A 57,671-nucleotide genomic window follows, 5' to 3' on the forward strand; every position below is an offset into this window, starting at 1 on the left:
CATCAATCTTTCTGGAGAAAGTTACAGGTTACGGAACCGAAAAACTTTTTTAGGTTCTTGAAAAAAGAATGCTACTTTTACCCCTAGAGTTCTGCATCATTGTTGCCATTTTCTCTGCACTATTGTTGCCAAATACTCTGCATTCCTAATTGCCAAAAATCCTGCATTATAAGTTACCGACTACACCTTTGCGGCTCATATCCAACTCTAATTCTTTTGCAGCTTCTGAAACTGATTCTTTCAAATAAGATAACTCTACTGCCATTTTCTTAAATGACTCATCAAATGTTCTTGCCATGCCTTAACAAATTTAATTCTATTTTCTTTAAACCTGTCTCTACCCAAAGGTACCAACTCCAGGCCTGCATTCCCTATGGGACCTAGAGAATTATGAGGAAAATGAAACCTCGAGAATCAGCGGGAGTTTCTACTTTTAAAGTCTCTGAAGTGGAAAAATACGCACTAAGGTTGGGCATTTCACATGGGGTGTTTATCTACCTTGATTATTTTCCGCAAAAGTTATTCGGTTTTTTTCAGGATCAAATATTGTAATGGTTTTGGCGATCTCTCCTTTTGATATTTCTTCACGTGAGAGGTTTTTTTCGTCAAGTGTTTTCTTTATTTTTTCTATATCTGCCACCAACAAGGTTATTGAAGATTTTCCTGCTCTTTCCTTATCTTCCACCAACTGTAAGACTCCACCATCTGAAAAGTCCCATTCGTGGAGAATGTTCATTGGATTATAGTCCGATTTTCTATCGAACAGGTTTGTGTACCATTTTGTAGAAGTTTTAATGTCTGCCGTCATTATTCCTGCGAAAGCATTTTTAAAGTTCATACTTTGTTCATTTGAATTCAGCATTTTTTTTTGGTTTATAACTAATATATATACGCTATTTTAAAACATATATTTTGCACTTAATTTAACCAGAATTTAACATTAAATGTTAATTAGAACTTTTATGTATGCTTTTAATCAAACTTGTTTTTCTGTAACTATTTGAAAACAAACTTGTATTTAAAGGCCACATTGTTTCAAAAACTAAACCTTTATATATGATGGCACATTATCATTATTGGTTAAAATAATGATAATACAAGCTTGTAAGTATCAAATATTCAGGGAATTTTGATAAAACAAATGTCACTTAGTAGAGGTGCCGAAAGGTCTTTGCAATTATTTCCATAATTTCAATTGTAGGCGGTATCCATTCATAGGCTCTCCACTTTGAATTGTCTTTCTGCTGTTCCGCTAGCAAAATTTTAAGATTAAGATTTGCCAAGAAATACTTAAAAATTTCACCTTTCATTTATACCACTTCAATATTTGCATCGCTAATACATGGTATTTTCTTTGAATAATACCTACCGTTAAGTTTCCAGTATATTTTCCTCCTTATAAACCCCTTATAAACTCCTCGTAAACCCGAGGAATACCCACCTCTCGTGAGCCATCTTTAATAAAAGATATTGTTTCACAGCCTACACAGTACTGTTCATAAATTATAATAGTATCGGAGCCTAGATTTCTAATTTTCTTATGTTCTTTTCTTATGAAAGGATTTAAGTCTTTGGTAAATCTAACTTGCACAGATGTTTTCAACATCAAAGGAGTCAGCAGGAAAAACAGAAATAATTTCATGAAGAATATTTAGAATTTATCCATATGATGCAATACTACCATGATTTGCAAAAGCAAAACGGCTATATTTAAATTAATATTAAAATATCTTGTTATGTAATCAGTGTTTGATCTGATATACCATAAGCCCTTGAATAGATCAGAAAAGATCATATCTAAAGAAAAAAGTTTTGTGATGACCCAACATTATCATTAAAAGATGGTTTTTATAAAAACTAATCAAAAGAAATAGATAAATAACAAATGAACTCTTTGATTTTATGTACAATATAGCGTACGTTTGATTGTACATATACTTTTATTATGAAAGCAGTGACCATTTCCGCCTTACGGACAAATATGAAAGCATACTTTGATGAGGTAAGTGAGACTGAAGATATTCTGATTGTTCCACGGAACAACAATGAGGATGATGCCGTTGTGGTGATTTCTATTAAGGAGTATAATGCCCTTACAGAAACTTCCCACCTGATGTCAACAAAAGAAAATCGGAAACGATTAGAACATTCTATTGAAAATCTTAAAAAAGGTAACACTAAGTTGTGCTCTCTTAATGAGGGTAATAAGGTGAAAGCATGAATATAGTATTTACACCTGAGGCCTGGGAGGATTTTGAGTATTGGATGGATAACGATGAAGATTCAGAAAAGAAAATTAGAGACTTACTTAAAGAAATAAAAAGGACACCATTTCATGGTTTAGGAAAGCTTGAGGCCTTGAAGCATAATTTGAAAGGCTTTTGGTCCAGACGTATAATAGGTGAACACCGCCTAGTTTATCAAGTATCGGGAACTAAGGGCAAAGACCAACAATGCGCAATTATTCAATGCCGGTTCCACTACGATGATAAATAATTAGCAAGCCATGAAATTTAGGGGGTAAATGTTCTGTAAATTGAACATTTATGAATAGCAATTATCATTAAACCAAGTAATTGGTGGAATATTCTATATCGAAACGTCTTATCCACATAGGATTAAATAACTAGTTAATAATTGAAAAAATAGGGGTTGAACCGAAAGGAAATGACTTCTAGCTTGTTGAATAACAATTACCAAAAAACGGTCATTTGTTGAAATGATTGTAGACATAAAGTTCGTTTGACCAAATTTTCGAATTGAATAATCCAGCATGCAATAAACATTCTATAAGTAATTATAAATCAAGGATGCAAAACAAAACACCTGAAAAAATTAATTTACAGGTGTTTAATAATTACTTAAAGTTGTGATAAACCCTTCTACTCCTTATTCAATGCCAATAACGCTCTTGGAGCAGAATACCCATAACGAATAGGATATTTAATAATCTGCTTCATAGAAATCAACTTATAAACATAACCTGCAGTTTCCCGGTTAAGCTTCATTTTAAAATAATTGGCCTGATTTTGACGGTTAATTTGTTTTTTCATGTGGCCATCACCAACATTATAAGCCGCTGCAACCAAAGCCCAATCGCCAAAAATGCCATACAGTTCTTTAATATATTTACTGGCAGCGATGGTAGATTTGCGCAAATTATTGCGCTCATCAACACTAGAATTAACTTTTAATCCATAACTACGTGCAGTGCCGGGCATAAACTGCCAGTAACCAGCTGCGCCTTTTGGGGAAACCCCGCTTTGCAGACCAGATTCAACAAGAGGCATGTATTTAAAATCTTCGGGAATGCCATGAGCTTTCAGGATGGGCTCAATAACAGGAAACCATTCTGCAGCTTTTCGATGCAAACGATTGGTTTGAAGATGTGCATAGGAGAAAGTTTTCAGGACCTTCTTCAATTTAGCCTCTGCCCTTTTATCGCCTTTGGGCAGGGTTCGCTTTGCAAAATTCATTGGCACCTTAATACGCTTAGGTGCTTCTTTTTTAAGCACCGGAATTGGTGCAGGTATATCCTCTTTAACAGAGGCTATTAAGGGTGCTCTTTGATCAACTTTTACTACACTTTTTTCTGCTTGGGGCAGGTGGTAAGTAAACACAGTTGCCATCATCAATAAAATTAAAATTACTGAATAGGTTACTACGTGTTTCTTTATCATTTTCCTCCTTTTTTTGGTTAATAATATAAAACGCCTGCAAAGATACGATATATTTATCTAATTATCAAGCTATTACAAAACATGACCCCAAAATCAGGGTTTAAACCTACCTGAGCAGCGATTTTAAATTAATCTAAACCAATGAATTTATCGATTTAAGAATCCATGAATTTTTCCTAAATTTGCTGCCCGCATATTGATGTGGTTAACAGTGTATCATGATTAAAAATAACAACAGGAACAGTCGGGATGACAAGTCCAAACCGGGCAACAGAAGCACAACTGGCAGAAGCCGTAGCGCTGAGGATAGTACTTATAAGGGAAAGAGCAAGTTTGGAGAGAGAGATGATAAAGAAGCACCCAAAGGCTATGCAAGCAGAAATTCTGGCCCAAGAGACTTCAAACCCAGAGAAGGAAAAGATGGAGACTCTAAAGGTTATCAAGGTAAAAGTACGGGTTCCAGAGACTATAAACCAAGAGAAAGCAGAGACGGAGACTCAAGAGGTTATCAAGGTAAAAGTACAGGCCCAAGAGACTTTAAACCAAGAGAAAGCAGAGATGGAGATTCAAGAGGTTACCAGGGCAAAAGTTCTGCACCAAGAGATTTCAAACCCAGAGCTGCAGGTGATGCTAAAGATTTCAGACCTAGAACTCCTAGAGATGGCGATAGCGCAGCCCCAAAAACAAGAGGATATATAAAGAAAGATAACTTCGATGCAGGTGCTGAAAGGCCTTTCAGAAAGTTTGATGATAAAAAAAGTTCTAGCTCCAGAAGTACAGACAGCAGACCTTTTAGAAAAAGAGAAGATGAAGGCGAAAGACCGACTTTTAAGCCACGTGGCGATAAACCCGGAGTTCTACGTAGCAGAAAACCTGCCGAGCCTAAAGAAGATGATGGCCTGATTCGTTTAAACCGTTACATTGCCAATTCAGGAATTTGCTCCCGCCGTAAAGCGGATGAGTTAATTGCAGCTGGCGTAGTGAGCGTAAACAACCTTGTTGTTTCTGAACTTGGTCATAAAGTTGACCCCGCAAAAGACAGTATCCGTTATAATGGCGAATTGTTGAAACGCGAAAAAAGAGTATACGTGCTCTTAAACAAACCTAAAGATTACATCACCACAACTGATGATCCTCAGGAAAGACGCACAGTAATGCAATTGGTAGAAAAAGCAAGCAGAGAACGCATTTATCCTGTTGGCCGTTTAGATAGAAATACGACAGGTTTATTGCTAATGACTAACGATGGCGATCTTGCTGATAAACTTTCGCACCCGAAAAATGGTATTACCAAAATTTATCAGGTTGAATTAAACAATAGCTTAAGTCAGGGTGATTTAAATAAAATTCAATTCGGTTTAGAATTAGAAGATGGTTTAATTAAGCCAGACAGTATTTCTTATGTTGCCGGTGGCAGCAAGAAAGAAATTGGTATCCAGATACACAGTGGAAAAAACAGAATTGTACGCAGGATTTTTGAACACCTGGGTTATGAGGTTGTTAAACTTGATCGTGTAGTTTATGGTAATTTAACAAAAAAAGATCTTCCCCGTGGCAGATGGCGCTACCTTGAAGAGCATGAATTGATTCAAATCAAACACCTCATCAGATAATTTAAATTTATTGTATGAAGAAGTTCTTCTCCATGATACCCGTTTTGCTATGCTGCTTCAATGTTCAGGCGCAAAATACTAATTTAAACCTGCTCATTGGTACCTATACCAATTCGGGTAAGAGCGAGGGAATTTACACCTACAATTTCAACGTCATAAACGGAGAAACCGAACTTAAAAGTGTCACTAAAAATGTGGATAACCCCAGTTTCCTGGCTTTATCTCCAGACCTTAAATCGGTGTATAGCGTTAACGAATCTGGAAGCAAAAGTACTGTAAGTGCTTTTGCTTTTAATGCCAACGAGGGTTCGTTGCAATTGCTGAATAAACAAAACAGCCAGGGTGCCGATCCTTGTTATATTACAGCCGATAACAAGAATGTTATTGTAGCCAACTATTCTGGGGGCAGCATTGCTGTTTATGGCAGAAATGAAAATGGCTCGCTTACCGAAGCTAAACAAGTGATTCAGCATGCAGGTAAAAGCATTGATCCTAATAAAAGACAGGAAAGTGCGCATGTACACATGGTACAGTTTACGCCAGACAAGAAATACCTTATTTGTAACGACCTAGGCGAAGATTTGGTTTACATTTACAATTATAACCCTTTAGCCAAAACAGCCGTTCTTACCCTTAAAACCGTTTATAAAACACATGCAGGTACCGGACCAAGGCACTTAGCTTTCAGTCCTAATGGTAAATTCGCCTACCTCACGCATGAGTTTAACGGCAGCATAACCGCTTTCATTTATACTAAAGGTAATTTAAACCGTATTCAGGAAATTGGAACTACGGCTAAAGAGTTTAAAGGAAAGATTGATGCCGCAGACATTCACGTATCGCCTGATGGCAAGTTTTTGTACCAAAGCAACCGCGGTGATGCCAATACCATTTCCGTGTTTTCTATTTTCCCTACAGGCAAACTTGCATTCGTATCGAGGGTGAGTACATTGGGTAAAGGTCCGCGGAATTTTGCCATAGACCCTAGCGGCAAGTTTTTACTGGTTGGCAATCAATACAGCGATGAGGTTGTCATATTTGAAAGAAATAAATTTACAGGTGCATTAACCGATTCAGGAAAAAGAATTTCTGTTGGCGCACCTGTTTCACTTATCTTTGCTAAAGCAAACTAAAACATAGTTTAAGTAATGCTAAAAAGCGGCTATCATTTGCATGATAGCCGCTTTTTATTTGAGCCGTATTTAAGGCGGACCTCATTAGCACCTCATACGCACCTCGTTCGCAATGTCCGCAACGAGGTCCGAATGAGGTCCCTACCATGTCGGTATCAGCTCCGGGCTATCTATCAGTCAATACTTTCTGTTTCTCAATGATGCTAATATAGTAATCCACATAAATAGGCAGTATTTTCTTAAGGTCAAAGTCTTGTGCTCTTTTGAAAGCATTTTCTTTAAACTGCTGCAGCACCTCATCATCTTCAAGTATGGATATCGCCTTTAAAGCCATGTCCTCAACATCACCTACATCACTCATGTAGCCACAAAAGCCATCAATGTTGAGCTCTGGCAAACCTCCGGCATTAGATGTAATAGCGGGAACTTTACAAGCCATAGCTTCCAATGCTGCCAATCCAAAACTTTCAGATTCTGAAGGCATTAAAAACAAGTCAGAAACGGAAAGAATTTCTTCTACCGCTTCCTGTTTTCCTAAAAACCTTACATGGTCGGAAATACCGAGTTCTCTGCACATTTTTTCGTTTGAGGAACGCTCCGGTCCATCGCCTACCATCAACAACTTAGAGGGTACTTTTTTCAATATCTTTTGGAACATCAAAATCACATCCGGGGTTCTTTTTACTGGCCTAAAATTGGACGTATGAATCAGGATGCGCTCATTATTGGGTGCTATGGCCTTTTTGAAGTGATCTTTAGGCTTTAAACTGAACCTTTCAAAGTCTATAAAATTGGGTATGACTGTAATTTCTCCGGTAATGTCAAAATGGTTGAGGGTATCATCTTTTAAACTTTGGGACACTGTGGTAATACCATCAGATTTGTTGATAGAAAAAGTAACCACAGGCTTATAAGTAGGATCTTTACCTACCAACGTAATATCAGTACCGTGCAATGTGGTTACAAATGGAATTTGAATTCCATAAGTGGCCAGAATCTGTTTGGCCATAAAAGCTGCCGAAGCATGGGGTATAGCATAATGTACATGCAGGATGTCCAATTTCTCAAACCTCACTACATCAACCAGTTTGCTCGCTAAAGCAGATTCATAGGGGGCATAATCAAATAATGGGTAATCCCTTACGGAAACTTCGTGATAGAATAAGTTTGCCGAAAAGAAGTCTAGCCGTGCCGGTTGACTGTAAGTAATGAAGTGTACCTGGTGGCCTTCATCTGCCAGAGCTTTGCCTAGTTCGGTAGCTACCACGCCACTACCTCCAAAAGTTGGGTAACAAACTATACCTATTTTCATTTGGTTATTTTATAGTAATTTATTGTTGAAGAAGCGATCATAAGAATATTGATTGTTGTTTTAAGCGATAAGCTTATAACAACAAAGTACAACACTTAAATTGAGCTTTGTGTTAAACAATTGCAATTATTTAGTACAAACTATTTTTGCTTCATTTCTTCTTGTATCACCAGATACATCTCGTTAGGTCTTTGTGTGCCAATAAAATACTCCAGACCATCACGGTCGGTCAGCACAACGGCATCTTTACCAGAAGAATAAAAACGGATACTACCCTTTCTGTGAAGGTTATAAACCGGGTTATTGAGCATAAAATTACTGTACTTGTCTTTGCGTACTTTAACTATACTGTTCAAATCTATTTTCACTTTCTTGGCTGTCCATAGCCCATCAATGGTAATACTTTTATTATAAATACAAGTTTTATACTGAATCATAAACATCAGGATGATGGAAATCCCGATCACACCAAAACCAACAATCAGGTAAAGATCCTGAGTATTGTCGCGGTCGCGCTCGTAAACATAAGCCGCAAAGCAAAAAGCAGCAATAACCATCCGGAAAACTATTCTGATGTAATCCCTGCCGATGTATTGTTTTTCCAGAAAAGCATAATTGTGTACCATTTATCTATTTTGCTATTGTTGCAGATTTTAGTTCGAATATAGTTACTTTTTTGGTAGCAGAACTCACTTTATATCTATTGTCGGCCCGCATACCTACAATCCAAACCATTTCACCATTTCCATTCACCAGAATTGGAATTTGATCTTTTAGCGGAAGCGGCACTTTTTCGTCAATATAAAAGTCGCTCAACTTCTTAAAAACCGACATGCCCAAGGGCATAAAACGATCTCCCTCCTGCCAGGTCCTTAAAATTAAAGGATAAATCAATTTCCCCGAATCAATGAATGCCTTATGCGCCACTTTTTCGAAACCAAGGTTTGTTGTATGACTAATAGTAAGTTGCTGCTGGCCAAAATCTTTAAACAAATCCTGGGGATGAATAGTTTCATTGGCCATAGTATCTTTTGCTGTGATAGGAGAAACCAGCAATTGATTGCGATCTATAGTGGCCCGGTGTGTGCTGCTGTAAAAAGAAATACCACTTTGTTTTTGAAGCGATGCTAGAATATCCCTGATCACCGGATATTGGAATTGATAAGGCTTCAACAATTCATACAACAATAACTGTGCAGGTACAAGGGCTTTAATTTCCGCTAAGGAAAACTGCGTTAAATTTCCAAATGTTTTACAAATCTGCAAACGCAATTGACTCACTACCTGATCCAGTACGATTTCTGTCTCGCTAAACCTTTGAATATTTTGTTCAAATGTACGCTCTAAATTGGGGTTTATGGCTTTAAGTTGGGGAATAACTTGCAAACGGATCTTATTCCGCGCATATTTATCTGCCAAATTCGAGCTGTCTTCAACAAAATCAAGTTGCTCACTCTCCACCGCTTCGTCAATTTCACTACGTGTTAAACTCAGCAATGGCCTGATTAGAAAATTAACTTTTGGCCTGATGCCATGCAAACCCGCAATTCCAGTACCGCGGGTTAAGTTGAGCAAAACAGTTTCTATGGCATCACTTTGGTGATGGGCTACGGCAATAAAATCATAATGTTCCTGCTGGCTTACCTCCTCAAACCAGTCGTAACGCAAAGTTCTGGCTGCCATTTGTGTGGAAACTTTTTGAGCAGCTGCATAGCTTTTTGTGTCGAAATGTTTGACATAAAATGGCATATTCATAGTTGCCGCCAGCATTTTTACAAACATTTCGTCCCTATGGGATTCCTCGCCCCGTAAGTTAAAATTGCAATGTGCAATGCCACAGCTGTAACCAGCAAGCTTAAATAAATGTACCAAAAGTACAGAATCCCGGCCCCCACTTACAGTCAACAAGACCCTGTTATCAGCATTCAGAAGGGTATTTTCAGCAATATAATCCTGAAATTTTTTTAAAGGAAACATCTTTCAAAAATATTTAATTTAAAATGGTATCCAAAGAACTAACTTTGCAATGTGCAAAAATTACACCTTTTATTTTTATTAATCTTGCTTTCCTCTGCTTCCTTGCTTGCCCAAGAAAGAACAAAAATTTATGTTGACCGCTTTGAAAGGGGAACAGTAGAGAATAAAACCAAGATTTCTTATTTGAGGAAACCTGTATTCAGACAAGATAACGCTATCCTTACTTGTGATAGTGCTGTATTTTATGAAGCAAGGAATGTATTTGAAGCTTATAACAATGTGCATATCAACCAGGCTGACACCCTTAATATATATTCGGATCGCTTAACGTATGATGGAAATACAAAAACGGCACACCTAACCAGCAATGTTAGGATGGTGGACCGCGAATCTGTCTTAACCACCAATGTTTTGGATTATCAAATGACACCCAAAATTGGCACTTACGTAAATGGCGGTAAAATTGTAAATAAAGATGTTACCCTAACCAGTAAAAATGGCTATTATTTTGCAAGTACCCGCGATGCTTATTTCAGGTATAATGTAGTGGTAGTTACGCCTCAAACAACGATAAAATCTGATACGCTGCGTTATAATACACTCACTAACTGGACTTATTTTTATGGCCCTACTAATATTAAAGGTAAAGAAGATAATCTTTATACTGAAAACGGTGCTTATAATACTAAAACTGAATATGCTTATTTTGGAAAGAAAAATCTCTATACTTCTGGCAGTAAAAGTTTAAGGGGCGATAGCTTGTATTATGACGGTATTGCTGGTTATGGCAAGGCGGTACGTAACATTGTTTTTCTGGACACTATTGATAAAACATCCATGTATGGGCAGTTAGGCTATTATTATAAGGCCGACCAGCGTACCGTAGTAACCAAAAATGCTTATGTTGGCCTGGGCACCAATGATTCTTTAATGGTCAAAAACGTTAAACAACCTGACAGTTTATGGTTGGGTGCTGATACGCTGGAAACACAAATGGTGCTCCGTCAAACGTTAAAACTGTTGCCTTTGCCAGTGATCAAGAAAGACAATGAACTTGGTGAAGAAGAACCTGAAGAAGGTGCTGCTCCTGGAAACACTGCCGATACTGCCCCAAAAACAGAAAAGGTTAGTCCGAAACAGGCTGTATTCAAAAATAAGGAAGTGCCTAAGAATGATAAAAAAAAGTCCGTTCCTGTTAGTCCGCCATTAAAAAAAGCTGCAGATACTGTCCTTAAAAATACGATTGCTAAAGACAGCATTGTGGTGAAGCGTGACAGCATACCCCTTAAGCCGCTAGTGCTAAAAACAGATAGCAGCAAAAAAGCTATTGCAGTTAAAGATACTGCTACGCTTAAAAAAACAACGTTAAAGAAACCTTTAGCTAAAGACACTTTAAAGATTAACCCATTAGATACTGTTAAAGCAAGGACCATCAAGGCTTATCATAATGTGAAAGTCTTTAAATCAAATTTACAGGCTAAAGCGGATTCCTTGTTTTATAGCAGTGCTGACTCTACCCTGCGCTGGTACAACAATCCTATTTTATGGGCAGATAATTCTCAACAAACTGGTGACACCATTTATTTGCAATTAAGGAATAAAAAACTGAATTCTGTACAAGTCATACAGAATGCCTTTACGGTAAATGTGTATAAGGATTCTACAAAGTTCAACCAAATTAAAGGAAAGCTTATGACAGGCTTTTTTCAAGATGGCAAGCTAAGCAGGATGTTTGTTGATGGAAACGCTGAAAGTGTTTATTTCAGTAAAACGGATAAGGGCGACTATAATAAGATGAACAGGACAATCAGTAGCAGGATAAAAATCCTTTTTAAGGATAGCGAAATCAATGAAATTGTGCCAATAAGGGATGTGGAAGGCACTGCAACTCCGGCTAGTGAAGTGAAAGAAGAAGTTTTGCTGACGGGCTTTATCTGGAAACCAGAAAACAGGCCCACTTCGAAAGCAGACATCACCAATCAAAAAAAACAGACAAAAACAAAAGCTAAAGCCAAGCCGAAAACAACACCAGCTCCGAAAAAGGTTGCTAACCAGGGTGCCATTGTTCCATTGAAAGCCGACGGAACAAAAATAATCAATACCGCATTAAAAATTCAGGATAGCACCAAAAAATTACTAGACACCGTAATGAAAACGATTAAACCTGTAGAGACTTTAAAAAAGCAATAAGCTTATTCATGGCCTGTGCCCGGTGACTGATTTCATTTTTCTCTTGCATGCTCATTTCTGCAAAGGTAATGGCATACCCGTCAGGTTGAAAAATGGGGTCGTAACCAAATCCTTTTACGCCAGCACTTTCTTCTCGCAAGGTTCCATTAATAACGCCTTCAAATAAATAATTCTCGTTGTTTTGCACCAAAGAAACAACTGTTCTGAAACAAGCTTTTCTATTGGCTTGCCCTTCCATATTCTTTAAAACCAGTTGTAGATTTGCCATATCACCACCTGTACCTGCATACCTGGCAGAGTAAATACCAGGCTGATTGTTGAGAGCTTCCACTTCCAGTCCACTGTCATCAGCAAAGCAATCCATTTGGTAATTAAGGTGCACATAACTGGTTTTCAGTGCTGCATTTTCTGCAAAAGTATGTCCGGTTTCCGGGATGTCTGTGATACAACCAATGTCTCCCAGGTTCAATATTTTATATTGTCCCTCTAAAAGCTGTCTAACTTCGACTGTTTTATGCTGGTTATTTGTTGCGAAAACAAGTTCTCTCATGATAGGGTTAATTGTTGCAGGCTTTTCCACAACGCTTTTTTTATGTTGATGTCTAATTCCAAAGCATCCAATGTTGCCGAAAATATGGCCTTTACTCCATTTTGTTGCCCTAACACCTCTGTTTGCTGTGCTGGCAGGCCTAGGGTTTCTGGTGGCACACCAAAAGAAAGCAACAGTTGAGGCTTAAAAAAAGCAGCCAAATCAGCAAAGCTTTGATCAGGGTAATTGGCGTAATTGAGCACCGCACATTCTTTATTTGTTAATTTTATGGCTGCAACAATTTTCCACAGCAGTGCAGTGCCAGGCACTGTACTCAAAGTGAAGTTTACATCGCTTACCAGGATCAAAACATTTCTTGAGTTCTCCCCTTCAAAATTAAAGCTTACTGGCAAGACCTCAACTATTGGGGCTAGAGGTGCCGCTACCTGATTAGGAATCAGGTAAATATCTTCCGTGAAGAATAGCCTTAAGGCTTCAGTATTGCTGGTAAGTTGTTCTGCCATTAAAATCAGTTTATTGGGGCATCATTTTTCTGTTAAAATTAGTTAAATATCTTATTAAAGCGCCTTTATTTGTTACTTTTATAGCTTAAAAATACGACAGCAGAATGGGTGTCTACTTAAAGCCACTGCGTTAAACTTTTATTCAAGGCTCTATTTACCTGTGTATAAAGACGTATTGTTAATATATGATTAGATTTGCAAGATTAAAAAATTGAACAAAATACAATGAAGAAAATTTTATGGATGGCAGGCGGATTACTCTGTTTGTTTTTGAATGTACAGGCACAGAAAAAAAACATAGATAAAGTTGTAGCTGTATTGGGCAACAATGTTATCCTGTTATCTGAACTAAACCAGCAGTACGCTCAATATTTGAATTCAGGAAACACGAACAACGAAAGTGTAAAATGCTATATTTTACAACAAATCCTGGTTCAGAAACTCTTGAAGCAACAGGCAGAAATTGACTCCGTTATGGTGGATGAACCACAGGTAGATGATGAGGTGGATAGGAGAATGCGTTCCAGCATACAGCGTGCTGGTGGTCAGGATCGGTTGGAGCAGTTTCTAAACAAATCGGTTCTGCAATACAAAGACGAAATAAGACCAGACATAAAAGATGCCTTAATTGCAAATAAAATGCAAGGTAAAATAACTGAAAACGTGAGTGTTACCCCGCTTGAAGTTAAAAAATATTTTAATAGTTACAAAAAAGACAGTCTGCCAGATATTACCACAGAATTTGAAATAGGTGAAATTGTTTTGCACCCTGAATTAACGAAAGCAGAGAAACAGAAATATTTTGATAAGCTTGATGCAATTCGGTTAAGGGTTAAAAGTGGTGAAGACTTCGGGTTTTTAGCCAAAACCTATTCTGAAGATCCGGGTTCTTCGCCAGATGGCGGTGATTTAGGTTTCTTCGACCGTACCATGATGGCGAAAGAATTTACAGCCTGGGCTTTTAAATTGAAAGCAGGCGAGATTTCGCCAGTTTTTGAAACTGATTTCGGTTATCACGTTTTACAAGTAATTGAACGCCGTGGAGAACAGGTGCATGCCAGACATATTTTGGTGCGTCCGGTTACTACGCCACAGAGTTTATCGCGCGTTAAACTTCATGCTGATAGTATTTCCAAAAATATTCTGGACAAAAAAATTCCCTTCTCTGCTGCTGCATCGAAATATTCAGATAATAAAGAAACGAAATACAATGGTGGAATGATGTTATATGCTGATAACGTAACAGCAAGAACAACATTTATACCTGCAGATAAAGTTGACCCTAAAATATTTTTAGTGTTAGACACCATGAAAGTGGGTGACGTTTCTAAACCTGTATTTATAACTGAGGCAGATGGTAAAGAGGTTTACAAAATTCTGTTATTGAAATCAAAGATACCACCTCATAAAGGTAACCTTGATCAGGATTATGCTAAGTTTAAAGAAAAGGCCCAGGAGCAAAAAATGGATAGCGTACTAAGCGAGTGGTTTCAAAAACGCAGAGAAAGTACCTATATCAAAATTGATCCTGAATATGTTACTTGCAGTGAACTGAAAATCTGGCTGAAGCCTGAAGCAAAATAAGTTTCGAAAAAAAAACAACAAGAACAGCTTGCCCCGGCAGGCTGTTCTTGTTTAAAAATTAATCTAATTGTTGCATGATGTTAGGGAAATCGGTAACCACACCATCAACACCTAAATTAAGCAAGTATTTTAAGTCTTTTACAGAATTAATTGTCCATGGGATTATTTTTACACCAGCTTCATGACAGCGGTCTACCAGGCCTTTTCCTACCAGCACATAATAAGGACTGTAATAGGTAGGTTTAAAACCCAGCTGCGCTATGCTTTCTTCAAAATCCTGCTTCTCATCTACCACCAGTGAAGTTTTAATGGAAGGATAGGCTTTATGAAGGTATTGTAAGGTGCGCACATCTAACGATTGGATGATAACCCTTTTAGTCAGTTTTTTCTCCTTGATGATCTCCATCATCAATTCAATGATTACAGCAGCTTCCGGTTGAAATTCCACATCACCTTTACGGATGAAAGCGGTTTCAATATTATATGTGGGCTTACGCATTTTGTTACGTTTCACATAAGCTTCCACAGCGTCGATTGTCTCACTCAACAATGGCTTATAAGCTTTCATTTTCATTTGTCCGGGAAAACGACCATGAATTTTAGTGCCTACATCAAACTTTTTGATTTCCGCATAGTCCATTTTAAAGAGGTTATATTTTTTCTGATCTTTAAAAGTAATGGCTTTTCCATTGGGCTGTATACTGATTTCGTGGTTAAAATAGGGCTCATGAGAAAGCACCACTTGTTGATCTTTAGAAACAACAACATCCATATCGAGGACATTAACCCCTAGGTCTAATGCTTTTAATAGACCTGGAATAGTATTTTCGGGCATGATGCCCCGTGCACCCTGGTGACCAAGCAGCATGAAATTTTTCTGTGCCTGCATTTGCAGCGACAAGAATAATAATGTAAAGAGTAGAATATGCTTCATTGGATTGATTTTTTAAAACTAACGCTATTAAAGGAACTAACTTATGCAAAAGGCTTCTTAATTTGAGTTAAGAAGCCTTTTGTGTGTTTAAACGGAAATATTCCGGTAGTATTAACTTAAAGTTTTCTAACGATCTGCTGGAGTGAATACCTGCATGGCAATATTCCAGCTATAATCTGCCTGGCGTTCATAGATAAATACATAATTAAAACTTTCGCGCAATTCTGCTTTATAATCTATCGTTGCAACACCATAGGTATAGGCTAAATCACCCCCTAAAGCTTTCTCCACATTAGTTGTTTTTATGTTCATTTTACTCACCATGCTATTGTAAAAGGCAAGTATATTATCTTTCCCAATGATGGGCTCGCGACCAGGAAAAATTAAATAGGCATCTGCATTAACAAATCCAGAAAAAGCTGCAGCACCATAAGATTTTATAGTAGCATTTAATGTCTTTTCTGTCGTAAGGATGATGTCTTTACCAGCGGCAATTTGCTTTTCAGTATTGAATTTTGGCTTATAAAAGCTGGTTGGCTCCTTAAAATTTGTGCTCACCGTATTCAAAGGCTTGTTATGTGTGGCACCAATATCTAAGGTTAATACCCATTTTCCATTAACCATTTTCCATATAGACAGGTATTGCCCGTATTCTTTTTCGGAGCCATTCAATACAAATGGACCTGTGGTAAAGCCCCAGTCGCCGCTTCTGGAAACCTTTGCATAAACCGGTGTCCAGCTGAGGTTTTTATGGTCTTCCTGACTGGCATAATAACTCTTAACATTTACTGGATTTGGCCTGAATACTATTGCATCAGGAGCGGCATGAGCCAGAAATGCTGATTTTTCACTACTTTTTGCGGCACTTGCCGCAAATTCTTTCTCTGCACTCACCAATGATTTAGTGGTTCCTTCTGGCTTTTGCGCATAGGCACCAAAAGTAAGTGATGCCACAAATAAAGTGTAAATAAACTTGTTAATCTTCATGATAAATATAGTGTTTTGCTAAGTTAAGGTTTATATTTTACTCCAGTTAGTACCTTCTTTACTATCTTTAAGCTTTATTCCCATTTGTTGCAGCCCTACCCTAATCCGGTCTGATGTTGCATAGTCTTTGTTTTCTTTTGCCAACATACGGATATCGATCACCATATCTAATACAGCATTCAATTCCTCATTGCTGCTGTCTTCATCCATTAATCCGAAAACATCAAATACAAAGTCCTGCATTAATTGCTTTAGCTTAACTAATTCAGATAAAGAAATTTTCGCTTTTCCATCATAAACGCTATTAATGACGCGGGCGGCTTCAAAAAGTTCAGCGATAACCACCGGACTATTGAAATCGTCGTTCATGGCCTTTACACAATTTAACCTGATCGTTTCTATATCAAAATCGCTTTCCACTGCGGGCACCAGCTTTTCCAATAAAGCTATAGCATTCATTAAACGTTTAAAGCCTTTATCTGAAGCATCAAGCGCTTCGTTAGAGAAATCCAATGTACTGCGATAATGTGCTTGCAGCATAAAAAACTTAACGGTCATTGGACTATAGCCTTTTGTTAACAAGGGATGATCTCCTGAAAACAACTGCCGTGGTAAGAAACCATTTCCGGCACTTTTAGACATCCGGACTCCATTGACGGTTAACATATTGGTATGCATCCAGTAACGTGCTGGCTGTACATGGCTGCAGGCTTCAGATTGTGCAATTTCATTGGTATGGTGCGTTGCCGCAAGATCCATTCCTCCGCCATGGATGTCAAATTCCTTTCCAAGATACTTAGCGCTCATCGCTGAACATTCAATGTGCCAACCCGGAAAACCTACGCCCCAGGGCGATGCCCATTTCATCAGGGTTTCTGGTTTAGCTTTTATCCATAAAGCAAAATCCAGGCGACTACGTTTTTCATCCTGACCACCTAGTTCACGGGTATTGGCCAGCATATCTTCCAGGTTACGATTTGTTAATATGGTGTAGTTATAATTCTTGTTGTATTTCTCTACATCGAAATAAATAGTGCCATCAACTTCATAAGCATAACCATTTTGAATGATCTCTTTAACCATTTCAATTTGCTCTATGATATGCCCTGTTGCCGTTGGCTCTATACTAGGGGGCAGCGTATTAAATTGCTGCAATACCTCATGGAAACCTAAAGTATACTTCTGTACAATTTCCATCGGCTCCAACTGTTCTAATTTTGCTCTTTTAGCAAATTTATCGTCGCCTTCGTCGCGGTCACCTTCCAAATGCCCGGCATCAGTTATATTACGGACATAACGCACTTTAAAACCGCTATATTTAAGGTATCGGAATATTAAATCGAAAGAAATGAAAGTGCGGCAATTACCTAAGTGTACATCACTATAGACAGTTGGTCCGCATACATACATTCCAACATTTGGCGCATTAAGGGGTTCAAATATTTCTTTTTTACGGGTAAGCGTATTGTATAAATGTAAAGCGGTTTTCATTTAAATATTTTTTTTTATAACGGTGTTGGATTTAATTTTAAATCACTCCTAACAGGGAAATGATCTGAAAGCTTGGCCTCAATAATATGCTGGTTAATAATTTCAAACTCTTTTGTAGTTGCAATATAATCAATTTGAAAATTAGGAAACTTACCATTATAAGTACGCCCGAGGCCACTTCCCATTTTGATAAATGAATTATTCATGGCGTTAGTAAGTTGAGTAACGGCATAAGATGCTGGCGTATCATTAAAATCACCTGCTATTAAAAATGGGATCTCACAGGTCTTCATGTGAGCCTTCATAAGATCCACTTGTCCACTTCTCTTGAGAAATGCACTATTTAGCATGCTTAAAATCCTTTTTGAAGGTAACAATTCAGGATCCATTTTCTTGGTGATTTTATCTAAATACCGATAATCTTGTTTGTTAAAAGAAATAGATTGTAAATGCACATTGTATATTCGGACTTGTTTTTTATTTACTTCAATATCAACATAAATACTTTCGTTACCTCCCTTATTTACATCAAAAACAATATTTCCTTTATTTTTAATGGGATATTTCGAGAATATGGCCAGGCCTGTTGCCTCATAATCATTCTTGGAGGAAGGTCGGAAATAGTAATTTGACGTTTTTAATATTCTTTTCAAACTATCAGTTAAATTATAACTACCTTTTTTTCGGGTATAATATTCCTGCAAACAAATGATATCTGGGTTTTCGGTTTCAATGAGCTTAAGCATTTCAGATTTTACATCACCTAAATTCTTATCATCATATGGCCGGAAACTGTGTACATTATAAGTCATCATCCTGATCAGTGATGGATCAGCCTTGGGTCCCATTCCTTGTTCACCAGAAAAACTGAAAGTAGCGGTAAACGCACGCCAGCCCAGTGCAATGAGCAATAAGGTAAACATGGCAAAGCGCCATCTTCTCCTGATACACCACCAGACAATCATAAAAACATTCAACACCAACAAAAAAGGGTATGCAAGACCAAAAAAAGGAATTAACCTATTTTCGCGAGGATCCACATTTCCAGCAATAAAGCCTAACAGAAGGGAAATGGCCATCAACAAAGCGATGATACGCACTACTTTATCCACAAATGTAGGTTGGGCTCTTTTCATTAATATTTACTTGCCTTAAATAAAGTTTCTTTCTCCTCTTTGCTCAATTTGTCGTATCCAGTTTTCGATATCTTATCCAATATGGCATCTATTTCAGTCTGGGCTACAGTTTCGGCCTTAGAATTTGAGCTACGCTTATAATTTTCATTTTTATTAACTTTAAGTTTTGTCACCTTAGCCTTTCTTTTGAATAGATTACTCCAGTCATAACCCTTGCCTAAAGCTTTAATATAACTAAAGCCTAAGATAGCCCCTCCTAAATGCGCAAAACTACCACCTGAATTTACAGAAGCTACACCAATGATATCTAAAACAATATAAGCAATAGCAAGGTATTTTAATTTAACATCGCCGAGGAACATCAGTCGGATGGAATAATCAGGAACTAACGTTGCTGTTGCTACCACAATAGCCATCACCGCTCCTGAGGATCCAATGACAGAGGCTTCAGCAATACTTTTGGCAAACACTGGAAATATATGAAAAGCAAGACTAAAAAATATTGCCCCGGCGAAACCGCCTGCTAAATAGACAAAATGAAACTGACGGGGTTTCAGGAAATCCAGAAATATTTTTCCCATCCAATAAAGCCACAGCATGTTAAATAGCAGGTGGAAAATGCCGCTATGAAAAAACTGATAGGTTAATATGGTATAAAACCGGGAAGGTAGTTTATCTAATGAAACCGGGAAGGCAACGTATTCCTGAATAATGGATTTTATACCATCTGCAGAATTACCCGATAGGAATACCACAACTGTTATTAATGCGGTTAACACAAAAATTAAAGTGTTGATACCGATATATAAAAATACTGGACTACCAGACTGTAATACCTTAAATTTCAATTCCTCAAACAGTGTCTTATTCATAATAATCGTAATAAGTATTTTTATCTTTCCAGAGTTTAACAAGAATGAAGCCTAAAAGTGCGCCGCCAAGGTGTGCATAGTGGGCAACAGAATCTCCCTGAAAACTAGCGACACCCAGGAAAAGTTCCACAACTATATAAACGGGAATAATATACTTTGCTTTTAATGGAACAGGGATGAACATGATGTACAATTCAGTGTTTGGATAAAGCATACCGAAAGCAACCAGCAGACCAAAAATAGCACCTGAAGCACCAACCATTGGCGCAAAATAGATGCCATGAAGAATGCTTGCCTGGGTTTCATTGAATTGCGACGGGTTAAACATGCCCTCAGCCAGTGATTTTAAAGGGATGGCCCCCACGTTAATCGAACTACCTGTAATTTGATAAACTTCAAAAGCTTGCACAGCCCATTGTAAAGCCAGGGCTCCCAAACCGGTGATCAGGTAAAAATTAATAAACCGCTTTGCGCCCCATCGGGTTTCAAGGATACCCCCAAACATGTATAACGCAAACATGTTAAACAAGATATGGGTAAAACCTCCATGCATGAACATGTAGGTAATGGGCTGCCATATTTTGAAGTTTGGTGCATCAAAATAATACGCACCCAAATAGGTCGCCAATTCAATTCCCTTGCTTTGTGCCACATAAGTGGCAGCAAAAAACAAGACATTGATGATGAGTAAGTTTTTAACTATAGGTGGAATATTTATATGATTCATTGTTTATCTGTCAAATTTCTTATCAAGTTCTGTTAAAGTAATGGTTTGTATAACGGGCTTGCCACTAATGCTAAAGTTAGGTGTTTTACAAGCAAATAATTGCTCAATAAGTGTATTCATCTCCTCCTGTCCTAAACTTACGCCACTCCTTATTGCGCTGTTTCTTGCCATACTACGGGCAAGAGCATCTCTTTTATCCAGCTTTAACTCTTGCTGTGAGTTTTTGAAGCCTTCAATGAGGTGTTCAAAAAGCTGTGTTTCATTGATATTACTACTACCCAAATCAACCGGAATACCTTCAATCACGAGGGTGTTACGGCCAAACTCACGTACCTCAAAGCCGAGGCTTTTAATATCTTCCAACAAGCTTTTAGCAAGTTCAAAATCATTAGGACTTAAGGTTACTGTTTGTGGAAATAAACTTTGCTGAGAGGCTCCTTTCCGATCTTCCAGGTGTACAATAAAACGTTCATAAAGTATCCTTTCGTGGGCAGCCTGCTGGTCAATAACCATTAATCCTGACTTAATTTGTGAGACTATATAACGGTTATGGACCTGCATTAATTGTTTTTGCAGTGGCCTGAAATTATCATCAGCATCATCTCCAGGTATTGCCATTGTTGCTTGCGTTGCAGGGTGGTGATTGGCAATCTCATAAAGGGATCCCCAGTTTTTAGTGCTCCCACTCCTGGATTCAAAACCACCTCCATAAGATGGTGTCCTTTCCAAACCTTTCTCCCCTGCAAAAGGATTAAATTCTGGATTAAAACTTATAGTTGGCGGAACAATATCTTCGGGGGCTTTAGGCGTAATCATATTGCTAAATCCTGTCTCCACGTCGAAATCTATTGTTGGAGTAATGTTAAATTTGCCTAAAGAGCGTTTTATCGCAGAATGGATAATAGCGTATATTGATTTTTCCTCTAAATATTTAATTTCGGTTTTCGTAGGATGCACATTGACATCGATCTTTGCAGGGTCAATGTCAATAAACAAAACATATAAAGGGAAGTTTTCATCAGACAACAATTCCTGGTAGGCTTTATTTACTGCATGGTTAAGGTAGGCATCCTTGATGTACCGGTTGTTGACAAAAAAGAATTGTTCACCCCTGGTTTTTTTCGCAAATTCAGGTTTACCAATATAACCCTTAATGTTGATGATGGAGGTTTCTTCCTCCACTGGAATTAACCGCTCATTGTAATTATTACCAAACAAGTGTATGATCCGTTGTTTCAGCGATGCTGAAGGTAGGCGGTATATTTCTATTCCATCATGGTGCAGCGTAAAAGCAATACCAGGGTTGGCCATTGCTATCCTTTGAAATTCATCAATGATATGGCGCATTTCGGCAGGATTGCTCCTCAAAAAATTTCTCCGGGCGGGGGTATTGAAAAACAGATTCTTAACGGAAATACTGGTTCCCGGAGCCGTGGCAACGGGTTCCTGCTTTACGAATGTTGACCCCTCTATTTCAATCAGGGTCCCAATTTCATCTTCATGTCTGCGGCTTTTCATTTCTACCTGCGCAATGGCTGCAATAGATGCCATAGCCTCGCCACGGAAACCCATGGTACGGATGGCAAAAAGATCTTCGGCCTTCCTGACTTTTGAAGTTGCATGTCTTTCAAAACACATGCGTGCATCGGTTACACTCATGCCACAGCCATTATCAATGACTTGCAGCAGCGCTTTCCCTGCATCTTTTAATATCAATTGTATCTTATTCGCTCCTGCGTCTATCGCGTTCTCTAATAGTTCTTTTACTGCCGAGGAAGGACGTTGAACGACCTCTCCTGCTGCAATTTGATTTGCAACACTTTCGGGTAAAAGTTGTATAATATCTGACATTTATTATCTTCGGTAAAGGTTGCTAATTTAGCTAAAATAAGCCTTAACCACATGGCTTTTCTTTAATTTGACTGTAAATTGAGAGGTGAATACATCATTTTTTATACCTTTAACAGGAGTAATATTTATACTTTAACTATATCATCATTTTTATAACTTAAAATATATGAACAAATATTTAGTCGGCCTTACTTTCTGTATTTTCTTACTGAGTAGTTGCCTTAGTAAAAAGGCAGACTTAATTATTTATAATGCCCGGTTATATACTGTTAATGAAAAATTCGACATCGTACAGGCCATGGCCATTAAGGAGGGTAAAATTATTGCCTTAGGTACTGACCAACAAATTAGAAAAGAATTTACTGCCACACAAGAAGTTGACGCACAGGGAAAAGCAGTTTATCCTGGTTTTATTGATGCACATGCCCATTTTTATGGCTATGGTGAAAGTTTACAAACAGCCGATTTAAATGGAACAAACAGTTGGGAGGAAGTTTGCCAAAGGCTGAGGGAGTTTGCAAAAACGCATCCAAATGGATGGCTGATTGGTAGAGGTTGGGATCAAAATGACTGGAGTAAAAAGGAATTCCCTGATAAATCTGAACTCGATAAACTATTCCCAAACCGTCCGGTAATCCTAACGCGCATCGATGGTCATGCCGCCATTGCGAATCAACAAGCATTAACAGCTGCTGGAATTAAAGATAGTTATACGCTAACCGGTGGTGAAATTGTTGCTAAGAATGGCAAACCTACTGGGTTATTGATTGATAACGCAGTTGATTTAGTAAATAGAAAAATCCCTGCAGCCACTACTGCACAAACCGAAAAAATATTACTGGACGCACAAGAGAAATGTTTTGCTGTAGGCTTGACTACCATAGATGATTGTGGTGTTGATGCAGACCTTGTAGGCCTAATTGAAAAGCTTCAGGATTCAAAAGCCTTAAAGATGAGGCTATATTTAATGCTGGCAGATAAAGAAGCTAATTACGACTACCTCTTCAAACGGGGTGCGGTTAAAACTGAACGTCTAAATGTCCGTTCTTTTAAAGTTTTTGCAGATGGCGCTTTAGGATCAAGGGGCGCATGCTTATTACGGCCTTACCACGACATGCCCAATAAAAGTGGCTTTCTTTTGAGCAGTCCACAGCATTTTGAAGCCGTAGCAATACAAATAGCAAAACATGATTTCCAAATGTGTACACATGCCATTGGTGATTCTGCTAACCGCAGCATACTTAAAATTTATAACAAAGTTTTAGGTGGTAAAAACGACAAACGCTGGCGCATAGAACATGCACAAGTAGTGGCACCCGAAGATTTTGATCTCTTTGGAAAAGCTAATATCATACCTTCGGTTCAGCCAACTCATGCTACTTCAGATATGTATTGGGCAGGTGATCGTCTCGGTAAAGACCGTGCAAAAGGGGCTTATGCCAACCAGCAATTGCTGCAACAAAATGGCTGGCTGCCACTGGGAACAGACTTCCCTGTTGAAGACATTAACCCTATCTTTACTTTTTATGCCGCGACAGTTAGAAAAGATGCAAAAAATTATCCTGTAGCTGGCTATCAAATGGATAATGCCTTAAGTAAAGAACAAGCTTTAAAAGGGATGACCATCTGGGCTGCAAAAGCGAACTTTGAAGAAAAAGAAAAAGGAAGTCTAGAAAAAGGTAAATTTGCAGACTTCATTATCCTTGATCAGGATATGATGACAGTTTCAGCCTCTTCAATTTTAAACACACAAATATTAAAAACCTATATTAATGGAGAAAAAGTATATGAGAAAAAATAACTTGTCTAGGATTCTTACAATCAGCTTTATTTCACTTTTTGCATTTAGCGCTTGTGCACAGGATCATAGAAAAAACGTTAACAGGCTTGCCGATATAAATACGGCTATAAACAATACCGTATTATTGAATAACCAGAAAAAACTGGTCCCAATTCTTAACTTAGATAGTAACCAAATTGCGTCCGTAAGCCTTGGCTATTTAAATCAGTTAACGGTAGATACCCTATTAAACAAATACGCGAAAATAACTTCTTTTTCTGCAGCTAACTATCCTAATGCCAAAAGCCTAATCGACCTGGAAGATGACCTCAAATATTTTAATACAGTTATCATCTCTATTTCAGATCACGACACCTCCAATGAACGGTACCTAGATTTCATCCATTCATTAGCCAGATACAAGCGGATCATTGTTTCATTTTACGGAAAAGGCAACAGGTTGTCATCCTTTGATGACATCACAGCACCCATTATTTGGTCTTCTGACAATAATATTGAAGCGGCGTTAATTGTGCCACAAATAATTTTTGGTGGCATAGCCGCTTCCCATACTTTAAAGAAGGGTTATTCTCCAAAATTCACTATTGGCTCAGGATTTACAACTGCTGTTACCCGTCTAAAATACACCGTGCCTGAAGATGCTGGGGTTAATAGCGATGACTTAAAAGAAATAGACAAAATTGCGGCAGAAGCTATTTTGGCTAGAGCAGCACCTGGTATGGTCGTTTTGGTGGCTAAAGATGGTAAGGTAATTTTTAATAAGGCTTATGGCAACCATACTTACGACAATGACGCTTTACCAGAAAAAACAACAGACATTTTTGACTTGGCTTCGGTTACTAAAGTTAGCGCAACAACCCCATCGGTGATGCGTTTATTTGAAGAACAAAAATTAAATCTTGACACAAATATTGGAGCCTATATTCCAAAGGCAAGGCTTTCACCAATGAAAGATATTCATTTACGTGAAGTTATGTTACACCAGGCTGGCTTTATTCCATACATCCCTTTTCAAAATTTCATAAAACCTGAAGACTTTAGTACTGATTCTTCATCACTATTTCCAACTAAAGTTGCCGATGGTTATTACGGTAGGAAAGGTTATTTCAAGGACGTTATGTGGCCTAAAATGCTAGGTTCACCTATTAAAACACGTGGGAAATATGTTTATAGTGACATAAGTATGTATGTAATGAAGGATATTGTAGAGCGCATAACCGTAATGCCTTTAAACGACTATGCTGCAAAGAACTTTTATGCTCCTCTGGGTATGCAAACGGCAGGTTTTTTACCACGAAACCGGTTTTCAAGGGCGCAAATTATCCCTACGGAAAATGATACTTATTTCAGGAAAACATTATTGGTTGGCTATGTACATGACCAGGGCGCCGCTCTTGTTGGTGGCGTTTCCGGCCATGCAGGTTTATTCTCGAGCGCAAATGATATGGCTATCTTCTACCAAATGCTGTTGAACAAAGGAACCTATGGTGGCCTGCAATACTTTAAACCTGAAACCGTAAACATGTTTACCGCTAAACAATCCAACCTCAGTAGAAGAGGCCTTGGCTTTGACCGCTGGGATTCAGACACATCAAAAAAATACCCATCAGACCTGGCTTCATCGCAAACCTTTGGTCATACTGGCTATACCGGAACCGCTGTTTGGGTGGATCCTTCTAGAGGATTGGTCTATGTATTTTTATCGAACAGGGTGAACCCAGGAGTTTCAGAAATGTTAGGAAAACTGAAGATTAGGGGAAGGATACAAGATGTAATTAATTTAGCCATCGACAAGAGTAAAAATTAAATGATCTATTCAAAGGCTGAAATCTTTTGCCGGAAAAGGCAAAACCTTTCTATGCCTTTTCATAGACATTGAATTTTTTCCGAAAAATTGCAGAATTGGGAGGTGATGAATAGTAACCTTGCAGTTCTTTATATATTAAAAATCAAGCGCTTTACCGGATCTTCACATAAAAATACTTTTAAATCAAATCAGGTGATTTACCGGCTCTTCGCATAAAAATACTTTTAAATCAAATCAGGCGCTCTACCTGCTCTCCGGATAAAAATACTTATTCTACTAAATGGCATAGAAAGTTTTGCCTTTTCAGGCAAAAAATTTCAGCCATTTAGTAGAATAGTATTTTTACTTTTTCAATCCGATTTCGCGCAACCTTTCATCCAAATACTCCCCCGCGGTTATATCCTCATACACCTTCGGATGTTCTGCATCCACACAGGTAGCTAAACTTGTTAAATCCATATCTGCTCTTGGATGCAAAAAGAAAGGAACAGAAAAACGAGATGTCTTCATCAATTCTCGTGGAGGGTTCACTACCCGATGAGTGGTAGAACGAAGTTTGTTATTCGTTAAACGCTGCAGCATATCTCCAACATTAACCACTATATCTGAGTGATGGGCCTTAATAGGCAGCCACTCTTTACTTCTTGTCAACACTTCCAAGCCATCAGCACTCGCACCAATTAACAAAGTAATCAGGTTGATATCTTCATGTGCACCAGCACGTACCGCATCAGCTGGAATAGTTTCTGGCGATTCAATAGGAAAATAATGTATCCCTCTTAAGATAGAATTCCCATTATGCACATGCCCGTCAAAATAACTGACAGGTAAACCCAGGTATGTGGAAATAGCAGACAATAAATGCTTGCCATTATCTTCCAATTTTTTGTAAATTTCACGGGTTACGGTATTGAATTCAGGTATCTCTTCTAAATATTCATTTTCAGGATACTCATTTTTTATCGCATCACCATCTGAAACCTCCTGACCAATCTGCCAAAATTCTTTTAAATCAGCCGTTTTAGCACCTTTAGCAGTTTCTTTACCCGGACTAGTATAACCTCTTTGCCCGGCCAACTCGGCTTTTTCATATTTCAGTTTCACCTCTTTTGGCAGGGCGAAAACAGCTTTAATATTTTCATAGAGCTTATCTATGAGCTCCTGACTAAGGCCATGATTGGTAATGGTTACAAAACCAGAGTCATTGAAAGCCCTGCCCAGTTCATCAGAAAATTGCTTACGCTCCTCTTCAGTTCCGTTGATGTAGGAACCCAGGTCTAAACAAGGTATATATGGTGTTGACATGTTAATTTGTTTTTTTGTGACTAACTCAAAATTAGGAAACAATTGTTAATAAATAACAGATAAACGAGTAAACCAACAACAACTGACTAATAATAAACACTTTAAGTTATTAACAAGTTCAGCAAATAGTAGCTTTCTTAAAAGAAATAATATCAGTAAATTGTAATTAAAAAATAGATTACAGGATTAAAAAAACTAAGATGGTTCATGATACGTAACTTTAATAAATTAAATGAATATGAAATATTTATCAATTATGGTTTTAATCCTTTTATCCGTTACCAATACTGATGCGCAGCAGAAAAAATTAGAGAAGGCAACTTTTGGAAACGGCTGCTTTTGGTGTTCAGAAGCTGTATTTCAACGTTTAGATGGAGTTGTTAGCAATAGGTCTGGTTATGAGGGCGGTGCAATACCAAACCCTACGTATGCAGAAGTTTGCACTGGCACCACCGGGCATGCAGAAGTAATTGAAGTCACTTTCGACCCGAATAAAATTACATACGACGAGCTATTGAATGTTTTCTGGAAAACACATGATCCTACCACCCTAAACCGTCAGGGTGCAGATGTAGGCACACAATACCGTTCGGTAATTTTCTACCACAATGAGTCACAAAAGGCAATTGCAACTCAGTACAAAAATGAGTTAAATAAAACCAATGCTTTTGGAAAACCAGTGGTTACAGCAATCAATAAAGCAGAGACTTTCTATGTAGCAGAAAAATACCACCAAGATTATTTTAACAATAATAAAGACCAACCCTATTGCCGTTTGGTAATTTTGCCAAAACTTGATAAGCTGGAAAAAGTATTTAAAGAAAAACTTAAAAAACAGTAAACACCATCGTCATCAGCCCATGATGGCGCTTTATATGTTAACAAAACAGCAAGCACTTACGAAATAAGTGCTTGCTGTTTTTCTATAGAAAAAGTAATTTAAAAGATATGTCACTTTCCATAAATAAAAAGAGCAGGCTATCCTCTTTTTACAACCTTTTAAAACAAGCATTAAAAGGCGAAGATGTTGACTTAACTTCGATTGGAATTAACCGGGCAATTATTTTACTAGCCATTCCGATGATGCTGGAAATGGCAATGGAATCCGTATTTGCCCTAGTAGATTTATATTTCGTGGGTCATTTAGAAAACAGCAGTCATGCCATACAAACTGTTGGCCTAACAGAATCCGTTTTAGCCATCATCTATTCTTTAGCGATTGGATTAAGTATGGCTGCCACTGCAGTTGTAGCCCGTAGAATTGGAGAAAGAAATCCAGAGGCAGCAGCAAAGGCAGCCATGCAAACTATTATTATAGCCGTAATCATCAATATAATTATCAGTGTAGCAGGTGTGTATTACGCAAGAGAAATCCTCTTGCTCATGGGTGCATCGGCAGAAACAGCCGAACATGGCACACCTTTCATTCAAATTATGATGGGCGGGAGCATAATCATCGTATTGCTGTTCTTAATTAATGGAATTTTCAGAGGCGCTGGCAATGCCGCCATCGCTATGAGAAGTTTGTGGATAGCAAATATCGCAAACATTATTCTTTGTCCGATACTCATTAATGGTTTTGGCGCTATACCAGCTTTCGGTTTAACTGGTGCGGCAATAGCCACAAGCATTGGTCGTAGTATTGGCGTCATCTATCAGGTTTATCATTTATTCAATGGTAAAAATGCTTTAAAAATTAGTTTAAGCTATTTCATTCCTGACTGGCGACAAATTAAAGCGATTATAAAAATTGCAGCACCAGGTATTTTTCAATTCATAATTGCAAGCTGCAGTTGGATATTTTTGGCACAATTAGTTGCAACAACAGGTGGCGATAAAAGTTCTGCGGGGTATCAAACTGCATTGAGGTTAATGATGTTCTTCCTGTTGCCCGCCTGGGGCTTAAGTAATGCAGCAGCAACATTGGTAGGACAAAACTTGGGTGCCGGTCATTTAGATAGAGCTGAAAAGTCTGTTTATCAAACCATGAAATATATCGTCGTATTTTTAGGTTTCGTAAGTTTGCTATTTTTAACTTGCGGCCATCTCTTTGCCGCAATATTTACAAATGATCGACAAGTAATTGCAGTTGCAACACAAGCTTTACAAATTTTAAGTGCCGGTTTTATCATTTACGGCATAGGAATGGTTTTAATAAGTGCATTTAATGGCGCTGGCGATACCTGGACACCAACAAAAATTAACATCTTCGCATTCTGGATATTTCAAATACCCTTAGCGTATTTTTTGGCGAAGTATTTAGAAATGGGTCCAAAAGGAGTATTTATTGCTATACCAATTGCAGAAGTTGGAATTGCACTTGCCGCTTTTATTTTGTTTAGGCGAGGTAAATGGAAGAAAACAATCGTATAAAAAAGGCGCCCTAAATACCATCGTCTTTAGGGCGCCTTTTTAAAGTTATATTATTAAACAAAATCGTTAAGGGAATTTAACGCCTCTGTATTTGGTAACATCAACCGTTGGAATACTTGATTTATAAGTAGTGTTTATAGCTTTAATGAATGCATTGGCGGTAATTGCATAACCCATTGGAGTTAAGTGAACCCCGTCTAAAGAGAAAAGATTACCAGTAATAAAAGAAGAACTTACCATAGCCCCGTTCACTGCTTTTCCAATAGTTTTGCCATTAGCATCAGTGGCACTATATTCTTTTAGCATTTCAAAAGCATCCATCAATGCCAAACCTTTGGCAGCCGCTACAGATTTAATGGTCGTATTGTAAGCATTTACATAGTCATTTACCAGCAACACTTCATCTTTATCTAATACCCATTTAGTTTCAATTGGGTTTAAAGGATGTAAGCCATAAGGAATTCCAGCATTAGGCACACCAATAACATTGGCAGAACTTAACGTTAGGGTAAATAAATCTGCAGTAGTAGCAGCTCTGGTAACATTAGCACCAGTTTTTATGTACAATGTTGTTACTGCAGCACCCGCCGCAGTTGCACGAACGGCAGCAAGCAACGAAGTCAAAGTAACAGTATTAAAATAAGGAGTTTTAGTTACATCTGGAATGGTAGCCACCACACCTTTAGCCCCTTTAGCTACCAATTTATTAACTGTTGCATTGTACAAGGCAGTAAAATCAGCTTTTGGTGTTGGCACATCTCCTGCACCGCCAGAACTGGCATAACCTAATATATCATTGTTACCTAACCACATGCTAAAAAAAGTATAGGGTTTTGCGGTTACAAAATCAAGATAGGTTGTGTTATTGCTACCCGCATTACCTGGAAGGAGGCGTTCAAAATAACCATTTAAGTTACCATAGGGAGCATAATTAACTTGCATCAGTTTTATTCCAGGCACACCATAATTATTAATTTCGCCTGCATATTTAGTGTATAAGGTTACGTTACCAAACCCAGGCATTGCCACCTGACCACGAATAGCTAAATTACTCGTTTCTGTTGCAATAATAGGCGTACCATTGGGGTTAAAACCGGTTAGTTTCACATAACCAGAGCCGTTTGCCTGCGCGTCGGTAAAGAAAGGAGTAGCGAAACTACCGCCGCCTACACTTTTCATTTGCGCAGCCAGCATTTCAGGAAATGAATTTTTCTGTCCATCAAGGTATAAACCTCCATCCGCATAACCTGAAGTCAGTGAATTACCGATAGCGATATAGCGTGAAAAATCTGCGTTCCCTTTATTAGGAACAATAGTATCTATTGATGCTTTACAAGAGGCAAGTGCCAGAAAGGCAACGGCCAGAATGCTTTTAAAAAAATAGGTTGATTTCATAATGTCTCTCAATTGATAAATTAGAATTTATAAGATATAGCAACCCCAGGAATGTAGGCAACTGTTTTAAATGTACCGTTCAAGCCAGTTTCAATGTTGGCTTCAGTTCTTGCCACCACATTTTCATACAAAAATGAAAAATCTACACCAAGTCTTTCCGTAGGTTTGTAACCAACACCTGCACTCAACAACAAACGGTTGGCATCAGGAACTTCGGGTGTTACATAACCTTTGCTCACTGGTGTTAAGGCATAACCTATACCAGCACGTAAAGCTATTTTAGCTGTAGTTTGGTTTTCGACACCTAGACGAAAGGTCGCAGCATCATGATAATTACGTGGTGACTTTGTATTTTCCACCCTTTGATTGTTATCATATTCAAAAGCAAGTTCTTTATATTTATTCCAATGAACCCAATTAACATCCAGCGCAATAGTAGTTTTCTGTGAGGGATAAAATCCAAAACCTATAGAGCTTGTTGCTGGCAATGGGAGATTCGCATTGAATTTAGTTGGAAATCCTGAAGCCAAGGCACCGGGAACATCAAATATAGCATCTCCATCTTTAACTGATGCCGTAACCTGAGAGCGATGCGTAATACCAATAGACACGCCAGAAACTGTTTTAACGTAAAGACCAGCATTCCAGCCAAAATCATGTGCATCACCCTTTAACTGTGCAGTAGCAGATTGGCCATTGTTCAGTGTAATAGGCACTGCACGCTTCAAATCAACCTTACCCATCGAATAAACCAATCCTGCACCAATACCAATATTGTCCGTTATTTTTAAACTTAAAGTAGGCTGGATATAAATCGCTTGCAAGTCTAAAGAAGTAACGGTGTACTTTCCACTCCAGTTTTCATCCCAGTGCATTGCACCTCCAAAAGGGGTATAAACGCCTAAACCAAATCTTAAACGGTTTTCTGGAGAACCAAAAACGGCATAAAGTTGTAAAGGTGTTGGCACTTTATTCTTATTGCGCTCCACACGATCGGTGCCAGCTTCATTAAATGCTGACTTTAAAAAAATCGGACTAACACCACCTTGTATGCCATTCTGTTTCAAGAAAGTAACCGCACCTGGATTAAAAAATACCGCTGCTTCATCCATGGCTACACCGGTACCAGCGCCAGCCATTCCAATTTGTTTTTGTCCCTGAAGGTTTACTTGGTAAGATTGGGCGAAACCCCAAACAGGAATTACCAATAAAAAACTGATTAAAATCTTTTTCATAGTATTTGGTTAAATATTAAAATGCACTGCTAAGCTACAAAATCCAGCAATATAATTATGCATGCATAGCAAAGAAACGAATTTTCATTTAATAGTCAAAAGACTTTGAAGATTTCTTATCCTTAATTTACAAAACTACATTTACAGCCAAATAAAATAAATCTATATGAGTTTGATAGAAGCCTTAAACTGGCGTTATGCAACAAAGAAAATGAATGGCATTGCGGTGCCACAAGAAAAAGTTGATCAAATTGTTGCCGCTGCACATCTGGCTCCAACATCTTCAGGGTTACAACCCTTTAAAGTAATCGTAGTTACTAATCAAGAATTAAAAGAAAAAATTGCTGCCATTGCATGGGGACAGCAACAGATTATAGATTGCTCTCATTTACTGGTTTTTGCTGCATGGGACAATTATACTGAAGAAAATATCAGGGCGGTATTTGCACACGCCAATGCAGAGCGGAATTTACCAGCAGCCACAACTGCTGATTATGAAAACACCCTTATTGCAAACTACACAAACAAAACTGCTGAAGAAAACTTTAACCATGCGGCCAAACAAGCTTATATTGGTTTTGGCGTTGCCCTGGCAGAGGCTGCTTTACTAAAAGTTGATGCCACGCCAATGGAAGGTTTTGATGCCAGTAAACTAGATGAATTATTGAATTTAAAATCACTTCATCTGCGAAGCACCACATTAATGCCTTTAGGCTATCGTGAAGAAAATGGAGATTGGTTATTGAACTTGAAAAAAGTGCGCACTCCTTTAACAGAATTTGTTATTGAACTGAAATAATTACCATCAAATTTATACTAGAGAGCCTGCATCTTAAATCATGATCAGGCTCTTTTTTTATAACAACATTTTTATTAGAAAAAAACCTATCCCATCCCTCGACATTTAAAAAATGTCAAAATATGTTAAACACCCTTTTAAATGAGGTAGCTAAGAGCCTAAATGAATATATTAGCAAAATCAACACGTTAATTTACATTCATGAGGTATCTAAAATTTGTTTCTGCTTTGATTTTAGTAAGTATCAGCTTACAGTTTTCAGCATTTTCACAGCAAGACACGACAACTTTAAAGAACATTATAAAGAAAACAAGCAAGCTTCCCGAACTATATCCTGTGGAGAAAGTCTACCTGCATTTCGACAAACCCTACTATAGTGTTGTAGACACGATCTGGTTTAAAGCCTACCTTACTTCAGAACAAAACCAGCCATCTCAGCTCAGCAAAATCCTTTATGTGGATGTCATGAACAGTCAGGATTCCCTGGTTTCTTCTTTGAAATTCCCTGTCAGCAATAGCGTCGCATTTGGAAACCTTCCTCTAGACCAAATTAACTTTAAACAAGGAAATTATTATGTAAGGGCCTACACGTTATGGATGCTAAACTTTGACCCGGAGTATTTTTTCACGAAAACAATCCCTGTTGGTGTAGCCGTTGATAAAGAATTGTTAACTCATTTTACCTACTCCATAGACAAATCAACTAAAGATCAGGCTATAAATGCCCGTATTCAATATAAAAACGCAGAAAAAGTTGCCTATGCTAATAAAACAGTTAACTGGAAAATGATTTCAGCTTATGATGTGGTAGCAAAAGGCAGAGGCACTACAGACCAAAATGGTGTGCTGAACCTCAATATTAGCACACGGAAAAATGAACCCATAAAAAAGGGCGAACTCGTTACCGATATTAGTGTAGCCGATAATGAAACCCTGAGTTCCAGTTTTGAAGTTAAACCAAGTTATGACGACAATGACATCCAGTTTTTCCCAGAAGGGGGAGAAGTTGTTTTAGGCGTACCAACCCAGGTAGCTTTCAAAGCAATAAACCCTAAAGGATTGGGCATAGCCTTAACAGGTACTATTGTTGATCAGGATGGCAATCAAGTTACTACCTTAACTTCCGGACATGGAGGCATGGGTGCTTTTTACCTGAATACAGAAGCAGGAAAAACGTATAAAGCCAATATCAGCTTTAAAGATGGCACCAAGAAAACCGTAGAACTGCCTAAATCTGTGGCATCAGGCATTACTTTACAAGTAAACAATGCAAATAGCGAGGATATTAACCTTAAAATTGTAGCCAACGACGCATTTTTTCAACAAAATAAAGATAAAGGGGTATATATAGTAGCCCAAAATGGTGGTATAATTTATTTTGCGGCACAAACAGCTTTGCAAAATCAGGTCATCACAGCTAAAATACCTAAAGATAAATTCCCTTCCGGTATTATTCAGATCACTTTGTTTTCTGCCACAGGAGAACCTGTTAGCGAGCGATTAGTATTTATTTTACATGCAGCAGCATTAAACTTGAGTGTAAAAACAGATTTACCAACGTATAAGCCCCGTCAGAAAGTGAAAATGACGTTTACTGCTAAAAATGCAACGGAAACAGTGGCTGGAGACTTCTCTATTGCCGTTACTGATGAACAAAAGGTTCCTGCAAATGAAGATGCCGCAACTACTATTTTCAGTTCATTACTGCTTAGTTCAGACCTCAAGGGTTATTTAGAAAAACCAAATTATTACTTTAACAAAACCGATAATAAAAAGCTGGCAGAGCTGGATATCCTGATGTTAACCCAGGGTTACCGCCGATTTGCATATAAGGAAATCCTTGCTGATAAATACCCTAAAGTCGCTTACCTTCCTGAGCAGGGCATGAACATTACCGGAACCTTGAGAGACCGTACAGGCATGCCTGTAAAAAAAGCAGGCTTACGATTAACTATTCCTGGTAAAACATACTCTTCAGAAGCCCTAACCAGTCCTTCTGGCATATTTAACTTTCAAAACCTTAATTTCCCCGATTCCTCACAAGTAATCATCAGTGCCAAATATGGTTCAAATGGCAGCAATTTAATGATCATGGTAGATCCAGCACCCATGGCCGCTATTACTTTTAACAGAAACATGCCAGAAGAGGTACAAAACATTGACAGTACATTAAATAACTATTTAAGTAACAGCAGAAAACAATACAGCTACATGCGCCAGTTAAAAGAAGTAGTCATCCTAGGTGCACCGATCAAAAAAATCAGCCATTCAGATTATAGTGCTTTATCATCTCTGTCAATGATGGCCGATCATTTAATTGATGGCACAAGGCTTAGCGGCTGTAACGACTTACTCTCTTGTTTAAGAACCATGGCGATGGGTTTAACCTTTGAGGAAAACAATTTTTACATCAGCAGAGATTTTAATGCAGGCAGAAGAACACCGGTACAGGTTTTTGTGGCTGGTTCACCGGTCGACTTATTTTCTATTAACACCGTCAATATTTCTGAGATAGAATCCATTGAAATCTTTCTGAAAGATGAACTCGGTACCGTTAACCGTACTTATGGTACTAATGGTGTTATTTCCATTAACATGAAGGTCATTAAGAAAGAGAAAATGAGTTTAGCAGACCTGAGGAAATTACTTCCTCAAAATAATATCGTTACCATAAACCCCAAAGGATTTAGTAAACAAAGAGAATTTTATTCACCAAAACACACCACACCGAATTCAACGGCTAAAGATTTAAGAAGTACTATTTACTGGAACCCAAGTATTGTTACCGATGCCACGGGGACGGTTTCTTTTGAGTTTTACAATGCAGAGGGCAAAGGAAACTACAAAGCCGTTGTAGAAGGGTTAGATAAAAACGGCAACCCTGGCCGTTTTATCTACCGATATATAGTTAAATAAATGCCAATCCAGGGCGCGCATTATTAATTTCCCTGTTCATGCGCTCCCTGGTTTAATTCATGCTGGCATTTTAATCCATCTTCAGTCATTACCCATTCCACGAATTCTCGGTTCCGCTCGCCGTCTTCCTCGCAAGCCCAGGATCTGTACTGTTGTAAATACCTGTCTAACTGCTCACTAATAATTAATTTCGTTCCTACAGGCACCTTTACTGTTAAGCGAACTTCCTGGTCGCGCCAGTTGTCTTTGCTGGTTAAGTACAATTTCGAACTAAAATTCAACAATGAATCCTGCTGTAAAAAATCGTAATGTATGTTTTGAGCATGCTTTAAAGCAAGGTCAAAAGTTTTCCCTTTAGCACTATAGATTTCCATAACAGAAAACTTACCATCCAGGCTAGGCTCAATGTTAATACGTACATTATCAGGCATATTGAAAGCACCATGATCATCGTCTAAAATAATTCTCCTTTTATAGTTTTCTGTATTGATCTGGTATTTTACACTATCTTCTTTCGAAAAAAACCTCGAACTATTAAGCTGTAAGGTATATACTTGTGAAGGCTTTAAAGCCGTTACCTCTGTAAATTCGGCTTCTTGTTTAAATTCTGTTGAAACTTTAGCTATATAAAAAATGCCAGTGGCAATACCAAAAAGCCAGATAATGAGCAGACCAAAAGAAACCGATTTATTTAAAGGGCGACCATTAAAGGCAACACGAACAGCAAAAAGCACCAGTGCTAATAATGGGATGGCAAAACAGATAAATACGGCCAGTAATAAAGTAGAAAGGTAAGCAGGATTAACCATGCTAAAGGGAAAAATCTCGTTGGTATTGGCATCAAAAATACCTAAAAAGGCAGCAAGCATAATCACTAAACTCAATAGCATACTGGAAGCGATAAAAATAATAAAGCCTGCAAACACCTTGAAGATTATAGATCCAGTCCCAGCAATAAATTTTCCAAGCCAATCTACCAGCTCTGCAATAAAACCTCCAGATCTTTTAATAAGCTGATTGTTTTCTAATTCTTCCTGGAAAGAACGTATAAAACCCTGCAGATTAACAGTTTCACCCTTCATGTACATTTTTTCAGATCGCGTTGCTGCCCGGGGTACCATGATCCACATAACCAGGTAAGCTAAAAACCCAGCACCCCCAACAAAAATAGAGAGAAAAGCAATCAATCTGATCCAGCGTGCTTCAATGCCCAGGTAATGACCCAGACCAGCGCAAACACCTGCAACCATGCCTTGCTCAGTATCACGGTACAACCTTTTTATAGCGGTTGAATAAGGTGGAAAAACTTGTTCCTCTGTTTCTTCACCCGTCTCAAAATCGCTCACTTTACCCATTTGTGCCATTACCACATTCACATCTTCCAAGCTGATTACCTGTTTTTGTTGAGTAGTCAAAATCTCCAAAAACATTTCCGCAATTCTGTTTTCAATATCCGTAACAATCTCGAAATCATCTGCATTTCTGGCGAAATGGGCCTTAATTTCATTCAAGTAACTGGTTAATAGCTCGTAAGCATCCTCCTCTATGAGAATAATGGAATTGCCAATATTTATGTTTAACGTTCTTTTCATTGCTTTAATTTTTTAGAGGTTTCTATTGCATAGGCCAATTCCAGCCAAGTGGTATCAAGTTGTCTCACCATCCCTTTCCCGTCGTCTGTTAGCTCATAATATTTTCTGGGTGGTCCTGAAGTCGACTCAACCCAGTTATAACTCAATAAGCCATTGTTTTTTAAACGGGTCAGTAACGGGTACAGTGTTCCCTCCACGACCAGCAATTTGGCTGATTTTAATTCTGCGATGATATCCGAAGCATATATCTCTCCCCGTGATATTATAAGCAGCACACAGTACTCGAGTATGCCCTTTCGCATTTGCGTTTGCGTATTTTCTGCTATCATAATACAAAGATATATGTTTTATATAGTATTATGCAATACATAGTACTATATGATAGCAAAAATAAAACTTAATGCACTGAATAACAATAATATAAAATTTACAAAACTTTAAACTTACTACTTTAAACACCTCTATTGAGAATAATTATTTTGCTAAATAGGTTTGATACCTTGCTTTTTTTATCATAAAAAGAAGGGTGTACTGCGCAAATATTTGACTAAATAATGCAGCAGCAATGTGTAAAATAATTACACAAGTGCTTTAACTGAAAATTACAAAACACAAATTTTAAAGCAGTTTATGTAACAATATATATACTTACCTTAAACTGGCTCAAGGTTTGCAATAGCTATTATACATTTATTCGCGTTCAATTATGTTAATAAAAATGAGCTTAATATTTTCAGCATTTGCAAGGCAGATGGCGGAAAAAAGAGTAAGAACAAACACCTCTTTAAGTCACAAACAGTGGGTAAAAATAGATAGGATTGTAATCACATTCCTTTTTATAGCGGTTATTATTGGTGCTATATTTTTTTCTTAAAATAAATAAAGCCTTCCAATGCAATTCTGCTGGTTTAAACTTGGCATAAACCAGGGATATTAACTTACAATAGTAAGGTATCAATGCGGTGGGCTTGCAAACGACTATTCCTAACAGACCACGAAAAAATGGTAAAAAAACCATCCTGGGAAGCCACTAATGCCATTGCATCTTTCTGATCGCTTACAAACTGCGCGGCAGAAAGGTGACGGGTACCCCCTATTTTGGCCGCTGGCATAACAACAGCACCACCTCCAACAATAGGCTCACTAAAGGACAATTCGTCTAAGAATTCTTTACCCTTGGCACGCCCAATTTTAACACCAAAAGCCAACAATTCATAACGATCATTTACAACGGTAGCACCATCTACAGCAGTTAACCCTGCTAAATGATCAACTTCACGTCTTAAAGCCGTTTGCCAAAAAATTTGACTGGCATCTTTCCGATCCTCGATCAACAATTTTGTTAAACCGCTAAAAGAGGGCTGTACTCCATAAACAATAGGTTTTACAATAGATTGCAGCCAGTTATTATTATCGGAAGGCACTACAAGTAATGTACCTCCACGTTGATGGGCCCGCATAGAAACCGCCAGTTGGATGAGCACATTTACCGAATCATTCCAGTAAGAAGGCGCCATTAAATCAAGTAAGGTAAGTAACATCGTTGGCCAGTCGTGAGAACGCGGAGAGGTAGTATCTACAATCTTTATTTGCTCCCCCTTCAAAACAGCTACATTGGTATATTTACCAAAACCATAAATTCGGCGGTGTTTAATCACCAGCAAACCGGGCTCAGAAACATCAAGTATAAAACAATAATTAGGTATAACAATAGTTGTACCCCAAACATACAGCTCATTACCTTCGAACCAAATGCCTATATGTACACCTGCGCGTTCTACGCCTGGTGCTATTTTAGTTAAAGTTGTGGGGTTTAAGGGCAATCGGTATTTTAAAAGCAATGGACTACCAGCCTGTTCGGGAGAGACAAAAGCAAGAGATATTTTGGTGTTATGCCCCTCTTCTTTACGCAAGCTTGCCCAAAAAGTAGCATCAAGAATATGCTCTATTAACGCAGCGGGAGGCAAGGTGGCAAGATCAGCTTCACCACTCTCTTTTGCCATTCGCAGATGTTCGGCGAAGATAGCTTCCAATTTTGGAGCAGCAATTTTTGCGGCCTGGTAAGTAGAGTGGTAAATCATGGCTTAAAGTTAAAAAAATCATCTTAAATATAATAGATGTCCTTTGTCATTTATAAATGACGCTTTCTCCGACCCTATGAAGTCGGAGTGAGTCAAGGGTGAGTCAACAGTGAGTCAAGGGTGAGTCAACCTTTTGCCGAACAATACGTTGACTCACCCTTGACCCCCTATTTACCCACTGTTGACCCATTGTAGGCTCACCACTTACAGACCAAAGGGTACAATAAGTTTAACACTAAAATTTCTTCCCATATTATAGATCCCTGAATTTCCATTTGCTGGAATTTGGAAGTATTCAAAGTATTTTAGACGGTTGAGGTGACTTTGGTACGCGGTATTGAATAAGTTTTCTGCCTGAATAAACACCTCCATAAAAGTTTTTTGTTGTTTGCTTTTTATTCCGGCACCAAATCCTGCACTAAAAAGCGTGTAGCCTTTTGTAAAAGTTTCTGTATCATCTAAAGCATAGAAACGGTTTTTATCAGCATAGAGATTCATTTCAAATTTAACATAAGGCTTAGCAAACAAGCTTGAATTATTTTCAGAAGCGGTAAATTTTAATTCTGAACGCAGTTGTAAGGGTGGAAGTAAAGGAAGGTGCTCCCCTTCAGTTTTACCTACAACATAAGAAAGACTATTATTTAAACTAAACCCTGGCAAAGATTGCGTGTGAAGATTTACACTGGTTTCTAAGCCGTATAAGCGTGCCGTAGATTGCTTGTATTGGTAAGTTAAATTTCCTGGCACCACCACTACCGGCGCCCCATTTTGATCAGTTAACCTCGCTTGATAAATATAGTTTTGAATATTGTTATTAAACAGCTCGATGCTAAGATCTATATTTTTAAGGTAAGCCATAAAGCCTAAATCCTGCTGCAAATTAAATTCAGGCACAAAAGTTCTGTTACCTAAATAAACAATATGTGCACCGGGGTCTAAACCATTTGATCCAATTTCTGTGATGTTTGGAGCACGATAGCCACGAGCAATATTAGCTTTAAATAAAATCCTTTCGGTTAAGTTATAGGTTAGGCCAACACTTCCAGACAAGCCCCGGTAGTTTTTTTCAAAAGAAGTAAATTGCATAAAATCCTTCCAGTCTACCTTGCGGTTATCTAAACGCAAGCCCCCTGAAAGGTCTACTTTTCCAAAAGATTTTTTAGCGAAAAAGAAAGCACCCACATCAAATAAATTATAATTAGGGATGGGGTAAGCTGTTGCATCCTTATTTCTATTAATCTGGTACATTCCACTAAAGCCAAGTGTACTTTCTATCCCTTTGCGTTCCGGAAAATTATACTTAACATCAAAGTTTAGGGTGGTTAGCACAAGAAACAAGCCCGGCTGACTAGGCATAATAGGATGGTTATATTCCCTGCGTACGCTTTGTTGAGCGCCTATTAATACAGCTAACAATGCTTCGCCTAATTTATACTGGCCAGTATTATAAAGCCTATAATGCTGTATATGCTGGTGTAAGGGAATAATGCTATAGCTTTTCAATTCATTTTCCGGAACTATTGGCCTATTTTTAATATCATCGCCATCGTCTAAAACCTGCCTGGTAAATTTCCTGCTTAAAGAATCGCGACTACCATCTGGAATTTCCTGCAGGTTATTATACACATTTCCAGCTATTTTGGTGTGCCCCCAATTTTTATAAACCGCAGCACTTGCCGAAAGGTTGTATTCCTGGAAAGCAGTTCCATATACTATTCCATCAATCTTATTGCGGTAACTATGGGCTATTTTTCCGCTGGCGCGGGCGGTATATTTCCAATCATTTTTATGAAAGCCAAGCCCTAAAGAGTTGCCAAACATGCCATTATTATCTTGATATTCTGTCGTATAATCACCCTTTAACATTCCTTCAGGTATGGAGACCTTATCGGGAATTAAATTAATAACTCCTGCCACTGCATCAGAACCATAAGTTAAGCTTGCAGGCCCTTTTACCACTTCAACCCTCGAAATTCCGTAGGGATCAATTTCAATTCCATGCTCATCACCCCATTGTTGCCCTTCCTGCCTCAAGCCATCAAACAACGTTAATACCCGGTTGTAACCTAAACCTCGGATAAAAGGCTTGGAAATATTTGGCCCGGTGGTTACAGCACTCACTCCGGGTATTCCCTTTACGATGGCATCAATTAAATTGCTGCTCACTTGCTGATCCATTGCACTTTTGCTAAGCACAGCAATTGGAACCGGACTTTTACGCAATGCCGTCCCTCGGCTCATTCCGGTTACCACCACCTCATCCAGGTTTGATTGCTGTTTTAAAAGTGTAGCGTTAACCACAAGCACCTGGTTTTCTAGAAGGAGGCCCAATTTTTGTAATTTTTGAAAACCCAGTCCTGAAAAAACCAACGTATAGCTTTTTGCGGGAAGGTTAATGAATTCATAAAACCCATGCTCGTCAGTTTTAGTCGTATAGCTTGTGCCATTTAAGTGGATAGAAATAGAAGATAGGGCAAGGCCCGCGTCATTCACCTGTCCGCGGATAAATCCCTTTTGTGCATTTGCACTCTTAAAGATACAGCTGAACAACAGACTCCATAGTAAATATTTCATATACACTGACTTTAGTTTAGTTTGATGACCATTCATTTTTTCGACTTAACTAATTATTAGTTTTAGAAAACAAAACTACAATAGTTAGAGTACTCTAACAAATAAAATTAAAGTTTTATTATTTTATATTTACCTGATGTTATCCATAACCGAAGAGAATTACATAAAGGCCTTACTAAAAATAGGCAGTCAAAGCGAGGAGAAAGCAGCAGCAGGGATTAATGAATTGTCTGCCCATTTAGGCGTTAAGCCGGCCACAGCGACGGATATGTTTAAGAAACTAAAAGAGAAAAAATTAGTAGATTACAAAAAATACGGAAAGATATCTTTAACAGAAGAAGGCCGGAACAAGGCTTTGAGTATTGTGAGAAAGCACCGTTTGTGGGAAACTTTTTTATTCCAAAAATTGGGTTTCACCTGGGATGAAGTGCATGAAGTAGCCGAACAATTGGAGCATATTAAATCACCAAAACTAGTCAGTAAGCTCGAAGAGTACTTAGATTTCCCTGAATTTGACCCACATGGTGATCCTATTCCGAAAGCCAACGGTGAAATGGTGCCCCTGGATAAAATGGTTTTATCGGATTTAAAACCTGGAGATACCTGTATAGTAGTGGCGGTTAAAGATACTTCTATACTATTTTTAAAATACCTGGAAAAACTAGGCGTTAATATTGGCACTCAAATCAAGGTTATTGAAAAAGTACCTTTTGATAGTTCGCTCTTATTGACAATTGAAGACCAGGAACCAAGAAATGTATCCATAAAATTTTCTGAAAGCCTGTTTGTACGCAAATAATGGGATCAGCCCTTTGCTTAACAGTAAAATAATATAAGGATATTAGTTACCGCTCAGCAACCAATATCCTTAACGTAATTAAATGAAATTAAAGTTAAGACAAAGTCTTCCCCATTAATGGATCTGTAAAACTATCTTTTGACTGTTCAACATGACCTGCAAACTGCTGACTAAAGGCAGGATACCCTTCGGCCTTTATGGTGACATCATACCAATTAAAACTAGCCTTAATATTCAGAGGAATAATAAGTTCCTCTTTATTTTTATTTAAAACAAATTCCTGAGCCAACGCACCATAGCTGTTATCTGTTAAACTTAATTTAAGCTGATCGCCTTTAATTATACGCTTCACATTAATGGTTAGGTTACCATTCAACTTCGGGCTTCCATTTTCCGTTTGACACATTAACTCAACAACCAGATTAGGATCATGGGCATCACCCATATAACGGCGATAAAAACCATTTACACTATGAACTTTTAAATCATAAACCTGATTATTAAAGTTGCTTAATGGCCAGCTATATTCAACCCTATCGCCGGCATCAACCGTAAAAGACCAATTATTTCCAGCAGCCCCATAAATATTAAACCCTGCGCCACTTGCTTTCTTGCCAAACGCTTTGTTAGCTGCTGTAAGGCTGATTTTAAACTCCTGAGTTTCCTTATTCAGTGCCCCATGGGCATAAAGCTCATAAGGAATAGCATTGGCAGGCTTAATGCCAGGCTCTTGTTTTGGTAAATGAGGATTATCTTTTGGATTTTTAAGAACAGCAGCAACTGCATCCTGATCTAATTTTATAAAGTTATCAGGCAGTTTAGCAAATTTGGCTTTATGAATACCCTCTATAAATGGCCTGCTTTGAATTGCCTTTGGCATAACAATTTTTTCACCGTTATAAGGCCTAAAAACAGAGGTTAAGTCGCCACAAAGACTCCTTCTCCAGGAACTGATGTTATCCTCGTAAATTTTTTGACCGGTTTTATGGCTTAAAAAATGTTCCAGAAACTGGATGGAAGAAGTATGATCAAATGTTTGTGAATTCACATATCCACCGCGTGACCACGGAGAAACAACAACCATGGGAACTCTGAATCCAAGGCCAACAGCACTTTCTCTTTTACTATTCTCCCCTTTATGAATATATTCTGCACGGCTATCCAATGATTTAGAAACTGTTCCTGTTAATGGGTCTTTTGGATTTGGCGCTACAAAAGGTGGCAAGTGATCAAAATACCCATCGTTTTCATCGTAAGTAAGAATAAAGATCGTCTTTTTCCATACTTCTGGATTTTTTGTTAAAATATCTATTGCTTCCGATAAGTACCATGCGCCGTACCAAGGAGATCCTGGATGATCGGAGAAGTTTGATGGCGGCACCAACCACGATACGGTAGGCAGTTTACCACCATCCACGTCAGATCGGAATTGGTGTAACACATCCCCTTTAGGAATTTTAGCTGTCCTTTCTGTACCATTATCGTCATAGGTAATCGTTTCCAGACTATGGTAATCAGGGTCATTTCTATTGGTAACAAATGCTCTTCTATGCAGATCCAATAGTTCTGGGGTCAATTTATCGAGCGTATTGATTTCCAGAAAGTCAAGCTCTTTATTAACCTGGTCCAATTTTCCCTGAAGTTTAGGGTCAGCTTTATCTTTTAAAACGGCTGCTAGTTCAGCTTTGTATTTCCTGAGGTGAGCCAGGTGTTCTGGATGTCTTTTTACATGATATTGTTTAAAAAATTCCATATCATTATCCGTAAAGTTGGCGAGCCAATCATCTTCTTCATCTTTAAAACCGACACCAACACTGAGTTCATTCTGGTATATTTTCCAGTCTACCTGATGTTTAGAAAGTAGTTCAGGAAAAGTATTCCAGGAAACACGTTCGGCTCCATCTATAAATCCATTGGAGTGGTGCGCAAGGGAACTTTCATTTTGTTCTTCCCTAATTTTACCAGTCCAGAAAAAGCAACGATTCGGACTTGTGCCGGTTAACATGGAGCTGAAACTATGATCGCAAACGGTAAAAGCATCAGCAAGCGAATAGTAAAATGGAATGTCCTGGCGGTTATAATAACCCATGGTTAAAGGCATATCTGCATATTCTTTGTTTCCAGATCTTTTTGCTTCCAGCCATCCATCATATTTACCATCATTACGTGCATCTACCTGGTTCTCCCATGAATGAGGGAGTGCACTCATCCAGGTAGCCTTAGTATCTTTTATATCTAATCTAAATGGCGCATAGGTCTCCCCTTTATTATTGCTTTGCAGCCATACTGGATTTTGATTAGGTAAATCTATAACCCTAGGATCATTGAAACCCCTCACCCCTTTCAGTGTGCCAAAAGCATGGTCAAAAGACCTATTTTCCTGCATTAAAAAGACCACGTGTTCTGCATCTAAGTAGGTTGTACCTAGCTTAGGGTCAATAGCCATGGCTCTTTGAATAGATGCGGGAAGTATACCAGCAATACCCATGGCCCCTGTTAACAAACCGGCCTTTTTTATAAAATCTCTTCTGCTTTCCATTTGAAAATCTAAAATAAAGAATATTAAATTATTTTAACCACCAAACTTGTTGGTTAATCTTATCATTACCAGTGCCAAACTGTGAAACAATTGCCTTAGAAACATTATCTCTATTATTATTATATTCAGACTGAGGGTAAATCCAACGATAAGGGATGGCAACACCTTTTGGGCGGCGGAATTCAGGATAGCCTGTTCTCAGGTTATCAAAAAAGGCACTCCAACCCGACTGGAAAAATGTTCTCAAATACTTCTGTGTAATAATCTGTTCTATTTTTTGCTCCAAAGTAGTGCTAAGTGCAAAATTATTTATTGGTAAATCTAAATAAGCATTTGCTTTTGCCGCTGTGAAATAAGCGATATAACCACTTACATTGTTTTCATAAAATTTAAATGAGGCCTTTACACCATTTCTATAATGTTGGTTAGCATCTCCAGAAATCCAGTTCTTGAGCACAGCTTCAGCAAGAATAAATTCCTGCTCGGCATATCCCATTAAAACCTGAGGCTCATTGGTTGGATTTTTAGGGAAACGGTCGTTCACTTTAGAAACTTTACCTTCCGCAGCTTTTAAATTCGTTTCCGCATAAGGAGCTGCAGGATCACCACCTTCATAGGCAGTAAAATCATCAATTGCCTTACCAGCTTCCTTTCCTATTTTCGTTTGTGTGGCATAAACAAACAAACGTGGGTCTTGCCTGTCTTGCATATGTATTATAAAAGTAGAGGCCATGTACATACCTGATCCAAATCCACTAGAATTAAATTCAGGATAACGGTTACCCTGCTGATCTAAGAAAACTAATTGTCCGTCACCTTTACCCTCAGCATCGTTGAATATAGGTTCATTCTGTACAATTTGGGCAAAGGTTTCCTTAATTTTTAAGTCGCCATCATTTTCCTTTTTTGACAAAGTTATTAACACTTTTAACCTAAAAGCGTTAATCAACCGGCGCCATTTGCTTACATCACCTTTGTAAATGATATCACCAGCAATAATCACATTCATACCTTTGAGCATGGTATTTGCCTCATCAAGTTCTTTAAGAATCCCCTGGAAAACCTCTTTTTGAGTATCATAAATCGGAGCTGTATAACCTGCTGTAGCTTCTCCTTTTAAAGCCTGCGAATAAGGGATATCACCAAAGTTAAGTGTTAAATTATAGAAATAATAGGCCCTAAAAAACTTGGCCAATGCAATATAAGAATTGTCATTAATCCGGTTTGCTTCTTCTACCATTTTAGTTACCTGTTTAAGGGAAGAATAAGGCCCAAAACTACCTCTTGACCATTTAAAATATTGCCCTTCACTTTCTCCATCTGTTTGTACCAGCATACGGGTAGCATATAATGGAGAAGTACCACCAAATGCTTGAAAAGCATTCCATTCCACTTTGGTTAACAGAAGTTGAGGATGTGTTTCTGTGGGTTTATTAGGGTCAATATTTAGCAGGTCCTGATCCTTGCAGGAAGAAAGAAAAATTACTCCGACTAACAAACTATATATTATTTTTTTCATCAGTTGTTTATGTTTTTAACGATTATGAAGCTATCATAAGCTTCTATTCTTTGTTTTTGTAAGCTTAAGATGATTACGTTGGAATCTTATTCAAAATTAGGACGATGATTTAAAGTTTTACACTTAAGGAGAAACCGATAAATCTTGCTGAAGGATCTTGGAGATTATTATCATTACCATAATCTGGATCAAGTAATGGCATCTTTTTCCACATTAATGGATTATAGCTGTAAGCGGATACATGTATAGATTTTAAACTTGGTAGGTTAACCAGCTTGGCAAGATCATACCCAACAGAAACTCTTCTTAATTTGAAGAAAGAACGATCAAAAACGTTAGCGAATTTTTCACTTTCACCTTCAGTAACCCTTGCTTGGTAAGGGTATACCTGGCTCCAGGTTTGCCAGTTTACGGCAGTAGTGTTTTTTTTGTAGGTACGGGTATCTGTCAATACATTTCCGTTTACGTCTCTTTTCAACTCACCACCTGTAACAACAACTCCTTCAGGTATGTAAACAGATTTTCCTGCTGCATATTCAGCATCTCTAAATTCGACAGAATTGGGGTGCTTACCCCCCCACCACATTTTTTCTATTGTTACCGAGCGCATAATACCACCCCATGCACCATCAATATCAATATTTACATCAAAGCCTTTGATCTTAAACTTGTTCTGCAATCCTAAACGCCAGCTTGGGTCATTGTGACCAAGGTTTACCTGAAAGTTATCTCTTGTCGGCAAGCCAGTATTTGCATCAAGAATTACTTCTCCGGAAGCACTTTTTTGCCATACCGTATCATAAAAGCTATCTGCTCTATCGTTTAATAACAGGTTGCCAAATTTGGCCTCATTATCATAAATACCAACAAGTTTCTTTACTGATGTGCTCCAGTTTGCTGCAATATCCCACTTGAAATTCTTGTTTTTTGCAACATTGAAATTACCCATCACCTCAAAACCCTGGGTTTTGTAGCTGTTACCATTTACTTTACGGGAAGTAAAACCAGACGCTTCTGATGTACTTAAATCTATGATCTGGTTCTCATCCATCACGTTGTAATAGGTAAACTCTAACCCTATTCTTTTTACCAGCGAAGTCGATAGTCCGATTTCATAAGATGTTGATTGCTCTGGTTTAATATTTGGATTAATAATTCCTGAAGGATAACCCACTGAAGGGATAGAGCCATAGGTAACATCTTTACTGTAAGTGGAACTAATGCTATAAGGTGCAAGATCATTTGAAACCTTAGCCCATGAAGTATAAAGCTTCAGGTAATCCAATGCTTTTGGCAGTTGAATATAATCAGAAACTATAGTACTTAAAGAGGCAGATGGATAAAAATAAGATCTATTTTCTTTTGTTAAGGTTGAAGACCAATCATTTCTGCCCGTTACGTTCAAGTATACAGCACTAAATAAATCGAAGTTTGCTGACCCGTATACACTTCGGATAGATTTTTCTTCGACGTAATTTGTAGCATTTACGGGGCCTTGTGTATTGTTTAAGCTATACACATAAGGAACAATCAAGCCGTCACTTGAAGCGTATTCCTGTTGCACATTGCGGTTAAAGGTAGATGCCCCAGCATTTAAAGTGAAATTCAGGTCTTTTGATATTTCCTTATTGTAAGAAGCCAGAAAATCCAGATCCACATTCATTTGTGAATTGTTCCACATCTTATAATCACCATTTCTTGAATCGCCATAGTTCATATAAGATTTAGGACTTTTCATGTCTTCAAACGATTTGTTTTCACGTCCGGAAGCCCTTGCCTGCAAATTCAAACCAGGCATAACCTGCCAACTTAATTTTGTCTGTGCATTGACCACATTTCTCTTTTGCCCTTGCTCAAGTTCTTCAGAAGCAAAGTAAGGGTTATTGTACCATGCATAGTTGTAATTAGCCTGTCTGTAGCCTTCCAAGCCAGGAACATAGAGGTGATCTCTCAACTCCTGACCATTCACATCATCACCCATCCAAATTAAAATAGTGTACATGTGGTTTTTAGGTCCATAACCATAGCGAGGGTAATTTGGTGTGCTTACTTTATTATAAGAAAGGGAAGCTGTTAACTGCAGGTTTTTAGTTAGACTGAAAGAAGAGTTGAAATTTGCACCCCCAGTTGTTAAAGAAGTGTTTGGCACCTGACCACGTTGAAAAGAATATTTACCCGAAGCATAGAACTGTGCTTTGTCACCCTTATAAGCAACAGAAAAATCATTGTTCGTTACAATACCTGTTCTCAGAAAATCGTTTAGGTTGTCGTGTCTAACCCAATCTGTAGGAACTCTTTCATATTTAGCTTTATCGTCATAAACAGTTCCCTTAACATTTCCCCACCATGGGGTTACCTCCCCTGTTTGTTTATTTCTAATCGGACTATTCCACTGTGGGATTTTAACACCTGGCTCAAACTTAGGTCCCCAGATCATATCGCCATCTGAAACACCACCATCTTCGCCATCCCAGAATTCATATTTACCATTAGATCCGTTACCGTAAGCAGTCTGTGTTTCAGGAAACACGGTGAAACCTGCAGTAATCATGTTATTGGTACTGATATTGATTTCCAATCCATCCTTTTCTGCATTTTTCGTGGTGATTAAGATGGCTCCATTTTTACCTCTGGACCCATAGAGTGCAGAAGCGGTTGTACCTTTTAACACGTTAATATTGGCAATATTATCACCCGAAACGTCGAAGAAATCTGTTTCTACGGGAATTCCATCAATTACAATCAATGGATTTTTCCCTCTTAATGAAAAGGAAGGTGCCTGAAACATACCCGTAGGGTTGTTTACAGTAAGACCAGCAACCTGACCAGATAAGGCATTCCCGATATTCATGGTTTTTGACTCAGACAACACATCAAGTTTTACTTCCTGTGTGGCATAACCTAACTTTTTCTTTTGTTGTTTGATGCCTATTGCTGTTACTACTACTTCACCGAGTGTTCTGCTGTCTTCGAGCAAAATGATGTCAATTTGAGTTTTACCTGCAACAATTACGTTTTGTGAGATATAGCCTAAATAAGTGAAATGAAGTGTGGCCGTAGCAGGTGCCGAAATAGTGTACTTACCATCAAAATCGGTAACACTAGCCTTCGAGCTGTTAATTATGCTAACGCTTACGCCCGGAATCCCCATACCATTGGTGTCTTTTACAACACCCTTTAGGAGAATTTGTGCTATAGCCCCTTGAGTAATAAAAAGGAATATTAAGCTAAATAAAAGTAATGTTCTTTTCATATAGGTTTTTTGTTTTACAGCGCAAATGTAGATTTGTACTGTAAAATCTAACCCGAGATGGTATTAAGCTTTTGTTACTAATGAGAGGATTTTAATTGCTTTAGTTGATCATTTGTTTACAAAACCTTTTCCTTTTATACTACTCCAAATCCCATTTTATCCCCTCATTTACTTAAACGTGTTTCTCGCTACTTCAGCTCATTTTCTTTCTTCTTTCCTCTGGGTGATTAGAATATTCATATTGGACAACCTATTTTTGATGATGCTGATAATCTTCCAATAATTGGGATCAATACCTTGGTTTTAACCAGGAATTAGGGTCATAAAATGCATAATTGTTGGTTTTGTTTACTAATACGTCAGTTTTGTTAACTTCTTAAAACTCAATTTTACAGCGCAAAACACAAGTACATTAAAAGCGTATAAAACGTAAAGCAAACCCGTTCCGCGAAAATTCCCTTAATTTATTAGCACATTCAAAATGATTCACGCCAAGATACAAGAAGGACTAAAACATAGTAAACAAACAGCCCATAAAGACTGCAGGTATTGCAATTCTCCAGATATTGTGCGAATACCTAGAGGGAAATTCGTAAAAACTTTTCTTTCTTTTTTGCCCATAAAGCATTTTAAGTGTTATAAGTGTCTAAAAACACAATATAAAATACAAAGTTAATAGCTCCAAGTCTGTTTTTACAATAGCTTATTCACTTCAGTGCCGTAATGTTCTTTAAATAATTTACTGAAATAAGCAGGGGTATCAAAACCGGCGGCGTAAGCTATTTCGGCAACAGTTCGAAATTTACCACTTTCAATAGCTTCACGGGCAATCTGCAACCTGATGGTACGTATATATTTATTGGGCGTTAGACCAGTAATGGCTTTAATGCGGCGAAATAACTGCCTTTCACTGATAGACATGGTATAGCTTAATTCGGCAAGATTCAGTTCGGTTTTACCGCTGTTATATGCTCTTACATGGTTTTCAAGTTCCGAAAGCCACAACAAATCAGCTGGAGAATAAGGCAAAACCTCTTCCTCCTCAATTGAAACAGTAAACCTCAGTGCAGCATTTTTGATGAGGTTACTTACCCTTGCAATTAATTCGGCGCTTAGAAAAGGTTTAGTAATATAATCATCTACCCCAATATTAAGGGCCTTAAGTTTATTTCGGGTATCAGTAAGAGCGCTAAGCATAACTACCGGTATAGGGCAAAAAACACTATCTTTCTTTAAAGTTTCCAGCAAGGTAAAACCATCCATATCTGGCATCATCACATCAGAAATAATAAGACTAGGGGCTGGTGATATAGATTTTAGGATTTGTAATGCCTCTACGCCATTATAAGCAGTTAAGATGGTGTAAGAAGGTTGTAATATGGCTGCGATATAAGTGGCCATGTCGCGGTTGTCTTCCACCACTAATACGACTCTTTTTTCATCTAAATTTGTTTGCTCCAGATCTTGAACCTCTTCAACTTCCGTTACAATTTCTTTTTCACGTTGTTCAGAACCATTAAGCGGGATACTGACTTTAAAAACTACTCCTTCACCCCAGGTATTTTTGATGGTAATTTGCCCACCCATTAGCACTGTAAACTCATGCGTTATAGCCAGGCCAATTCCTGTGCCACCTGATAAAGGTTGCTCATTGCGCTCCCCTTGGTAATACCTATCAAAAACATGAGGTAAATCGTCAGGATGGATTCCGTTACCTGTATTGGCTACACTAAATTCAAATTGGTGAGAGTCGATAGCTGCGGCAACAGTAATTGAACCTGCATATGGCGTAAACTTTATGGCATTACCAATCAGATTGATGCTGATTTTTTCAAATTTCTCTTGATCAATTTGTACAAATAAAGACTCGTTGATATTACTTTCTAATTGATAACTTATCTTTTTATAAGCAGCAACCGACGAAAAGTCTTCATAGAGACCATTAACAAAGGGAGCCAGTTCTACCGGCTTAAACTTCGCCAATAATTTACCTGCTTCAAGTTTTCCCAAATCCAGCAGTTCATTTACAATGTTCAACAACTTTTTGCTGTTCCGCAATATGGCATGGAGATAATCTTTTCGTTGTTGCTCATTTTCAACCTGTTGGTTAATCAACTGATCTGCAGGACCAATGATCAATGTCAATGGTGTACGCAATTCATGACTTACATTGGCGAAAAAACGAGTTTTAAGTGCATCTAATCTTTCTAATTGAAGATGCTCTTGCAGCAACATATCGGCTTTTCTTTTCCTTCTGAGATTAAACACCCTATAAGCAGCAAATGATGAAATAGCTAGAATAACAGAGAGAATAATTATAAAATTACGTTGCTGCTCCAATAATTTAGTTTTACTAGTGGCTATAATCAGGCGTTTATCGTTAAGGTATTTTTTATCAAGTTCAGCGGCATCTTTAGCTTTATTGGCAGTCGAAATACTGTCGTTTAATTGTGTTGCCTTTTGTGAACTCATCAGCGCTTGCTCAAAATTTTTAACACCCACATAAGCTTCACTAAGACGTAAGTATATATTTTTTTGCAAGACCCTGCTGGTTTGGGCCTCAGGCTGTATGGCCAGGGCCTGTTCACCATATTTAATTGCCTCCCTAAATTGACCTTTCTGAATATAAAGGGTCATCAATTCATTAAGTACAGTTTTTTCGAGCGGCAAAAATTTCTCGCGACGTGATATTGCAATAGATTGCATTAATACACCTTCGGCTTTTACCAGTTGATCCTGTTTCAAATATAAGCGACCTAGATTACTTAAATAACGGGATTGGTCAAAATCAGTAAGCAAACGGAGGTATGGAGGAGCCAATATTATCTCCATATATTTAGAAGCCTTTACAAGGTTTGCCGTCGATTCCATATTTCTATGTGAATATAGATTGGAAAGTGTACTCAACGTAAAAATATACTGTACAGAATCCTTTAATATCAATGCCTCTTTTGATGCCCTCAAAGCATAAGGCAGGGCAGCTTGTGGGTTATTGATAGAACGATATAGATCTGCAATGCAGCCCATACTTCCTATACTTAACTTTTTCCAACCTCTAGCCTCTGTTTCGCGCAGTATTTTAAATGCAACATTTAATGCTTCAACATCTTGACCCTGTCTGCTAAGCATATAGGCCACCATAATTGATGATTTTGCATAAGTATTGGAATCAGTAATACTGCTCAGCTTTAATGCCTGACGGGCATATTTCAAAGCACTGATTTCATCACCTGCTTTATAAGCTACTGAAGATTGTTTGAGTAGTGACCTTGCCTCCAGCAGCGAATCCTTTTTATGCTGTGCCTTAGCACATTGCTGACAGACAAAAATCAGCAGGCAAATGGTCATTAGTTTTTGCAAATAAGCAAATGAAGAGTGTTTATATGGCGCCATAAATTATCTCGCAACTTACACTTAATCGATTTACATTTAGAGTTTTTTCTTTAAAATTATTACAATGCCAATAAAGAAAAGTATCAAGTAATTTAAAACTCAAGATAAGTGATAAGAACTGGCTTTATATTAAAAAAATAGCCGGTTATTTTTGAAAAGACCAGGCTACAAAGCGACTAATTTTTTGTCCTTGCGCCATCTCTACAGTTTTAACTTTTAACACACCCGCTCTTCTTAAAAAATAATTGACTGCCTCCAGGTTGGCACTTTTTGAAACCAGTGTGGTAAACCACTTCACCTGATCAGCCAAAGCCACACTTTCCTGGATCATGGTTTCAATCAACCCAACTTCACCACCTTTACACCATAATTCAATTCCTTGTCCCCCGAAGTTGAGTACTTTCTTCTGTTTACCCAGGTTATGAAGCTTTCTTTGAGAACCGGCTGCGGCTTCTTCAGCGGAAGCATGAAAAGGAGGGTTACACATGGTAATGTCGAAGGTTTCCCCTGGCTTTACGACGCCTAAAAATACCCTTTGTGGATCGTTTTGTAAACGGATGCTTACCGCATCTTTTAGGTTAGCATTAGCAGTTACAATATTTTTGGCTGCCTCCACAGCTCTTTTGTCTATTTCAGAACCAACAAAAGTCCAGCCGTATTCCTGGTGACCAATAATTGGATAAACACAATTAGCACCTACACCGACATCCAATATTTTAACAGCTTTCCCAGTAGGTATTTTACCTTCATTATCCTCAGCCAAAAGATCAGCAAGGTAATGGATATAATCTGCACGACCAGGAATTGGCGGGCAGAGGTAATTTTCAGGGATATCCCAATGTTCAATGTCATAATATTGCTTTAGCAAAGCTTTATTAAGCATTTTAACCGCAGCAGGATCAGAAAAATCTAGAGATTCATCTCCATAAGGATTTACGATCACAAAATTCCTCAGCGTTGGTAGCGTTTTAACCAAAAGCGCAAAATCATAACGGGAACGATGTTTATTCCTGTTATGTAAAAGTTTCTTCTGTTCTTTTGCGGAGGTATCCATGGATTGTGTGTTTGGTGTTACTATCTTTACCAGACAAAAGTAGGTGTTAAAAATGTTTTTTAAAGTAAAAATATAGGATATGTCTAGATTTATAAAAAGTTTTGGCTTTGCCCTGAATGGTATTGTATATGCCTTTAAAACACAACCTAACTTTAAATATCATTGTGCGTTAACCATTTTGGCCGTTACGCTTGGCTGGTATTACAGGCTGAACAACTCAGAATGGCTTTGGATAATGGTAGCTGTAGCCATGGTTTTAATTTCAGAATTACTCAACACTGCAATAGAAATATTGGTAGATCTGGTTTCCCCAACTTATAACAAAAAAGCAGGTCTTGTAAAAGATACGGCAGCGGCAGCAGTACTGATTGCTGCTATTATTGCGGCTGCAATTGGCCTTATTATTTTTGTCCCCAAATTCTTATAATGCTACATAAAACCAGAGGAATAGTTTTAAAAACCACCTTATATAGTGAGAGCAGTGTAATTGTTCAGGTATTTACAGAGAAATTCGGAATACAATCTTACGTGATCAATGGGGTTAAAAAACCGAAAGCAAAGATCAGCATGAATATGCTGCAACCATTGCACCTTGCCGATATGGTGGTGTATCATAAAATCAGCACAAATTTACAACGGGTATCAGAATTGAAACCATCCCCTATTTTCAGAAGCATCCCTTATGATATAGTAAAAAGTTCGATCGTGATATTTTTAAATGAGGTATTGTATAAAAGTATCCGTCAAGAGCATACAGATGAAAATTTATTTAGCTTTATTTTCAACGCAGTGTCTTGGTTTGATGCCACAGAAACTGCGGATGCAAATTTCCATTTAGCCTTCTTGTTGAAACTTTCCCGCTTTTTAGGCTTTGCGCCCAATATGGAAAGTAAAAATGACCAGAACTATTTTGATTTGCAGGAAGGAGAATTCAAGTCAACACCGCCTATACATCCGCATTATATTGCTAAAGCAGATGCAGTTTTGTTTATTTCCTTATTTACTACGCCATTTGAAAGAATTTATGAAATAAAATTGAGCAACTCGACAAGGAGGGCACTATTGGATAAGATATTGATTTTCTACACTTTACACACAGCATCTTTTGGGGAAATTCGTTCTCATCAAATTTTAGAGGATGTATTATCGTAATTTTTTATAAAAGTTTTGGAATTTTGACTTAGAGATGTATATTTGCACTCCCTGAACAGGGAAATAGAGGCCAACTATTTTTACTAAAATGGCAAGAACCTTGGGGAGATTAGCTCAGCTGGTTCAGAGCACCTGCCTTACAAGCAGGGGGTCACTGGTTCGAACCCAGTATCTCCCACCAAAAACCACCAGGATTGGAGGTTATTCTAAACTCAATAGTTTGCCAGCTATTGTTTCTTTATAAAACGGCAAGAACCTTAGGGAGATTAGCTCAGCTGGTTCAGAGCACCTGCCTTACAAGCAGGGGGTCACTGGTTCGAACCCAGTATCTCCCACCTCAAACACAAAAGGAAAAGCCCTGTAAATGACATCATTTACAGGGCTTTTCCTTTTTGACACCAATTATTTATCCCTCAAACAAAGATTTCCAAATCAAATCATAAACCTCGGTCGCTTCTATATTTTTAGCATTTGTTTTTTTATCCGTAATTAAAACAGGATAAAAAGCTGGAGGAACATTGATACTCCCATGAGAACCTTTGATTAAAGTTGCATCCAGCGGAATCACATCCATTACATAACGAAAACCTGCCTTTTTTCTCAACAACTTGTATGCAGCACGAGATTTAGAAGACATAAACATCTCCACTGGGTCAAAACCAGGTTTTTTATGAATATCTACACACCTTGCATAATCTGGTGCCTTAGCATCATCAAGCCAAAAATAATACGTGAACCAGCTTTCCGGTTCCGCAACCAAAACAAAGTCCCCTGCCCGTTCATGAGCAATCCCATGTGTCTTTTTACCCTCATCATCTAAGATTAAAGCAATACCAGGTACACTTTCAAGTATCTTTTTTACTTGAGGAATAACAGCAGGATCATTGATATAGACATGAGCCAACTGATGGTCGGCCACAACAAAAGCTTTTGAAGCTCCGGCATCTAATAATTCCAATCCACGTTCCATACGGATCTGCAGCAAACCATTTGCTCTCAAAATCCTGTTTAAATGAATCGGGTTATTTACCGGAACAATACCATATTCTGAAAGAATAATGACATTGGCATCTTTCTTTTTAAAAAAATCAACAAGCTCTTTTACAACAGCATCTATTTGATTTAAATCTTCAGCAATTTTATCAAAATCTGGTCCGAACTTTTGGAGACAATAATCCAGGTGAGGCAGATAAATTAAGGTTAGCGTAGGGTCATGCTTTTCATCGGTAAGCATAGCAGCATCGGCAATCCATTTCGTAGATTTGATATTTGCCCCTGGCCCCCAGAACTGAAATAAAGGAAAGATACCCAGTTTATCCTGCAACATATCGCGCAGTTCAGCAGGTTTAGAGTAGCAATCTGGAAGTTTCCTGCCATCCGCTAAATAATTTGGCCTTGGTGTTACCGCATAATCTGCACTGGAATACATGTTATACCACCAGAACATATTTGAACAGGTAAAGTTAGCATCCTCTTTTTTAGCCTTATCCCATATCTTTTCAGCTAATACCAGCTTGTTCGATTGTTTCCAGAACTTTATTTCA

Annotated in this window: 43 protein-coding genes and 2 tRNA genes (1 of these 45 running past the window's edge); 17 read left to right on the forward strand and 28 right to left on the reverse strand. The window is 38.1% G+C overall.

Annotated features, from left to right (window positions below):
- Window positions 1-166 precede the first annotated feature (166 nt).
- Together AAKU52_RS05260 and AAKU52_RS05265 are read right to left on the reverse strand one after the other, a co-directional pair.
- Complete coding sequence (locus AAKU52_RS05260) at window positions 167-298, reverse strand: hypothetical protein (protein ID WP_354330994.1); 132 nt, start codon at window positions 296-298, stop codon at window positions 167-169.
- Window positions 299-490: 192 nt separating this feature from the next.
- On the reverse strand, window positions 491-862 hold the full coding sequence (locus AAKU52_RS05265) for a VOC family protein (protein ID WP_354330996.1): 372 nt from the start codon (window positions 860-862) through the stop codon (window positions 491-493).
- A gap of 1,083 nt (window positions 863-1,945) precedes the next feature.
- Between AAKU52_RS05265 and AAKU52_RS05270 the strand changes: the two genes are divergently transcribed.
- Together AAKU52_RS05270 and AAKU52_RS05275 are read left to right on the forward strand one after the other, a co-directional pair.
- On the forward strand, window positions 1,946-2,221 hold the full coding sequence (locus tag AAKU52_RS05270) for a type II toxin-antitoxin system Phd/YefM family antitoxin (RefSeq protein WP_354330998.1): 276 nt from the start codon (window positions 1,946-1,948) through the stop codon (window positions 2,219-2,221).
- Window positions 2,218-2,496, forward strand: coding sequence for a Txe/YoeB family addiction module toxin (locus AAKU52_RS05275; protein ID WP_354331000.1), 279 nt, complete (start codon window positions 2,218-2,220; stop codon window positions 2,494-2,496). Before AAKU52_RS05270 ends, AAKU52_RS05275 begins: the two co-directional genes overlap by 4 nt.
- 386 nt (window positions 2,497-2,882) lie before the next feature.
- Here AAKU52_RS05275 and AAKU52_RS05280 read toward each other — a convergent pair whose 3' ends face one another.
- Window positions 2,883-3,680 (reverse strand): lytic transglycosylase domain-containing protein, encoded by a 798-nt coding sequence (locus tag AAKU52_RS05280; RefSeq protein WP_354331002.1) that lies wholly within the window; start codon window positions 3,678-3,680, stop codon window positions 2,883-2,885.
- 218 nt (window positions 3,681-3,898) lie between these two features.
- On the opposite strand from AAKU52_RS05280, the gene AAKU52_RS05285 reads away from it, so the two are divergent.
- Window positions 3,899-5,293, forward strand: a complete 1,395-nt coding sequence (locus tag AAKU52_RS05285) for a pseudouridine synthase (RefSeq protein WP_354331004.1) — start codon at window positions 3,899-3,901, stop codon at window positions 5,291-5,293.
- A gap of 14 nt (window positions 5,294-5,307) precedes the next feature.
- Window positions 5,308-6,426 (forward strand): lactonase family protein, encoded by a 1,119-nt coding sequence (locus AAKU52_RS05290; protein WP_354331006.1) that lies wholly within the window; start codon window positions 5,308-5,310, stop codon window positions 6,424-6,426.
- 166 nt (window positions 6,427-6,592) lie between these two features.
- Here AAKU52_RS05290 and bshA read toward each other — a convergent pair whose 3' ends face one another.
- From bshA to tilS, 3 genes are all read right to left on the reverse strand, one after another.
- Complete coding sequence (gene bshA, locus AAKU52_RS05295; protein ID WP_354331008.1) at window positions 6,593-7,738, reverse strand: N-acetyl-alpha-D-glucosaminyl L-malate synthase BshA; 1,146 nt, start codon at window positions 7,736-7,738, stop codon at window positions 6,593-6,595.
- A gap of 140 nt (window positions 7,739-7,878) precedes the next feature.
- The gene (locus AAKU52_RS05300; RefSeq protein ID WP_354331010.1) at window positions 7,879-8,364 is read right to left on the reverse strand and encodes a hypothetical protein; all 486 of its coding nucleotides are present in this window, start codon (window positions 8,362-8,364) and stop codon (window positions 7,879-7,881) included.
- Window positions 8,365-8,368: 4 nt separating this feature from the next.
- Entirely contained in the window at window positions 8,369-9,715 is a 1,347-nt protein-coding gene (tilS, locus tag AAKU52_RS05305) for a tRNA lysidine(34) synthetase TilS (RefSeq protein ID WP_354331012.1), read from the reverse strand.
- Between the two features lie 51 nt (window positions 9,716-9,766).
- On the opposite strand from tilS, the gene AAKU52_RS05310 reads away from it, so the two are divergent.
- The gene (locus tag AAKU52_RS05310; protein ID WP_354331014.1) at window positions 9,767-11,905 is read left to right on the forward strand and encodes an OstA-like protein; all 2,139 of its coding nucleotides are present in this window, start codon (window positions 9,767-9,769) and stop codon (window positions 11,903-11,905) included.
- Here the strand turns inward: AAKU52_RS05310 and rdgB are convergent.
- Both rdgB and AAKU52_RS05320 read right to left on the reverse strand, forming a co-directional pair.
- Window positions 11,874-12,455, reverse strand: a complete 582-nt coding sequence (rdgB, locus tag AAKU52_RS05315; RefSeq protein WP_354331016.1) for an RdgB/HAM1 family non-canonical purine NTP pyrophosphatase — start codon at window positions 12,453-12,455, stop codon at window positions 11,874-11,876. The genes AAKU52_RS05310 and rdgB overlap by 32 nt on opposite strands.
- Window positions 12,452-12,958 carry a hypothetical protein gene (locus AAKU52_RS05320; protein WP_354331018.1) on the reverse strand — a complete coding sequence of 169 codons (507 nt, stop codon included), beginning with the start codon at window positions 12,956-12,958 and terminating at the stop codon, window positions 12,452-12,454. Before AAKU52_RS05320 ends, rdgB begins: the two co-directional genes overlap by 4 nt.
- 225 nt (window positions 12,959-13,183) lie before the next feature.
- Between AAKU52_RS05320 and AAKU52_RS05325 the strand changes: the two genes are divergently transcribed.
- Window positions 13,184-14,542 (forward strand): peptidylprolyl isomerase, encoded by a 1,359-nt coding sequence (locus tag AAKU52_RS05325; RefSeq protein WP_354331020.1) that lies wholly within the window; start codon window positions 13,184-13,186, stop codon window positions 14,540-14,542.
- A gap of 58 nt (window positions 14,543-14,600) precedes the next feature.
- On the opposite strand, the gene AAKU52_RS05330 is transcribed toward AAKU52_RS05325, so the two are convergent.
- From AAKU52_RS05330 to mutL, 7 genes are all read right to left on the reverse strand, one after another.
- The gene (locus AAKU52_RS05330) at window positions 14,601-15,476 is read right to left on the reverse strand and encodes a glycerophosphodiester phosphodiesterase family protein (RefSeq protein ID WP_354331022.1); all 876 of its coding nucleotides are present in this window, start codon (window positions 15,474-15,476) and stop codon (window positions 14,601-14,603) included.
- A 126-nt stretch (window positions 15,477-15,602) separates the two neighbouring features.
- Window positions 15,603-16,463: a YybH family protein gene (locus AAKU52_RS05335; protein ID WP_354331024.1), complete on the reverse strand. Its 861-nt coding sequence runs from the start codon at window positions 16,461-16,463 to the stop codon at window positions 15,603-15,605.
- Between the two features lie 30 nt (window positions 16,464-16,493).
- Entirely contained in the window at window positions 16,494-17,954 is a 1,461-nt protein-coding gene (gene cysS, locus AAKU52_RS05340; protein WP_354331026.1) for a cysteine--tRNA ligase, read from the reverse strand.
- A gap of 14 nt (window positions 17,955-17,968) precedes the next feature.
- Window positions 17,969-19,090 (reverse strand): endonuclease/exonuclease/phosphatase family protein, encoded by a 1,122-nt coding sequence (locus tag AAKU52_RS05345; protein WP_354331028.1) that lies wholly within the window; start codon window positions 19,088-19,090, stop codon window positions 17,969-17,971.
- Window positions 19,090-19,962 carry a rhomboid family intramembrane serine protease gene (locus AAKU52_RS05350; protein WP_354331030.1) on the reverse strand — a complete coding sequence of 291 codons (873 nt, stop codon included), beginning with the start codon at window positions 19,960-19,962 and terminating at the stop codon, window positions 19,090-19,092. The genes AAKU52_RS05345 and AAKU52_RS05350 overlap by 1 nt, the downstream gene beginning before the upstream one ends.
- Window positions 19,955-20,689: a rhomboid family intramembrane serine protease gene (locus AAKU52_RS05355; RefSeq protein ID WP_354331032.1), complete on the reverse strand. Its 735-nt coding sequence runs from the start codon at window positions 20,687-20,689 to the stop codon at window positions 19,955-19,957. Before AAKU52_RS05355 ends, AAKU52_RS05350 begins: the two co-directional genes overlap by 8 nt.
- Before the next feature lie 3 nt (window positions 20,690-20,692).
- The gene (gene mutL, locus AAKU52_RS05360; protein WP_354331034.1) at window positions 20,693-22,540 is read right to left on the reverse strand and encodes a DNA mismatch repair endonuclease MutL; all 1,848 of its coding nucleotides are present in this window, start codon (window positions 22,538-22,540) and stop codon (window positions 20,693-20,695) included.
- A gap of 166 nt (window positions 22,541-22,706) precedes the next feature.
- Between mutL and AAKU52_RS05365 the strand changes: the two genes are divergently transcribed.
- Window positions 22,707-24,341 carry an amidohydrolase gene (locus tag AAKU52_RS05365; protein WP_354331036.1) on the forward strand — a complete coding sequence of 545 codons (1,635 nt, stop codon included), beginning with the start codon at window positions 22,707-22,709 and terminating at the stop codon, window positions 24,339-24,341.
- The gene (locus AAKU52_RS05370; protein ID WP_354331038.1) at window positions 24,313-26,148 is read left to right on the forward strand and encodes a serine hydrolase domain-containing protein; all 1,836 of its coding nucleotides are present in this window, start codon (window positions 24,313-24,315) and stop codon (window positions 26,146-26,148) included. Before AAKU52_RS05365 ends, AAKU52_RS05370 begins: the two co-directional genes overlap by 29 nt.
- A gap of 342 nt (window positions 26,149-26,490) precedes the next feature.
- On the opposite strand, the gene AAKU52_RS05375 is transcribed toward AAKU52_RS05370, so the two are convergent.
- Window positions 26,491-27,453 carry an isopenicillin N synthase family dioxygenase gene (locus AAKU52_RS05375; RefSeq protein WP_354331040.1) on the reverse strand — a complete coding sequence of 321 codons (963 nt, stop codon included), beginning with the start codon at window positions 27,451-27,453 and terminating at the stop codon, window positions 26,491-26,493.
- Between the two features lie 238 nt (window positions 27,454-27,691).
- Between AAKU52_RS05375 and msrA the strand changes: the two genes are divergently transcribed.
- Together msrA and AAKU52_RS05385 are read left to right on the forward strand one after the other, a co-directional pair.
- The gene (gene msrA / locus AAKU52_RS05380; protein ID WP_354331042.1) at window positions 27,692-28,294 is read left to right on the forward strand and encodes a peptide-methionine (S)-S-oxide reductase MsrA; all 603 of its coding nucleotides are present in this window, start codon (window positions 27,692-27,694) and stop codon (window positions 28,292-28,294) included.
- Between the two features lie 107 nt (window positions 28,295-28,401).
- Entirely contained in the window at window positions 28,402-29,826 is a 1,425-nt protein-coding gene (locus AAKU52_RS05385) for an MATE family efflux transporter (RefSeq protein WP_354331044.1), read from the forward strand.
- Window positions 29,827-29,892: 66 nt separating this feature from the next.
- On the opposite strand, the gene AAKU52_RS05390 is transcribed toward AAKU52_RS05385, so the two are convergent.
- Together AAKU52_RS05390 and AAKU52_RS05395 are read right to left on the reverse strand one after the other, a co-directional pair.
- Window positions 29,893-31,221 (reverse strand): SGNH/GDSL hydrolase family protein, encoded by a 1,329-nt coding sequence (locus AAKU52_RS05390; RefSeq protein WP_354331046.1) that lies wholly within the window; start codon window positions 31,219-31,221, stop codon window positions 29,893-29,895.
- A 20-nt stretch (window positions 31,222-31,241) separates the two neighbouring features.
- Window positions 31,242-32,456 carry an OmpP1/FadL family transporter gene (locus AAKU52_RS05395; RefSeq protein WP_354331048.1) on the reverse strand — a complete coding sequence of 405 codons (1,215 nt, stop codon included), beginning with the start codon at window positions 32,454-32,456 and terminating at the stop codon, window positions 31,242-31,244.
- Between the two features lie 166 nt (window positions 32,457-32,622).
- Between AAKU52_RS05395 and AAKU52_RS05400 the strand changes: the two genes are divergently transcribed.
- Both AAKU52_RS05400 and AAKU52_RS05405 read left to right on the forward strand, forming a co-directional pair.
- A complete protein-coding gene (locus AAKU52_RS05400; RefSeq protein ID WP_354331050.1) occupies window positions 32,623-33,255 on the forward strand; it encodes a nitroreductase family protein in 633 nt (210 codons plus the stop codon).
- Window positions 33,256-33,456: 201 nt separating this feature from the next.
- The gene (locus tag AAKU52_RS05405; RefSeq protein ID WP_354331053.1) at window positions 33,457-36,171 is read left to right on the forward strand and encodes a carboxypeptidase regulatory-like domain-containing protein; all 2,715 of its coding nucleotides are present in this window, start codon (window positions 33,457-33,459) and stop codon (window positions 36,169-36,171) included.
- 23 nt (window positions 36,172-36,194) lie between these two features.
- Here AAKU52_RS05405 and AAKU52_RS05410 read toward each other — a convergent pair whose 3' ends face one another.
- The 4 genes from AAKU52_RS05410 to AAKU52_RS05425 all read right to left on the reverse strand — a co-directional run bounded on the left by AAKU52_RS05410 (window position 36,195) and on the right by AAKU52_RS05425 (window position 42,418).
- On the reverse strand, window positions 36,195-37,763 hold the full coding sequence (locus tag AAKU52_RS05410; protein WP_354331055.1) for a PspC domain-containing protein: 1,569 nt from the start codon (window positions 37,761-37,763) through the stop codon (window positions 36,195-36,197).
- Entirely contained in the window at window positions 37,760-38,092 is a 333-nt protein-coding gene (locus AAKU52_RS05415) for a PadR family transcriptional regulator (RefSeq protein ID WP_354331057.1), read from the reverse strand. The genes AAKU52_RS05410 and AAKU52_RS05415 overlap by 4 nt, the downstream gene beginning before the upstream one ends.
- A gap of 609 nt (window positions 38,093-38,701) precedes the next feature.
- Window positions 38,702-39,844: a putative sensor domain DACNV-containing protein gene (locus tag AAKU52_RS05420; protein WP_354331059.1), complete on the reverse strand. Its 1,143-nt coding sequence runs from the start codon at window positions 39,842-39,844 to the stop codon at window positions 38,702-38,704.
- Between the two features lie 204 nt (window positions 39,845-40,048).
- Window positions 40,049-42,418 carry a TonB-dependent receptor gene (locus AAKU52_RS05425; protein ID WP_354331061.1) on the reverse strand — a complete coding sequence of 790 codons (2,370 nt, stop codon included), beginning with the start codon at window positions 42,416-42,418 and terminating at the stop codon, window positions 40,049-40,051.
- Window positions 42,419-42,554: 136 nt separating this feature from the next.
- Between AAKU52_RS05425 and AAKU52_RS05430 the strand changes: the two genes are divergently transcribed.
- On the forward strand, window positions 42,555-43,217 hold the full coding sequence (locus AAKU52_RS05430; RefSeq protein ID WP_354331063.1) for a metal-dependent transcriptional regulator: 663 nt from the start codon (window positions 42,555-42,557) through the stop codon (window positions 43,215-43,217).
- 94 nt (window positions 43,218-43,311) lie between these two features.
- Here the strand turns inward: AAKU52_RS05430 and AAKU52_RS05435 are convergent, their stop codons facing one another.
- The 5 genes from AAKU52_RS05435 to rlmF form a co-directional block, all read right to left on the reverse strand.
- On the reverse strand, window positions 43,312-45,756 hold the full coding sequence (locus AAKU52_RS05435; protein ID WP_354331065.1) for a phosphocholine-specific phospholipase C: 2,445 nt from the start codon (window positions 45,754-45,756) through the stop codon (window positions 43,312-43,314).
- 28 nt (window positions 45,757-45,784) lie between these two features.
- Window positions 45,785-47,275, reverse strand: a complete 1,491-nt coding sequence (locus AAKU52_RS05440) for a SusD/RagB family nutrient-binding outer membrane lipoprotein (protein WP_354331067.1) — start codon at window positions 47,273-47,275, stop codon at window positions 45,785-45,787.
- A gap of 109 nt (window positions 47,276-47,384) precedes the next feature.
- On the reverse strand, window positions 47,385-50,528 hold the full coding sequence (locus tag AAKU52_RS05445) for a SusC/RagA family TonB-linked outer membrane protein (RefSeq protein WP_354331069.1): 3,144 nt from the start codon (window positions 50,526-50,528) through the stop codon (window positions 47,385-47,387).
- Between the two features lie 693 nt (window positions 50,529-51,221).
- Entirely contained in the window at window positions 51,222-53,921 is a 2,700-nt protein-coding gene (locus AAKU52_RS05450) for a response regulator (RefSeq protein ID WP_354331071.1), read from the reverse strand.
- Between the two features lie 145 nt (window positions 53,922-54,066).
- The gene (rlmF, locus tag AAKU52_RS05455; protein WP_354331073.1) at window positions 54,067-54,975 is read right to left on the reverse strand and encodes a 23S rRNA (adenine(1618)-N(6))-methyltransferase RlmF; all 909 of its coding nucleotides are present in this window, start codon (window positions 54,973-54,975) and stop codon (window positions 54,067-54,069) included.
- Between the two features lie 79 nt (window positions 54,976-55,054).
- Between rlmF and AAKU52_RS05460 the strand changes: the two genes are divergently transcribed.
- The 4 genes from AAKU52_RS05460 (at window position 55,055) to AAKU52_RS05475 (ending at window position 56,462) form a co-directional block, all read left to right on the forward strand.
- Window positions 55,055-55,402 (forward strand): diacylglycerol kinase family protein, encoded by a 348-nt coding sequence (locus tag AAKU52_RS05460; protein WP_354331075.1) that lies wholly within the window; start codon window positions 55,055-55,057, stop codon window positions 55,400-55,402.
- Window positions 55,402-56,127 (forward strand): DNA repair protein RecO, encoded by a 726-nt coding sequence (gene recO / locus AAKU52_RS05465; protein ID WP_354331077.1) that lies wholly within the window; start codon window positions 55,402-55,404, stop codon window positions 56,125-56,127. Before AAKU52_RS05460 ends, recO begins: the two co-directional genes overlap by 1 nt.
- A gap of 103 nt (window positions 56,128-56,230) precedes the next feature.
- A tRNA-Val gene (locus tag AAKU52_RS05470) sits at window positions 56,231-56,308 on the forward strand.
- A gap of 79 nt (window positions 56,309-56,387) precedes the next feature.
- Window positions 56,388-56,462: transfer RNA gene (locus AAKU52_RS05475), tRNA-Val, on the forward strand.
- A gap of 71 nt (window positions 56,463-56,533) precedes the next feature.
- Here AAKU52_RS05475 and AAKU52_RS05480 read toward each other — a convergent pair.
- Window positions 56,534-57,671, reverse strand: the 3' portion of a protein-coding gene (locus AAKU52_RS05480; protein ID WP_354331079.1) for an alkaline phosphatase family protein. Its footprint extends 221 nt past the window's final position; only the last 1,138 of its 1,359 coding nucleotides appear in the window; its start codon lies beyond the right edge, outside the window — the gene reads right to left on this strand; the stop codon is at window positions 56,534-56,536.

Source organism: Pedobacter sp. CG_S7 (assembly GCF_040544395.1).
In the GTDB taxonomy this organism is placed as follows: domain Bacteria; phylum Bacteroidota; class Bacteroidia; order Sphingobacteriales; family Sphingobacteriaceae; genus Pedobacter.

Excerpts from the sequence above, each read along its gene's own strand:
- AAKU52_RS05260 (WP_354330994.1), bottom strand. The coding sequence starts at position 298 with ATGGCAAGAACATTTGATGAGTCATTTAAGAAAATGGCAGTAGAGTTA.
- AAKU52_RS05265 (WP_354330996.1), bottom strand. The coding sequence starts at position 862 with ATGCTGAATTCAAATGAACAAAGTATGAACTTTAAAAATGCTTTCGCA.
- AAKU52_RS05270 (WP_354330998.1), top strand. The coding sequence starts at position 1,946 with ATGAAAGCAGTGACCATTTCCGCCTTACGGACAAATATGAAAGCATAC.
- AAKU52_RS05275 (WP_354331000.1), top strand. The coding sequence starts at position 2,218 with ATGAATATAGTATTTACACCTGAGGCCTGGGAGGATTTTGAGTATTGG.
- AAKU52_RS05280 (WP_354331002.1), bottom strand. The coding sequence starts at position 3,680 with ATGATAAAGAAACACGTAGTAACCTATTCAGTAATTTTAATTTTATTG.
- AAKU52_RS05285 (WP_354331004.1), top strand. The coding sequence starts at position 3,899 with ATGATTAAAAATAACAACAGGAACAGTCGGGATGACAAGTCCAAACCG.
- AAKU52_RS05290 (WP_354331006.1), top strand. The coding sequence starts at position 5,308 with ATGAAGAAGTTCTTCTCCATGATACCCGTTTTGCTATGCTGCTTCAAT.
- bshA (WP_354331008.1), bottom strand. The coding sequence starts at position 7,738 with ATGAAAATAGGTATAGTTTGTTACCCAACTTTTGGAGGTAGTGGCGTG.
- AAKU52_RS05300 (WP_354331010.1), bottom strand. The coding sequence starts at position 8,364 with ATGGTACACAATTATGCTTTTCTGGAAAAACAATACATCGGCAGGGAT.
- tilS (WP_354331012.1), bottom strand. The coding sequence starts at position 9,715 with ATGTTTCCTTTAAAAAAATTTCAGGATTATATTGCTGAAAATACCCTT.
- rdgB (WP_354331016.1), bottom strand. The coding sequence starts at position 12,455 with ATGAGAGAACTTGTTTTCGCAACAAATAACCAGCATAAAACAGTCGAA.
- AAKU52_RS05320 (WP_354331018.1), bottom strand. The coding sequence starts at position 12,958 with ATGGCAGAACAACTTACCAGCAATACTGAAGCCTTAAGGCTATTCTTC.
- AAKU52_RS05325 (WP_354331020.1), top strand. The coding sequence starts at position 13,184 with ATGAAGAAAATTTTATGGATGGCAGGCGGATTACTCTGTTTGTTTTTG.
- AAKU52_RS05330 (WP_354331022.1), bottom strand. The coding sequence starts at position 15,476 with ATGAAGCATATTCTACTCTTTACATTATTATTCTTGTCGCTGCAAATG.
- AAKU52_RS05335 (WP_354331024.1), bottom strand. The coding sequence starts at position 16,463 with ATGAAGATTAACAAGTTTATTTACACTTTATTTGTGGCATCACTTACT.
- cysS (WP_354331026.1), bottom strand. The coding sequence starts at position 17,954 with ATGAAAACCGCTTTACATTTATACAATACGCTTACCCGTAAAAAAGAA.
- AAKU52_RS05345 (WP_354331028.1), bottom strand. The coding sequence starts at position 19,090 with ATGAAAAGAGCCCAACCTACATTTGTGGATAAAGTAGTGCGTATCATC.
- AAKU52_RS05350 (WP_354331030.1), bottom strand. The coding sequence starts at position 19,962 with ATGAATAAGACACTGTTTGAGGAATTGAAATTTAAGGTATTACAGTCT.
- AAKU52_RS05355 (WP_354331032.1), bottom strand. The coding sequence starts at position 20,689 with ATGAATCATATAAATATTCCACCTATAGTTAAAAACTTACTCATCATC.
- mutL (WP_354331034.1), bottom strand. The coding sequence starts at position 22,540 with ATGTCAGATATTATACAACTTTTACCCGAAAGTGTTGCAAATCAAATT.
- AAKU52_RS05365 (WP_354331036.1), top strand. The coding sequence starts at position 22,707 with ATGAACAAATATTTAGTCGGCCTTACTTTCTGTATTTTCTTACTGAGT.
- AAKU52_RS05370 (WP_354331038.1), top strand. The coding sequence starts at position 24,313 with ATGGAGAAAAAGTATATGAGAAAAAATAACTTGTCTAGGATTCTTACA.
- AAKU52_RS05375 (WP_354331040.1), bottom strand. The coding sequence starts at position 27,453 with ATGTCAACACCATATATACCTTGTTTAGACCTGGGTTCCTACATCAAC.
- msrA (WP_354331042.1), top strand. The coding sequence starts at position 27,692 with ATGAAATATTTATCAATTATGGTTTTAATCCTTTTATCCGTTACCAAT.
- AAKU52_RS05385 (WP_354331044.1), top strand. The coding sequence starts at position 28,402 with ATGTCACTTTCCATAAATAAAAAGAGCAGGCTATCCTCTTTTTACAAC.
- AAKU52_RS05390 (WP_354331046.1), bottom strand. The coding sequence starts at position 31,221 with ATGAAATCAACCTATTTTTTTAAAAGCATTCTGGCCGTTGCCTTTCTG.
- AAKU52_RS05395 (WP_354331048.1), bottom strand. The coding sequence starts at position 32,456 with ATGAAAAAGATTTTAATCAGTTTTTTATTGGTAATTCCTGTTTGGGGT.
- AAKU52_RS05400 (WP_354331050.1), top strand. The coding sequence starts at position 32,623 with ATGAGTTTGATAGAAGCCTTAAACTGGCGTTATGCAACAAAGAAAATG.
- AAKU52_RS05405 (WP_354331053.1), top strand. The coding sequence starts at position 33,457 with ATGAGGTATCTAAAATTTGTTTCTGCTTTGATTTTAGTAAGTATCAGC.
- AAKU52_RS05410 (WP_354331055.1), bottom strand. The coding sequence starts at position 37,763 with ATGAAAAGAACGTTAAACATAAATATTGGCAATTCCATTATTCTCATA.
- AAKU52_RS05415 (WP_354331057.1), bottom strand. The coding sequence starts at position 38,092 with ATGATAGCAGAAAATACGCAAACGCAAATGCGAAAGGGCATACTCGAG.
- AAKU52_RS05420 (WP_354331059.1), bottom strand. The coding sequence starts at position 39,844 with ATGATTTACCACTCTACTTACCAGGCCGCAAAAATTGCTGCTCCAAAA.
- AAKU52_RS05425 (WP_354331061.1), bottom strand. The coding sequence starts at position 42,418 with ATGAAATATTTACTATGGAGTCTGTTGTTCAGCTGTATCTTTAAGAGT.
- AAKU52_RS05430 (WP_354331063.1), top strand. The coding sequence starts at position 42,555 with ATGTTATCCATAACCGAAGAGAATTACATAAAGGCCTTACTAAAAATA.
- AAKU52_RS05435 (WP_354331065.1), bottom strand. The coding sequence starts at position 45,756 with ATGGAAAGCAGAAGAGATTTTATAAAAAAGGCCGGTTTGTTAACAGGG.
- AAKU52_RS05440 (WP_354331067.1), bottom strand. The coding sequence starts at position 47,275 with ATGAAAAAAATAATATATAGTTTGTTAGTCGGAGTAATTTTTCTTTCT.
- AAKU52_RS05445 (WP_354331069.1), bottom strand. The coding sequence starts at position 50,528 with ATGAAAAGAACATTACTTTTATTTAGCTTAATATTCCTTTTTATTACT.
- AAKU52_RS05450 (WP_354331071.1), bottom strand. The coding sequence starts at position 53,921 with ATGGCGCCATATAAACACTCTTCATTTGCTTATTTGCAAAAACTAATG.
- rlmF (WP_354331073.1), bottom strand. The coding sequence starts at position 54,975 with ATGGATACCTCCGCAAAAGAACAGAAGAAACTTTTACATAACAGGAAT.
- AAKU52_RS05460 (WP_354331075.1), top strand. The coding sequence starts at position 55,055 with ATGTCTAGATTTATAAAAAGTTTTGGCTTTGCCCTGAATGGTATTGTA.
- recO (WP_354331077.1), top strand. The coding sequence starts at position 55,402 with ATGCTACATAAAACCAGAGGAATAGTTTTAAAAACCACCTTATATAGT.